The sequence below is a fragment of the Amazonocrinis nigriterrae CENA67 genome, from assembly GCF_016056305.1.
In the GTDB taxonomy this organism is placed as follows: Bacteria; Cyanobacteriota; Cyanobacteriia; order Cyanobacteriales; family Nostocaceae; genus Amazonocrinis; species Amazonocrinis nigriterrae.
The window spans coordinates 1-57,671 of the sequence record NZ_JAECZC010000062.1 but is presented as its reverse complement, the minus strand read 5'-3'; the positions used below and the strand labels follow the sequence as shown (position 1 = coordinate 57,671).

The 57,671-nt window shown below is 41.4% G+C and carries 47 protein-coding genes and 1 pseudogene (1 of these 48 running past the window's edge); 17 read left to right on the top strand and 31 right to left on the bottom strand.

From position 1 onward, the window contains the following. Positions 1 to 817, top strand: partial view of an SDR family NAD(P)-dependent oxidoreductase gene (locus tag I8748_RS25195; RefSeq protein WP_198127263.1) — the 3' portion only. Its footprint begins 164 nt before the window's first position; only the last 817 of its 981 coding nucleotides appear in the window; its start codon lies off the left edge, out of view; its stop codon occupies positions 815 to 817. A gap of 91 nt (positions 818 to 908) precedes the next feature. Beyond that, positions 909 to 1,454 (top strand): hypothetical protein, encoded by a 546-nt coding sequence (locus I8748_RS25190; protein ID WP_198127262.1) that lies wholly within the window; start codon positions 909 to 911, stop codon positions 1,452 to 1,454. A 114-nt stretch (positions 1,455 to 1,568) separates the two neighbouring features. Here I8748_RS25190 and I8748_RS25185 read toward each other — a convergent pair whose 3' ends face one another. The 10 genes and pseudogenes from I8748_RS25185 to I8748_RS25140 all read right to left on the bottom strand — a co-directional run bounded on the left by I8748_RS25185 (position 1,569) and on the right by I8748_RS25140 (position 13,532). Beyond that, positions 1,569 to 1,850, bottom strand: coding sequence for a DUF5132 domain-containing protein (locus I8748_RS25185; protein ID WP_198127261.1), 282 nt, complete (start codon positions 1,848 to 1,850; stop codon positions 1,569 to 1,571). Positions 1,851 to 2,060: 210 nt separating this feature from the next. Beyond that, on the bottom strand, positions 2,061 to 2,684 hold the full coding sequence (locus tag I8748_RS25180; protein WP_225896544.1) for a D-glycero-alpha-D-manno-heptose-1,7-bisphosphate 7-phosphatase: 624 nt from the start codon (positions 2,682 to 2,684) through the stop codon (positions 2,061 to 2,063). Between the two features lie 382 nt (positions 2,685 to 3,066). Continuing rightward, on the bottom strand, positions 3,067 to 8,652 hold the full coding sequence (locus I8748_RS25175; RefSeq protein ID WP_198127260.1) for a translocation/assembly module TamB domain-containing protein: 5,586 nt from the start codon (positions 8,650 to 8,652) through the stop codon (positions 3,067 to 3,069). Positions 8,653 to 9,143: 491 nt separating this feature from the next. Further along, the gene (locus I8748_RS25170; protein ID WP_198127259.1) at positions 9,144 to 9,854 is read right to left on the bottom strand and encodes a Uma2 family endonuclease; all 711 of its coding nucleotides are present in this window, start codon (positions 9,852 to 9,854) and stop codon (positions 9,144 to 9,146) included. Positions 9,855 to 10,162: 308 nt separating this feature from the next. Further along, positions 10,163 to 10,534: a hypothetical protein gene (locus I8748_RS25165; protein WP_198127258.1), complete on the bottom strand. Its 372-nt coding sequence runs from the start codon at positions 10,532 to 10,534 to the stop codon at positions 10,163 to 10,165. Beyond that, the gene (locus I8748_RS25160; RefSeq protein WP_198127257.1) at positions 10,503 to 11,528 is read right to left on the bottom strand and encodes an LLM class flavin-dependent oxidoreductase; all 1,026 of its coding nucleotides are present in this window, start codon (positions 11,526 to 11,528) and stop codon (positions 10,503 to 10,505) included. The genes I8748_RS25165 and I8748_RS25160 overlap by 32 nt, the downstream gene beginning before the upstream one ends. 120 nt (positions 11,529 to 11,648) lie before the next feature. Beyond that, positions 11,649 to 12,012: pseudogene (locus tag I8748_RS25155) on the bottom strand (hypothetical protein). Between the two features lie 437 nt (positions 12,013 to 12,449). Beyond that, positions 12,450 to 12,761 (bottom strand): hypothetical protein, encoded by a 312-nt coding sequence (locus I8748_RS25150; protein WP_198127255.1) that lies wholly within the window; start codon positions 12,759 to 12,761, stop codon positions 12,450 to 12,452. A gap of 2 nt (positions 12,762 to 12,763) precedes the next feature. Beyond that, positions 12,764 to 13,060 carry a hypothetical protein gene (locus tag I8748_RS25145; protein ID WP_198127254.1) on the bottom strand — a complete coding sequence of 99 codons (297 nt, stop codon included), beginning with the start codon at positions 13,058 to 13,060 and terminating at the stop codon, positions 12,764 to 12,766. A 40-nt stretch (positions 13,061 to 13,100) separates the two neighbouring features. Next, a complete protein-coding gene (locus I8748_RS25140) occupies positions 13,101 to 13,532 on the bottom strand; it encodes a hypothetical protein (protein WP_198127253.1) in 432 nt (143 codons plus the stop codon). A gap of 1,020 nt (positions 13,533 to 14,552) precedes the next feature. Here I8748_RS25140 and cysK point away from each other — a divergent pair. Further along, on the top strand, positions 14,553 to 15,512 hold the full coding sequence (gene cysK / locus I8748_RS25135; protein ID WP_198127252.1) for a cysteine synthase A: 960 nt from the start codon (positions 14,553 to 14,555) through the stop codon (positions 15,510 to 15,512). 138 nt (positions 15,513 to 15,650) lie between these two features. Here cysK and I8748_RS25130 read toward each other — a convergent pair whose 3' ends face one another. The 8 genes from I8748_RS25130 to fdxB all read right to left on the bottom strand — a co-directional run bounded on the left by I8748_RS25130 (position 15,651) and on the right by fdxB (position 22,258). Next, positions 15,651 to 16,124, bottom strand: a complete 474-nt coding sequence (locus I8748_RS25130) for an ArsC/Spx/MgsR family protein (RefSeq protein WP_096553594.1) — start codon at positions 16,122 to 16,124, stop codon at positions 15,651 to 15,653. A 191-nt stretch (positions 16,125 to 16,315) separates the two neighbouring features. Beyond that, positions 16,316 to 16,927 (bottom strand): cysteine dioxygenase family protein, encoded by a 612-nt coding sequence (locus I8748_RS25125; protein WP_198127251.1) that lies wholly within the window; start codon positions 16,925 to 16,927, stop codon positions 16,316 to 16,318. Between the two features lie 5 nt (positions 16,928 to 16,932). Continuing rightward, positions 16,933 to 17,097, bottom strand: a complete 165-nt coding sequence (locus I8748_RS25120) for a hypothetical protein (protein WP_198127250.1) — start codon at positions 17,095 to 17,097, stop codon at positions 16,933 to 16,935. A gap of 62 nt (positions 17,098 to 17,159) precedes the next feature. Further along, the gene (locus I8748_RS25115; RefSeq protein ID WP_198127249.1) at positions 17,160 to 17,645 is read right to left on the bottom strand and encodes a hypothetical protein; all 486 of its coding nucleotides are present in this window, start codon (positions 17,643 to 17,645) and stop codon (positions 17,160 to 17,162) included. A gap of 123 nt (positions 17,646 to 17,768) precedes the next feature. Next, positions 17,769 to 18,356: a cytochrome c oxidase subunit 3 gene (locus I8748_RS25110; RefSeq protein WP_198127248.1), complete on the bottom strand. Its 588-nt coding sequence runs from the start codon at positions 18,354 to 18,356 to the stop codon at positions 17,769 to 17,771. Between the two features lie 238 nt (positions 18,357 to 18,594). Next, positions 18,595 to 20,280, bottom strand: a complete 1,686-nt coding sequence (ctaD, locus tag I8748_RS25105; protein ID WP_198127247.1) for a cytochrome c oxidase subunit I — start codon at positions 20,278 to 20,280, stop codon at positions 18,595 to 18,597. Positions 20,281 to 20,342: 62 nt separating this feature from the next. Then, complete coding sequence (locus tag I8748_RS25100) at positions 20,343 to 21,377, bottom strand: cytochrome c oxidase subunit II (protein WP_198127246.1); 1,035 nt, start codon at positions 21,375 to 21,377, stop codon at positions 20,343 to 20,345. A gap of 587 nt (positions 21,378 to 21,964) precedes the next feature. Beyond that, positions 21,965 to 22,258, bottom strand: coding sequence for a ferredoxin III, nif-specific (gene fdxB, locus I8748_RS25095; protein ID WP_198127245.1), 294 nt, complete (start codon positions 22,256 to 22,258; stop codon positions 21,965 to 21,967). A gap of 1,206 nt (positions 22,259 to 23,464) precedes the next feature. On the opposite strand from fdxB, the gene I8748_RS25090 reads away from it, so the two are divergent. Then, on the top strand, positions 23,465 to 25,054 hold the full coding sequence (locus I8748_RS25090) for a helix-turn-helix domain-containing protein (RefSeq protein WP_198127244.1): 1,590 nt from the start codon (positions 23,465 to 23,467) through the stop codon (positions 25,052 to 25,054). Between the two features lie 437 nt (positions 25,055 to 25,491). On the opposite strand, the gene I8748_RS25085 is transcribed toward I8748_RS25090, so the two are convergent. Then, the gene (locus tag I8748_RS25085) at positions 25,492 to 26,142 is read right to left on the bottom strand and encodes an acetoacetate decarboxylase family protein (protein ID WP_198127243.1); all 651 of its coding nucleotides are present in this window, start codon (positions 26,140 to 26,142) and stop codon (positions 25,492 to 25,494) included. 277 nt (positions 26,143 to 26,419) lie between these two features. Here I8748_RS25085 and I8748_RS25080 point away from each other — a divergent pair, with 277 nt between their 5' ends. The 4 genes from I8748_RS25080 (at position 26,420) to I8748_RS25065 (ending at position 34,470) form a co-directional block, all read left to right on the top strand. Further along, on the top strand, positions 26,420 to 26,788 hold the full coding sequence (locus I8748_RS25080) for a hypothetical protein (RefSeq protein ID WP_225896543.1): 369 nt from the start codon (positions 26,420 to 26,422) through the stop codon (positions 26,786 to 26,788). A gap of 901 nt (positions 26,789 to 27,689) precedes the next feature. Beyond that, positions 27,690 to 29,279, top strand: coding sequence for an AAA-like domain-containing protein (locus I8748_RS25075; RefSeq protein WP_318781262.1), 1,590 nt, complete (start codon positions 27,690 to 27,692; stop codon positions 29,277 to 29,279). 886 nt (positions 29,280 to 30,165) lie between these two features. Further along, entirely contained in the window at positions 30,166 to 33,888 is a 3,723-nt protein-coding gene (locus I8748_RS25070; RefSeq protein WP_198127241.1) for a WD40 domain-containing protein, read from the top strand. A gap of 204 nt (positions 33,889 to 34,092) precedes the next feature. Next, positions 34,093 to 34,470, top strand: a complete 378-nt coding sequence (locus tag I8748_RS25065) for a hypothetical protein (protein ID WP_198127240.1) — start codon at positions 34,093 to 34,095, stop codon at positions 34,468 to 34,470. Between the two features lie 461 nt (positions 34,471 to 34,931). On the opposite strand, the gene I8748_RS25060 is transcribed toward I8748_RS25065, so the two are convergent. From I8748_RS25060 to I8748_RS25045, 4 genes are read right to left on the bottom strand one after another with little or no spacing between them, the layout of a single operon-like run. Then, positions 34,932 to 35,288, bottom strand: coding sequence for a colicin V family bacteriocin (locus I8748_RS25060; protein WP_198127239.1), 357 nt, complete (start codon positions 35,286 to 35,288; stop codon positions 34,932 to 34,934). A gap of 51 nt (positions 35,289 to 35,339) precedes the next feature. Further along, positions 35,340 to 35,858: an HPP family protein gene (locus tag I8748_RS25055; protein ID WP_198127238.1), complete on the bottom strand. Its 519-nt coding sequence runs from the start codon at positions 35,856 to 35,858 to the stop codon at positions 35,340 to 35,342. Then, positions 35,855 to 36,355, bottom strand: a complete 501-nt coding sequence (locus tag I8748_RS25050; protein WP_198127237.1) for a DUF1622 domain-containing protein — start codon at positions 36,353 to 36,355, stop codon at positions 35,855 to 35,857. The genes I8748_RS25055 and I8748_RS25050 overlap by 4 nt, the downstream gene beginning before the upstream one ends. Positions 36,356 to 36,385: 30 nt before the next feature. Beyond that, the gene (locus tag I8748_RS25045) at positions 36,386 to 37,960 is read right to left on the bottom strand and encodes a GMC oxidoreductase (protein ID WP_198127236.1); all 1,575 of its coding nucleotides are present in this window, start codon (positions 37,958 to 37,960) and stop codon (positions 36,386 to 36,388) included. 510 nt (positions 37,961 to 38,470) lie between these two features. Between I8748_RS25045 and I8748_RS25040 the strand changes: the two genes are divergently transcribed. Next, entirely contained in the window at positions 38,471 to 39,376 is a 906-nt protein-coding gene (locus tag I8748_RS25040; protein WP_198127235.1) for an SMP-30/gluconolactonase/LRE family protein, read from the top strand. Beyond that, complete coding sequence (locus I8748_RS25035; protein WP_198127234.1) at positions 39,373 to 39,942, top strand: DoxX family protein; 570 nt, start codon at positions 39,373 to 39,375, stop codon at positions 39,940 to 39,942. Before I8748_RS25040 ends, I8748_RS25035 begins: the two co-directional genes overlap by 4 nt. A gap of 335 nt (positions 39,943 to 40,277) precedes the next feature. Here I8748_RS25035 and I8748_RS25030 read toward each other — a convergent pair whose 3' ends face one another. After that, complete coding sequence (locus tag I8748_RS25030) at positions 40,278 to 41,237, bottom strand: VOC family protein (protein WP_198127233.1); 960 nt, start codon at positions 41,235 to 41,237, stop codon at positions 40,278 to 40,280. A 282-nt stretch (positions 41,238 to 41,519) separates the two neighbouring features. On the opposite strand from I8748_RS25030, the gene I8748_RS25025 reads away from it, so the two are divergent. From I8748_RS25025 to I8748_RS25005, 5 genes are all read left to right on the top strand, one after another. After that, positions 41,520 to 42,332: an SDR family oxidoreductase gene (locus I8748_RS25025; protein ID WP_198127232.1), complete on the top strand. Its 813-nt coding sequence runs from the start codon at positions 41,520 to 41,522 to the stop codon at positions 42,330 to 42,332. 26 nt (positions 42,333 to 42,358) lie between these two features. Next, the gene (locus tag I8748_RS25020) at positions 42,359 to 43,297 is read left to right on the top strand and encodes a cation diffusion facilitator family transporter (RefSeq protein ID WP_198127231.1); all 939 of its coding nucleotides are present in this window, start codon (positions 42,359 to 42,361) and stop codon (positions 43,295 to 43,297) included. Between the two features lie 152 nt (positions 43,298 to 43,449). After that, positions 43,450 to 45,843 carry a glycoside hydrolase family 15 protein gene (locus I8748_RS25015; RefSeq protein ID WP_198127230.1) on the top strand — a complete coding sequence of 798 codons (2,394 nt, stop codon included), beginning with the start codon at positions 43,450 to 43,452 and terminating at the stop codon, positions 45,841 to 45,843. A 223-nt stretch (positions 45,844 to 46,066) separates the two neighbouring features. Continuing rightward, positions 46,067 to 46,525, top strand: a complete 459-nt coding sequence (locus tag I8748_RS25010; protein WP_198127229.1) for a cupin domain-containing protein — start codon at positions 46,067 to 46,069, stop codon at positions 46,523 to 46,525. A 230-nt stretch (positions 46,526 to 46,755) separates the two neighbouring features. Further along, positions 46,756 to 47,880 (top strand): FUSC family protein, encoded by a 1,125-nt coding sequence (locus tag I8748_RS25005; protein WP_198127228.1) that lies wholly within the window; start codon positions 46,756 to 46,758, stop codon positions 47,878 to 47,880. Between the two features lie 4 nt (positions 47,881 to 47,884). On the opposite strand, the gene I8748_RS35335 is transcribed toward I8748_RS25005, so the two are convergent. After that, positions 47,885 to 48,043: an FAD-dependent oxidoreductase gene (locus I8748_RS35335; RefSeq protein WP_225896542.1), complete on the bottom strand. Its 159-nt coding sequence runs from the start codon at positions 48,041 to 48,043 to the stop codon at positions 47,885 to 47,887. Positions 48,044 to 48,414: 371 nt separating this feature from the next. On the opposite strand from I8748_RS35335, the gene I8748_RS24995 reads away from it, so the two are divergent. Then, positions 48,415 to 48,999: an endonuclease dU gene (locus I8748_RS24995; RefSeq protein ID WP_198127227.1), complete on the top strand. Its 585-nt coding sequence runs from the start codon at positions 48,415 to 48,417 to the stop codon at positions 48,997 to 48,999. Here I8748_RS24995 and I8748_RS24990 read toward each other — a convergent pair. The 6 genes from I8748_RS24990 to I8748_RS24965 all read right to left on the bottom strand — a co-directional run bounded on the left by I8748_RS24990 (position 48,996) and on the right by I8748_RS24965 (position 56,102). Further along, entirely contained in the window at positions 48,996 to 49,139 is a 144-nt protein-coding gene (locus I8748_RS24990; protein WP_198127226.1) for a hypothetical protein, read from the bottom strand. The two genes, I8748_RS24995 and I8748_RS24990, sit on opposite strands and share 4 nt — an antisense overlap. A 193-nt stretch (positions 49,140 to 49,332) precedes the next feature. Continuing rightward, on the bottom strand, positions 49,333 to 51,237 hold the full coding sequence (locus I8748_RS24985; protein WP_198127225.1) for an ABC transporter ATP-binding protein: 1,905 nt from the start codon (positions 51,235 to 51,237) through the stop codon (positions 49,333 to 49,335). A 25-nt stretch (positions 51,238 to 51,262) separates the two neighbouring features. Further along, a complete protein-coding gene (locus tag I8748_RS24980; protein ID WP_198127224.1) occupies positions 51,263 to 52,333 on the bottom strand; it encodes a glycosyltransferase family 2 protein in 1,071 nt (356 codons plus the stop codon). 83 nt (positions 52,334 to 52,416) lie between these two features. After that, positions 52,417 to 53,628, bottom strand: a complete 1,212-nt coding sequence (locus tag I8748_RS24975) for a glycosyltransferase (protein ID WP_198127223.1) — start codon at positions 53,626 to 53,628, stop codon at positions 52,417 to 52,419. A 30-nt stretch (positions 53,629 to 53,658) separates the two neighbouring features. Beyond that, the gene (locus I8748_RS24970) at positions 53,659 to 54,816 is read right to left on the bottom strand and encodes a glycosyltransferase family protein (RefSeq protein ID WP_198127222.1); all 1,158 of its coding nucleotides are present in this window, start codon (positions 54,814 to 54,816) and stop codon (positions 53,659 to 53,661) included. Between the two features lie 29 nt (positions 54,817 to 54,845). Continuing rightward, complete coding sequence (locus tag I8748_RS24965; protein WP_198127221.1) at positions 54,846 to 56,102, bottom strand: glycosyltransferase family protein; 1,257 nt, start codon at positions 56,100 to 56,102, stop codon at positions 54,846 to 54,848. Positions 56,103 to 57,218: 1,116 nt separating this feature from the next. On the opposite strand from I8748_RS24965, the gene I8748_RS24960 reads away from it, so the two are divergent. Continuing rightward, a partial coding sequence (locus I8748_RS24960) for a helix-turn-helix domain-containing protein (protein WP_198127220.1) occupies positions 57,219 to 57,671 on the top strand: 453 nt, incomplete at its 3' end.

Below are 57,671 nucleotides of genomic sequence, written 5' to 3'. Positions count from 1 at the left end.
AACACAATTAGCTGTTGAAGAAGCTGGTGGTGTATGCATTCCCGTACAGGTAGACCACAGTGACGATGAACAAGTGCGGTTGCTGTTTGAACGTATCCAAGATGAACAACAAGGACAACTTGATTTACTAGTGAATAATGCTTACGCAGGTGTGCAGGCTTTAGCAAATGCTAATGGACAACCTTTTTGGGATTGTAACCCCAGTCTTTGGGATGCTTGTAACAATGTTGGTTTGCGTAGCCATTATGTTGCGAGTGTTTTTGCTGCGAGGATGATGACCAAGCGTAAATCTGGACTGATTTGCACTATTTCCTCCTGGGGTGGGTTGTTTTATATCTTTGGTACTGCCTATGGTGCTGGGAAAGCAGGATGCGATCGCTTGGCTAGTGATATGGCTGTTGAACTCAAGCCGCATAATGTCGCTTCTGTTTCCCTTTGGCCGGGTATTGTGGGGACTGAACTGTTTTCTCAGTTTGCGTCTGAAATGCAACAACAAAATCAGACTGACCCAAAAAGCTTATTGATTAGCGATCGCTATAATTGGGAAACTCCTTTATTAACAGGACGAGTGATTGCTGCACTTGCTAATGAACCAAATGTAATCAGTCGTACAGGACGTGTGCATATTGTTGCGGAATTGGCTAAACAATATAATCTTGTAGATCAAGACGGTTCTCGCCCAGCATCGTTACGTTCTCTTCGTTTTGTGCTACCCGCAGCCTTACCCATACTCAGAAATTACTCTTGGCTTGTACCTGATATTAAAGTACCGTGGTCACTGCTACTACTAAGTGCCCTCGCTTCGCCTAAAGTTTGATAAAAAGGCTGGCAGTTGGAGTTGATGATCAGCCTAGATTGTATGCGATAGCATCAGTGTAGAAGCTTATCACTAATTGGATTAATTTACCATGAGTAATAAACGTATAGTTTTTAGCAACATAAAACCCATGAGTCACTACCAAAAAGTATTACTCACAGGGGTATTGTCTATTGCTATGACAGGTTGTGAAATATCTATTGCTCGACAAAACATACAACAACCTTCTTTAGAAGTTAAGACTGTTGCCGATGCGAGTACCGAAGACCAGCAAAAACAGGCGGTGCAAGTTATTCGCCATTATTATAATGCCATTAACCGTCGAGACTACAAAAGTGCTTATGAAGATTGGTCTGGTGATGGTGCTGCTAGCCAAGCTACTTTTGAGCAATTCAAGCAAGGCTTTAGAAATACACTTTCTTCTCAAGTTAAGATTGGAAAACCTGGAAGGCTTGATGGTGCAGCAGGCTCATTGTATATAGAAATTCCTGTTAGTATCACTGCCAAAAGTGTTAATGGAACCATCAAGCACTTTAAAGGTAGTTATGTCTTACGACGTGTGAATGATGTTCCTGGTTCAACCCCCAAGCAAAGGATGTGGCATATCTACTCGGCAAAGATTGTTAGGGTGAATTAATCTTTGATCCCAGGAATTTTAGTATAATACATCACATGCTTTTACCAAGCATCGTTTGGAAATATGCGATCGCTGTTGCATGTCAACAATAGGATGACAAAATTTGTTTTGCAATCAGTTGGAAATTTTTGTTGGTTGGGCCGATTTCATTGGTGGTTCAGCAACTTCTGCTTTGGCTTCGGCGATGATGTCTTGCCAAGTTTCACCTAATTCTGTCAAAGCTGCTTTATTTTTTTGATAAAAAAGGATTCCTCTTTTGACAGCGGCTTTAGCTATGGGTCTGCCAACACTACCGATAACTGGCAGGAACACAGGTATAAGAATTATTCCTAGAATCCCTGTAAATCCTAGTCCTTCAGCTAATTCTTCAAGGTCGGGTAACAGTTTAACTGACATGATATTTTCACCTTCCTTGTTTGACTTAATTACATTTTAATTTTCTCACTCTTTATACAGAAAAGCTTGATTTGCAAGCATTCAGCAATCTAATGTAATCTTTTGTGAGGTGGTATCTCAATAAGGTTCAAATAAGCAGGGGAGGCTGGGCTTTTTGCAGAGTAGAGCCGCCAGTGGGTTGCTGTTAGCGTTAGCGCAAGCCCTGAGTTTTTACCCTAAATTAGCTAGTGAATGCTTACATATTGCCTGTGCCGCTATTGAAAGGTTACTCACAATATAATCAGCAATTTCTAAACAAGATATTTGGGACTCAGACTGATTACCCTTATCTATCAAGATCGTTTTACAGCCTGCACTATGGCCAGCTTCCACGTCACAGAGACTATCACCAATAAACCAAGAATTTGATAAATCTATATTTTGCTGGGCAGCTGCACGTAAAATTAAGCCTGGTTTAGGTTTGCGGCACTCGCAAGCAATTGCATATTCAGACACTACACCATTTGGATGGTGGGGACAGTAGTAGAAACCATCTAGCAATATACCAGCTTCAGCTAATATTTCACGCGATCGCGCTTCCACCGCCACCAAGGCAGATTCTGGAAAATAACCTCGTGCTACTCCCGACTGGTTGGTAATTACAATTAATTTATATCCAGCTTTGCTAAGTAGCTGTAATCCCTCAATGGCACCCGTTGTTAACTGCATTAATTGCGGGTCAACATTGTTTGGTACATCCTCAATCAAAGTGCCATCTTTATCTATAAATACCGCTGGGATTTTAGATTGCGAATTGAAATTGTTAGTTGGATGCAAAATTTTTTGGTTTTCCAAAGGATATATCTCCTCATCTAAAATCTAATTCATGATTGTTGCTATTAGATTTTTGTATTCTTCGGTATTATCCCCTACTTTTTTTCAAAAATCAAATCTAATTTATCTGAAGATATGATAAGGGAGTAGAAACCAGTAAAATAGTCCATTGTGACCATTTTGATATAAAAAAATAAAGCTCAGGTCTTGTTAACAAGACCTATCAAATGATATTTTTAGCTAAACTCTATCAAAGTGAGTAAAAAATACACTGGCATCAGTGCAGTATCACTCTTTCAGCAATTATTTATCAAACCACAGGGGCACAAAGAGTTTTAAAGAGTTTTTATAATGATTGTTTATACAAACTTGATATCACAATCCAAAACTTAAAACCTAAAATTTAAAATCGTGTCTCATAGTTAAGTATCAATTGACTGTCATCACTTAAATTAGTTGAGCCTCGCACCAGAATTTCATCATTGAGGCGATAGAGGAGATTGTAATTGAAAGGCTCATTGTTAGAAAAAGCCCGCGATAATGAGACAGATAAATTGTTATTGATGTTAAATACACCTTCTGCTGATAAATTGAGAACTGAAGCTCTCGATGCTCGATTGGTATTAGGGGTAGGATATATGCGAAATTCGCTAAAACCTATTGCTTGTCCGATCGCTGTGATAGTACCTTGTAAACTACCTAAAACGGTGGTACTAGCAAAATTAGTCAAGCCTTGGGTTGCATCTCCTGTTTGAGCAAAATTATTGATAATGGAACCACCCAATAAAGCTACAATTTCTCCTCGACTACGGCGTGGTTCACTTGTCAATTCTAAGTTGTTGCTGAGTTCACTGGCTGGGCCTGTGGCCGTTGCATGGACGCGAACGGTACGCAATGTACCAAAGGTGTTTGCGGAAACATCGCTGATTTCCGCAGATAATGGTGATTCTAAAATGCGATCGCTTGTTCCTGATGTTTCAGGTACAATTGCCAAAAGTCTCACATCTAAGGTGGGGTCGAGTCCTTGGCTGGGGGTAAAGGTTGCTGTTTGTTCGTAGCCGCGCTCTAAGGTAAACTCTGTTGAGAATAAGCTAATTCTTCCTCCTGTCAAACTAATGACTCCTTCGGGGAGGGGGTCGGCTAAGGTACCGTTAATGGTTAAGTCGCCTTTGGCGTTAAAGCTGAGTATGGGTTGACTCAGTGCGGCTCCTCCTGGTATGAAGTCAAATAGCGGCTGACTGGTGACACGAACGTCATTGCCCAAAACTAACCGTAAATCTGTAAACTCTACTGGTAAGTTGGGTCTAGTTGTGGGGTTGGTGTTAGTCTGTGTTGTAGTTGTGGCGTTAATGCTATTCTCGGCTGTAGTTAAGTTGTTAATAGTGTTAGTTTGTGTTGTAGTTGCAGCGTTAATGCTATTCTCGGCTGTAGTTAAATTGTTATTGTTATCGTTTGGTGTAGTTGTTGTGTTTGAGGTAGAAGTGGCGGTTTTGCCAATAATTACTTGACCATTACTCAGTTCAATTTCTCCACCAATTTGAGGTCTGAGTGCTGTACCACGAATGACAGCATCGCCGCTGACACCACCTTCATACAACCCAGGAACTTGAAAATCTAATTGTTTTTCTATTGTTACTGTCAAGGGGTTGGATATAGTTTGCTCAGCAGTAAATATCGGCAAAATTCCGGAAGCTGCGACTAATCCTTGATTATAATTGCCTTGAATACCTTGTACATTTACCGTATTACCATTGAATAGCACTGTCCCTGTAACATTTGTTAAGGGTTCTGATAAAGCTTGAGCGCGGAGGGTAGCATTGTTAACGGTGGCATTGCCGTTGATAAAAGGCTTGTTTAATGTACCTTGGACGTTAACATTGACTTGTCCTTGACCATCTATCCAACTAACTTGATTGTTGGTAAATAAGTTTAACAGTGCCAAACCTTCATTTTTCACATTGGCGTTGACGTTAATTTGATTGCTTGGTTGTACCGCGACGAAAGGCAAGGGAACGGGTACGCTACCTGTAGCTGTGACTGGTTGTGTTCCTTGCAGAAGTAAGGTACTATCAAAATTTAAGCGGGCATCGTTATAGTTAAAGTTGACTTGCCCTGTTTGTACAGGTTGCTGGTTTAAAGTCGCATTGAAGAGTGAAAGTTGCCCACCTACTGTAGGATCTTGTAGGGTGCCTTGCAAATTAGCAACAGCATTGACTTCACCTGTGACATCTATAGGATATCTTTCTATAAAAGGCTGAAAAAGTGATAGCGGCAGACTTGCTACACGCAACTGTCCTGAAAGTTCGCTTCCTAATTGTCCTGAAAAGGCGACTTGTCCTTGGTTTATCCCGATACTCAAAGGCGAAAGTGTGACAACTCCATCTGCAAAATTGCCTTTAGCAATGACTTCATCAATGGAATAGTCACCCCATTTCCAGTTAGCACCTTGAACATTAAAGCCGACATTTAACCCAGTTCTCAAGGAACCATTGGCGGTAATTCCACCACTGATAGCACCGCTTAGTTCTGCAAGGGTAGGTAAAGGTGGTGCATTTCGCCTTTCTTGCTGCTGTTGTTTTGCGACTGATGTTTGTATTTTGGAGAAATATTCTAACTGTGTTTGTAAATCTGCGTTTGGTAAACTCACAGGTGTAGTGTTGAGTGCTTCTGCACCTGCTAAGGTGGGAGACTCGAAGCCACCAAGGTCTTTAAAGTCAAAGATTTTAAAAGCTTGTAAAACTCTTTCGATTCTAGTTTGGTCAAAATTCGCTTGTACTTGAAATTGCGGGTTGTTTCCTGCTTGCAAACTCCCACTAAGGGCAATGTTGCTGTCTCCTAACCGCAATAGACCATTATTTAAGCTAGCGACACCATTGGCATAATTGATGTTAGCTTGAAATGCATCGGCTGAGACTCTGCCAACACGAGGCGCTGCGATCGCTACGTCCCCAGCAATGGCATAATTATTCAAGTTGACAACTAAGTTACCAGATAATTGTCCTCCCAAAGGTTTCAATCTACTATCAGGTAGGAAACCGCCAATTAAAGCGATGGGAAACTGTTGGGCGTTGACAATTAAGTTATCTCCCTCGGTTCTACCTGTGGTAACTGCTTCACCGCGCTTGACTAAAAATGAGGTGGGGCGATAATTTGCACCAAGGTTAAGTGCTATCCTATCTTGCCTACCGGCAAGTTGGAGACTTCCCCCTTGTCCGCCTCGAAAATTCACGTTTCCAGTTAAAACAGGGTCAAAGGCTAAGTTACTAACATTGAAATTCCGCAGTTGGATATCACCTGAAGCTTGGGGAGTTTCTAAAGTACCTGTAACTCGCCCGTTAAAATCAAGAAACCCTGCTAGTGCTAAGTCACCAGGAACTTGCAAACCTGTATTATTCAGGTTGAAATTCTGGGCTACTATATTTAAGTTAAATCCGGCAATTCTAGGTGTACCATTGTCTGGTAGTTGAACTGCGATCGCGCCATTGGCACTTAATCCTGGTGTGGTTGCCCGTGGTATTATGATTTGGTTACCATTCCATTGAAATTGCGCTGTCAGTGGTTGTGCTAACGGCCCTAAACCTTGGGAAGCGCGAATTTGTCCAGCAGCGCGAATATCTGCAAGTTGAAAAGATGCTGTTGTGCCTGCCAATTCTACGTTACTATTTAGTCGTCCTCGTAGTTGTGGTGAAAAACGGTTGAGTTGAACTTGGGAAACATTGGCGACGGCTTGCCAGCGTCCAGCATTCAAGTTAGCATTGGTGACATTGACAGTACCTCCCGCCACACTCAAGTTGGCGCGTCCGCTAGCTTGAATATTTGCAGGTTGGAATGAAGCGGTAGTTCCCGACAAATTCAACGCCGCATTATTGACGACTCCCTGAAACTGCGGCGGAACTTGCTGAAAACGGCTTAATTGTAATTGTTGGGCGTTGACAGCAGCTTGCCAACGTCCATTATTCAAGTTAGCATTGGTGACATTGACAGTACCACCCGCCACAGTCAAGTTGGCGCGTCCGCTAGCTTGAATATTGTTAGGTTGGAATGAAGCGGTAGTTCCTGACAAATTCACCGCCGCATTACTTACCACTCCCTCAAACTGAGTTGGAATTTCTTTAAAACGGTTTAATTGTACTTGTTGAGCGTTGACAGCAGCTTGCCAGCGTTGGTCTACAATTCGACCAGTAGCCCTGATTGTACTGCCTGCCACATTGAAAACAGCATTTGGGAAAAGTATATTATTGCCTTGTTGAGTAATTGCAACTTGTCCGCTGGTGGGATAGGTGGCAGCAGGTGCTTGGATTTGTGCTACTGTTTGTATGTTGCCTAAAGTGCCAAAAATCCTGGCATTTGCTGAGACAGTGCCAAGTTTAATAGAGGATGAAGCGTTTGTTTTAGCGATCGCATCCCCTGGTAAATTTTCTGCTTTAACATTAAATAATACCTTACCTTGGGATGCTAGTTGAAGTTGACCGTTCCCGGTAATTTGTCCTCCTGCTGGCGGTTTCACCTGCACACTAGAAATGTTCAAAGCCAAAGGCTGTTTCCCAAGTGAACCAGAAATTAACGCCCTTGCAGAGACATTACCAACGTTGATAGGAGGAGTAACGCCGTAGCTACGTGCTAGTATATCTCCTGACACTCCATCAGCTGCAACGTTGAATTTTACCTGTCCGCCCAGTGTAGCTTGACCACTGCCTCTAATTTCACCACCCGCCGCTGGGACTAATTCAAGATTATTAACAGCAATTTGAGATGCAGTTTGAGATACACTCAAACGAAAGTCGGTATTAACAGCTTTAAATAAAACGCGGTCAACTTGAATAGGTTTTGTATTACTAGCGGTACCGCTGAGAATTGGCTGTTGCAGAGAACCTTGGACTTTAATATTTGCTTGCATTTCTCCAGCAGCTAAAACTGGCGATGTCACCTTGAAGGTGTCTAAAAGATTTTTCGCAGTAACTGATTTGATTTGCGCTGAAAGATTAAAACCTTTTTTAGTATCAACTGTTCCATTTGCCAACAATGGAACCTTGCCAAAGCTAGTACTTAAATTATCTAGAGTAATTGTCTGTCCCTGAAATACCAATCTGCCAGTAGAGTTAGCAAATTGTTGGGGAATATTTTGAATTTGGGCAGTTACTTTATTTGCTATAGCTGTCCCATTCAGAGCTATTTCTGTAGATTTATTAGATAGAATTTGAGCTTCTAAATCAGCATCAACTTGTCCAGATTGTAAGGCTATAGGTAACTGAATTAAACGGGTTATATCAGATGCTTTTAACTTGTCTGCTAAAACTTTAATATTAGTGTTTTGTGTTTTAAATTGTGTGTTTCCAGAGATTTTTACAGCACCGCCTCTAGTCAGTTGAGCATTGATTTGATAATCAGCCCCTTGATTATCAGGTAAAAAATGAGCAACACCACCAACTTGATCTAATACTACTGAACCTTTGGGTTTAGTTGGTGCTGGTGCAGGTAATAACTCTATATCTCCATCTTGAATTTCAAGGCTTTGTAACTCAGTTTGAATAGTACCTTTGCCTTCCCCAGACTTCACTTCGGCCCTAACCCAGCTACCATCTTTATCTTGTTGGATAAAGACATTAGGCTGAACTAAAGTTACATTTAATCCTAGTTTTCGAGTTAAAATAACTTGCAACAGCGAGAACTGCACATCCACAGCTTTTGCTGATACTTGGTCAGGATCTGTAGAAGTTGCTGGTATCGATAAAGAACTAAATCTTAAACTTGAAAGCGAAAAACGTTCAACTTTCCCAACTTTTATCGGACGACCAAGCAATTGTTCTAAATTTTGTTCAACTAACGGTGCTAATTCTGTATATATATAATTTCTAGCCCACAAAGCACCAACTGCAATTCCAGCGAGCAAAATGACAAATAGAACCAAGCTGGTACGTCCTAAAAGCACAAGCCAAAGACGACGGTTAGATGGTTCAATATCATTTCCTGAATTGGGAGAGCGCGTCATTATTTTTACCAGTACTGTGATTCAGAATCAGCTGAAGACAAGCTAGTTGTATCAGCAAACAAAAATCTATGGCTGCACAATATTTTTTAAAATTGAGAGATTATTGTTCACCTAATATTAGTTTTTGTCGTTTTTCAAAATTTAGTCTGGAATTTAGTAATTAATTTAAACCTGATGTTTAATTTATGTCTAATGCGAAGCTGTGAGGCTCGCATCCTTTGTAACAGGTAAATTACTGAGTTGAATATTTTTTCTCACAATAGATGTATTTCTAACAACTACCTTTTGTCAAAAAAAATTATATCTTGAGATAGATATACGTTCTATTGAAGCATAATATGGCATACAAAATGCAAGAGCCAGCTTTTGTGGTTGGCATTTTACATTTCATCATGTCCACCTGAGTTAAAAATTCTTTGTGTCTTCGTGTCTTTGTGGTAAAAATTGAACCACAAAGGCACGAAGATGCGATCGCTATACACCCAAATGTCTTAACCTTGATCACTGGGTAGATTATCAGGATCTATACCCAAGGAACGTAAATACTGTGCTAACTGTTCAGCGCGTGTTCGTTCTTGCTGTGCCTGTTCTTCTGGCATCAAATAGCGATCGCCTTGCTGATTATACCAAGCTAATAACTCTTGTTGAATGCCTGCAACTATACCCTGATATCGCCCAATGCCTAAACCCACTTCGCTCATCCAATAGGGTTCACCAATTTGTAATTGATAGCTACCATTTACCAACTTATACACTTCAAAAGGTTGATGTTGGTCGCGTCGCCAATATTCAGGATTATAAATCACATAGTACAATACTCCGAGCTTGGCGTATATTGCCATTTTCTCGTCGTATTCGCCCCCTGGTGTGTGGGATACCATTTCTAATGTGAGTATGGGAACTACATCATTTTCTTCCCAAACTGCATAACTTTTGCGAGACTTGCCACCTTTTTTGCGTTCTACTCCCACACTCAAAAATGCATCTGGTACTACAGGTACTCTGGGATTGACCCCTGTAGTATGATAGACTGCCATGTCTACGGCGAAAAACCAATCTATGCGATTTGCCCAAATGGAGTTGAGTAAAAATAGTAAAACATTGGGCAATAAATTTTGGTCTTCGTTATCCACTGGTGTATCGTCTGAACAAGGAAGTTCATCAGTGCTAGGTAACGCATTTTTGAGATCGGGTGATAGCATGACCTTTATCTCGGTGGCGTTGGAGTTCTTAAATTATATATTGGCAAATGATAAATGACAGATGACAAATAACTCTGTCTTCTCTGTGCTTCAGTGGTTTTTACTTCAATAGGCCTCTTGCAAAAGTCCTTCTTTGCGATCTTTTCTTTGCGCCTTTGCGACTTTGCGTGAGACAAAAAAAGATTTATACAAGAGGTCTAATTTAATACATAAAAACCCAGCTTTTTCTAAAAAAACTGGGTTTTTAACTGACGCACAGTCTGCTAGTTTTGCGTTAGCCCTAATGAAATCTGAATTGTCTCAACACTCTACAGCCAGTCTTTATAAGCTGAGATTTCATTCACAGCGATTTCAAACGGCCCACCTTTGCCAAATGGAGGATAAACTCTAATTTTGGCATTACTAGTAAACCGCTCTAATCGATTTCCTAATTGAGGAATATTGCTGACTATATGCCAGTAAGATACTATGTCAGGACAGTCAATTACTAGCATGAGAATATTACCATCACTGGTGAGATACCATTGACAATTAGACAATAGTACTTGTGTGATGCGATCGCAAGCCTGATAAAAGCATCTGCCAATAGACTGTTCTAGTTCCAGATGCAGCATTCCATCCTGTTTTGTCACCTCAACTGGTGGCAAATCATCGGGAGGAAGCAACGGTAGTTTGGACATAATTTCGTACCTCTTGGTTATAGCGCTGCAAACTTTCTAGGTTTTTTTGCAGAGTCAAAGCTGAGGGTTTGAGCGCTAGTGTCCCTAAATTTAATTCATCTTGGAATCTTTTGATTTTGTCTCGACAAGTGACTACATCACCAATGATTGAATTTTCAATCAAATAGTCTTCGTCGAAACAAATATTTGTACGGTCAAATGGCTTATGACCATTGGAACTTTTCTGCATAACTTCAGCGGAGTTAGCTTTCATTTTTTGGCTAAATTTACGAATGAAAGGTAACGCTTCGTTCACAGCCTCATCGTATGTTTTACCTACATAAAAAAAGCGTGCTAACACCAACTTTTCTGAACCACTAGAATTTAAGGCTCGATACTTCGCTAGAGTATTCTTTAACCTTTCTAAAGAAAACGGTGGCCCCCCCATCAAAGCAAAGGAATGTTTAGCAGCAAATTCGATGCCATCATCCCCACCAGTAGCTACATATACTGGAATCTGTCGCTGTAACGGTTTTGGGTAAATTGTCAGGCGATCGCATTGATAAAACTGCCCATTAAATGATACATCAGTTTCATATAAAAGCTTCTGAATCAATGCCATAGCCTCTAGCATCCTGGCACGAGATTCACCCATTGCTGTGGCAAAATGCTTATTCTGTTGGGGAAATGGCCCCCCTTTGGCAACCCCAAATAACAATCGTCCATTGCACAAATGATCCAAGGTGGCAATATCCTCCGCTACCCGAATTGGGTTATGGAAAGGTAATAACACCGCAGCTGTGCCTAATTGGATATCTGTAGTCAATCCTGCCAAGTGTGCCATCAACAATAACATGGATGGACTCAAATTGGATTCACTAAAATGATGCTCACTTACCCAAGCTTCCTCAAAGCCTAAGCTTTCCGCCTCTTTTACCAGTGCAACTTGCTCAAAAATGGCGCGGTGGTAATCTTGGTGATGATTGTCGTAATTGCAGAAAAGTCCGGTTTTCATGGTTAAGGAGTTAGAAGTTAGGAGTTAGGAGTTAAGAGTTAAGAGTTAGGAGTTAAGAATTCTCCCTCATCTTCCTCATCTCCCCCGCTCCGAAAGCTCCCCTGCTCCCCCGCTCCCCTGCTAAGTAACTACCCATTGCAACTCTAACCATAAGCGTGGATCGTTGTGCTTGAGCTTTGACATCGGATCGCGTAGCAAGCGTTTTGCGTTTATACAAACTACTTGAACTAGCCCCATATTATCTGCTAATTCTCTGAGTATTTCTTTTTGAGCTTGCACGTAGGGAAGCATTTCTTCAGAACAATAAATGCCTATATATTGCAAGCGTCTGGCAGGCCGTCCCCAAAAACAGGTGATGACTTTCACATAACACCCGTCTAACAATTCCCCAACTTGTGGGTAATAGTGACTGACGACTCTAGTGAATTCTTTAGCTAGGATATCTTCAGCAATCATTATCAACTGATATTTCTGTAGCGTTCATCACTATGTTAAATATAGCATATATTTGTCATTTAAACATGACATAACGCCAGAATTTTTATTAATTAAATATTAAGCATCAAAAAAATGAGGTATGCTTTGATTTAGCAGTACCTCATATAAATGATTTTTCTTTTAATTTATCATCATGATTATCAACTCTTGATGATAATCATGATGATAATTGCTATCCATACTGATTATTTTCAACAATACCAATAAAAAAGATTTGAATCCATGAATCATCTGTAGGGGCGCACAGCTGTGCGCCCCGACACAATTTGTTGTATTGTTTTTTTACTCGTATAACGAATCCTATAGAGACTTTTCAAAAGCAAGTCTCTAAATTTGATGAAATTCAAAATTTGAATTTTAATTAACATGCATTTAAATTGCACGTTTTAATCTGGTATTTTCAATTTTGAATTTGAATTGTTATTATCGAGACTTCCGCTCGGCAACCAAGACTTCAGCTATCATTTCTGGCACGTCTTGGAAGTCTACATACCCTTGTGAACCACTGATGGGTGAAAAAAATGTATAGTTGGGGTCACACATTGCTGTGTCGTAGACTTGAATAAACCAGCGATCGGGAAAACCTTCTACGCCGAGTTCTACAATGTACCAACTTTCACCAATCAGACGAGAGTTAAAGATTGTGAACCACTCTCTTTTATCGTCTGAAATGTTCCAGTCTGCCATAAGAAATTCTAACGCTATTTGTCCAGCGTCGGTTGCAGTCAGCAGCATTTTTACTCCTTATTTGCAACTTCAGGATTTGAAACTTCAGGGTTTACATCTTCAGAATTTGGAACTTCAGGATACAATCCCAATTGCTTAGCTAATTCACGAGCCACAAAGAATAAAAACTGGGCACCATCTTGATTGCCTTGATGTGCAAATGCAGTTGCTACTTGCAGCATGGTCTCTACAAAACCAGCATCAATCAATTCTGGTTGAGCTTCTAAAACTTCTGGTTCTTGACCATTAGGACATTTGAGTAACTGGTCAATTAGCTCGAAATACAGGAGGTGGCGTTCTTCTGTCATGGTTAATTTGTTGTTTTTGAATTAGCGAAGTTTTAGTTGCCTATTGCTCGATACTTTGCTGCCACAATCTTTCTAACATTTCAATTTGTTCTTTTAAAACAGCAGCACGATAAACAAGATACCTATCGTAAACAATGATTCCTAAACCAATAAAAATTGGGGTTAGTAAGATAAACCATTGAAGGATAGCAGCAAGTTTATATTGTTCGGTAGCAGTCAGCACTTGGTTCACGGCATTGCAGTCAGAAAATTGTCTACTACCCCGATATTGAGCCAAAAAATTTGTATTAGTTGTCTGGGTAGATAAAGCAGTTTTGTCTGAATTATTATTATTCAATTCACAGGCTAAATTCTGTGTCTTAACTAACTCTATGTGTCGTCCCCAAACCACACTAAATACTACTAGCCCTGGAGAAAGCACCACTAATGTAACTAGGCAAACTGTGAGAACATGTAGAAGTTTAGCTTTCATCTTTGCTCTCCCTTGCTAGGTAGTATTCACCCAGAAAAGAGTTTTAGGTGTTAGTTGTTAGTTGTTAGTTGTCAGTTGTCAGTTGTTAGTTGTCTTTCTAATTGTCACTGTTCACTGACTAATGACCACTGACCACTGACCAAATTTTCCACAAATGCTATAATTATCAATTCAGAATTAACGCACTCAAACCCTGAAAACTTTTTCACCCTGTTAGCAACACAAAAAAGGAGGGTTAAGAAGTCCCCCCTTGTTCACCTGGCAAAAACCAAGGAATTTCGGGGGGTAGAGGGGAATCTCTGCGTAAATCCTATATGTTTTATATCAGCTGCCCTTCTTCATCTGAGTTTAGCTTAGCTGGATCAAAATTATTAAAATTATTAAAGTTGTACTCAAAGCCTAGAACTCTTAGCTGACAATGCTCTCAAAAATCATTTAGGGTATGGGTGCTAGTATTTTTCAGCCAAGGTACTAGTATTTATGGAGAGGGGTTCTAGTATTTCTGCACTCAACATCAAAGCCATACAGACTGGTAGTTAAGGACTGTTTTAGCTTGAGATTATTGACTATTCAACCTTGTACTCAAGCAAACATATGATTACATGGCGATGAGTATACACTAACAATATAGAAAAAACCATTAAGAGTTTTTCTAAAAGTAAATTTTTCTATAATAAATAGAAGAAACGTAAAAACAAGGTTAAAAATTTTGCACACTAATAATGTTGATTTCTAAGATCCTTAGTGAGTAACTAGTAGCTTCAAAAACCGAGTTTTACCAAAACAGGCGAAATTCAGCGATTGAAAATTATCAAATGCCATTATGGTAAATAAAAGACATTCTAGGACAAGAATTAATGGGAAAATTTGACTAAATTGCCTCCTAAAGTTAGCAAATTCATGCTTTAGTGAGAAGATATAGTTTAGGTATTCACTCACACTCAACTGCAAGTTAAATACATACAAGTTGATTGTTATAGGTAAATAATCTGGCTGAAATCTAGATCCTAGGAGTTAATAATGCGGATTGCTCAAGATGTAACAGAACTTATTGGAAAAACTCCTTTAGTTCAGCTGAATAAGATTCCCAAAGCTGAGGGAGTAGGAGCGAGAATAGTTGTCAAGTTAGAAGGGATGAACCCAGCGGCTTCAGTCAAAGACCGTATTGGCTTAAGTATGGTACTTTCGGCAGAAGCAGAAGGTTTGATAGAACCAGGAAAAACAACTTTAGTCGAGCCAACTTCAGGAAATACTGGTATTGCTCTAGCGATGGTAGCAGCTGCGCGTGGCTATAAGTTGATTTTGACAATGCCGGAGACAATGAGCCAAGAAAGACGAGCTATGCTCAAAGCATATGGTGCAACGCTACAATTGACACCTGGTACTGAAGGAATGCGGGGGGCAATTCGCAAAGCTGAAGAAATTGTGGCTAGTACCCCCAATGCTTTGATGTTGCAACAGTTCCGTAACCCAGCCAATCCTAAAATTCACCGCGAAACCACCGCCGAGGAAATTTGGGCAGATACGGATGGACAAGTAGATATTGTGATTGCTGGTGTAGGTACTGGTGGTACAATTACGGGTGTTGCCGAAGTCCTGAAAAGTCGTAAACAAAGTATTCAGGCGATCGCAGTGGAACCCAGCAACAGTCCAGTACTCTCTGGCGGTGAAGCTGGGCCCCATAAAATTCAAGGTATTGGCGCGGGATTTGTCCCTGATGTTTTGCGCCTAGAATTAGTTGACGAAGTAATTAGAGTCAGCGACGAACAGGCGATGATATATGGGCGACGCTTAGCAAAAGAAGAAGGCTTATTATCTGGGATATCCTCCGGTGCTGCTTTGTGTGCTGCACTTCAAGTGGGTAAACGTCCAGAAAATGCCGGTAAGTTAATTGTGATGATTCAGCCTTCCTTCGGCGAACGTTATCTCAGCACACCCATGTTCCAGGATTTGACGCTAGAAACTGCTGGTGCGCGGTGATCTTGGAAGATGGGGGGAAGGCTTCGCCTGGGAAAAGGGGGAAAGGGTAAAGGGAAAAGGAAAAATCCAAACCTTTCCCCTTTACCCTTTAACCTTTTCCCAAGCGAGGCGTTTCACTTTGCGCCTCAGCACTTTGATCTAATGATGGTTACAGCCACCTTGCTTTTGGTGGTGTTCATGATTATGATGACCGTGAGCGCATCCTTGTAAATCTTGACTCATGAGGTTTTCGCTCATTTGTTGGAAGGATTCATCTACAGGTTTTAAGCCAATCCAAGCATCGAGCTTTTCTACATCAAAGCCGACTTCGCGCCGATCGCCTACTTCTATTAATGGACGACGAATTAATAAAGGCTCTTTCAACATTAACAATAAAGCGGTTTCTGCATCGATATTTTCTGGCACTATCTCACCAGATTTTACCTTTGGAGCAGAACGATTAAACCATTCGGCTACGGGGCGATCGCCAAAAAATGAGCGCAAACGTTCCACTGTCCAAGGTTCTGTTAACAGGCTGTATGCTACCACTTCATGTCCCGCAGCTGTTAATAATACTTTTTGTCTAGTACCATTTTTACAGCCTGGTTTTTCATAGAAAATGACTCTTGCCATTCAACTGTCTCCTAATAAAATAATTACTAATTCGTAATTCGTAATTCGTAATTAAAGAGGTGGACAGCAAATTGATTTATCTATATAAAGATAAACTTTCTTTGCAATCATTATTTGAGAGCAAGCACCTGAAGTCGTGGGTTAATAATTACGAATTACGAGTTATCAATTACGAATTATTTGGACTGTTGCTAAAACTTTTTAGCACTCTGTTTAATTGGGTCAAACTCGAATCTTTCTTTGGGATCAGTTTCCCCATAAACGTTAAAAGTTACAGTTGGTTCGTCACCTACTGCTTCTACACTATGAATTGCCCCAGGAGTGAAACTAATAATATCTCCAGGAGAGAGAATTATTTCACCCGTGGGTTCAATTTTGTCTTCAGATTTGGGGCTGCGATCGCGTCGCCAAAAAGTGTTTTTTTCCTGACCTTTTAACACCGCTACTACTCCCCAAGTCCCATGATTATGAATTGTAGATAGGGTTCCTGGTACAAAGGTAACTGTTTGCACCGTCAGCGGAAAACCCAATTCATCGTATAGGAGTAAAACAGAGGTTCCCGTTTTGGCAGAAGGTTCTAAATATTGACTTCTTACCCAGTAGGAATTCACAATCAAGCGTCTTACTAGCATTCGGATTTCTGGGAGTCGAGTAGATTCATCATCTACATCATTGAGAACATCTTCCACTTCAGTGAGAAACCGATAAAGACGATAATTCTCTCTTAATAAATCCCATGCTCTGACAGATTTACAAGCTTGATACTGACCGTCTTCAGTTACTAGCCAATCCCTACCTTTCATAGATTTTAAATTGTCAGTTGTGAAGATTGCGGCAAGAGAAATACTGGTGCAGGATAAAGAATGCCAGGATTTTCTTTGGGAATGCTTATAGGAGATAGGGGAATAGTAGCAGGAAGAGGGTTACTAGGAAGAGTAGATGATGCGGATAGGGGATGGTAGAAATTATTCATGATTGATGATTGATGACTGATGACTGATGTACGGGCGCACAGCTGTGTGCCCCTACGTTGACTTATTCGTCTTCTTCTGCTGGACGTGTCAAAATATCCAGGAGAATACCTGAACCAAAATCATTCTTGTTGTCAATATTTTTGACTCTAGTACTTATTTCCTTTGCTTGCTCTAGTTTTCCTAACTTTGCTAAGACCAATCCAGAAGCAGCATAAGCATTTAAGTACAATCTGATTTTGGGTTCTTCTCGGCGATTAACTAATATTGGCTCAAGTTGCAGCCAATTATCTGGAAATTGCTCTTCTTCTTTAATTTTATCTAAAACTTTGCCTGCTGTTTGTAGCGCAAGTAAATAATTATTTTTATAGTAGAAAAATCTATATGCTGCTACCAAAACCTCAGTATTTCCTTCAGCTTGTTCTAAAGCTTGTTGAATATACTTTTCTGATTCTGAAGTGTTTTCCCAAGTTTGTGCTGCTAATATCAATAATTTTTTGATATCTTCTGGCACATCAAACCATGAAAATCGATTGGTATCAACTTGCATAAAGTTTTGGGGGAGTAGGGAATGGGGGAGCGGAGAGTAGGGAGTAGGGAGTAGGGAGTAGGAAAGAATTTTTATAGTACCCAATTCCCAATTCCCAATCCCCAATTCCCAATCCCTAATTCCCTAAAACAAAGTGAGAATGTACACTAAGGTGAACAGAACAATCCAAATGATGTCTACGAAGTGCCAGTAAATTTCTGCCATTTCGATGCCGGTGTGTTTGGTAGCAGAATAGTGACCGGGACGGCGCGATCGCTGCAATACTCCTAAAATCAATAACAGTCCCACAAAAACGTGCAAACCGTGGAACCCTGTCATGATATAAAAGCAGTTGGCGAAGACGTTGGTTGTTAAACCATATCCCAAGGTCATGTATTCATAAGCCTGACCAAGCAAGAAAATTGCACCCATAATGGCAGTGATAATATACCACCGTTGCATTCCCTTGACATCATTCTTCTTAATCGCCTTATCACCAAAGTGAATGACAAAACTGCTAGACACCAGAATGATGGTGTTAATTGTGGGTAATAATAGTTCTACTTCAGTTCCTTCCGGAGGCCAAACTTCGCTGCTACCTCTAAAGAACAAATAAGTAGCAAAAAATCCTCCAAACATTAACGATTCAGAGACGAGGAATGTCAACAGACCCCAGACTCGCAAATCTTGATGGTGTTCTTCGTGATGTTCGCTTGTAGTCGCTATGGTCATATTGTTGACGTTCTGAGTAAATATCCAACAAGGGTGAAGCGTTCGATAAGGGCGGGCAACATGCCCACCCCACAAGACTTATCTTTTGCGTCTTTGCGCCTTTGCGCCTTTGCGTGAGCTTTTCACCCCACAAATCAGCAATGCCAATTTACTTCTAAAACTAACGAACCACAAAGTACACAAAGTACACAAAGGAATAAGAGTTAAGAGAGTTTTTACGTAAGTCCTGATTTCCTAACTAAGCACTAACTTCTGGTGTCGCTGTTGGCTGTACTTCAGTACTGTGACCGTAGTCGTAAGGGCCATGAGTCACAACAGGTAACACTTCCCAGTTCTCAATGATTGGTGGTGAACTGGTTGTCCATTCTAATGTCAAAGCTTGCCAAGGATTATCACCCGCTAAGGTTCCTTTGCTCCAACTGTAGATGATGTTGATGGTGAAAGGAATTACCGATAGCCCCAAGATCATCGCACCAACGGTACAAATTTGATTGAGGTCGATAAATTGGGGGTCATACATGGCAACGCGTCGGGGCATTCCTTGCAAACCCAACTCGTGCATGGGTAGGAAGGTGAGGTTGGTGCCGATGAAGGTAAGGGCAAAGTGAATCTGACCCCAAGTTTCATTCAGCTTGCGTCCGGTCATTTTGGGGAACCAGTGATAGATACCGGCGTAGATACCAAACACGGAACCGCCAAATAAGACGTAGTGGAAGTGTGCCACTACATAATAGGTGTCGTGGACATGCACATCAAAGGGGGCTGTTCCCATGGTGACACCGCTTAAGCCGCCCATGACAAACATAGACAACAAGCCAATGGCAAACAGCATGGCGGTTGTGAACCGAATTTTACCACCCCACAAAGTCGCAACCCAACCGAAAATCTTTACACCAGTGGGAACGGCAACAATGAGGGTAGAGATAGTGAAGAACATCCGCATCCAGCCAGGGGTGCCGCTGGTAAACATGTGGTGTACCCAGACGAACAAACCCACAACACAGATGGCTAAACTCGAATAAGCGATCGCTTTATAACCGAAAATCGGTTTGCGTGCATGAACTGGAATCACCTCCGACATGATGCCGAAGATGGGTAGAATCATCAAATATACTGCTGGGTGAGAATAGAACCAGAACAAGTGTTGGTAGATAACGACGTTACCACCTGCATCTGGTTTAAAGAAGGAAGTGCCAAAGTTGAGGTCAAACAATAGCAGGATTAAACCTGCTGCTAACACAGGTGTGGATAGCAGCGCCAAAACTGAAGTTGCGAGGATTGCCCAACAAAATAAAGGCAACTGATCCCATTTCATGCTAGGAACTTTCATCATCAAAATGGTGATCACAAAGTTGAGTGAACCCAAAATTGATGAAGTTCCCACCAAAACGATCGCTAATATCCACATAGTTTGAGCAATTGGCGCTGTCACCAAACTCAAAGGTGGGTAAGCTGTCCAACCTGATTGCGAACCGCCGAAGATGAAACTAGCTAATAGCAAAGCACCAGCTGGCGGGTTTAACCAAAAAGCGATCGCGTTCAGTTTCGGGAAAGCCATATCCCTAGCACCGACCATTAACGGTACTAGAAAATTGCCAAATCCCCCGATGGCACTGGGAACGATCCATAAGAAAATCATGATCGTTCCGTGATTAGTCATGAAAGCGTTGTACAGATTGGGGTCTAGCAAATCTGCCTCTGGCGTTGCTAGTTCGGCACGGATAGCGATCGCCATCAGTCCACCAATCAGATAAAATACAAACGCTGTCACTAGGTATTGAATACCAATTACCTTGTGGTCAATATTAAACGTGAAGTAGTCGTACCATTTCCACGCTTGCGGATGGGAACTATGGGCAACCACCTGAATTTCGGGTTTCTTTTTTTCTGGTGGTGTATTTGGTGGAAATTCTACCTGTGTCATATTTTTGTCGGTTGTTGGTTGTCAGTTGTCAGTTGTCAGTTGCATTAACTATTGACCATTGACTATTGACTCTTGACTAATGACTTGAGAGTTGCTGCATCAATTCCCATGTTGTGGGTGTGGGGTGCAAGAAACTCTGATGGTGATAAGTCGGCTGGATTTGCCCTTCGGGTTCGCGAGTTCTCCATCGCCGGAAACCGCCAAGACGGAGACTCGCTCACTGCAACAGCTTGATGTAAATCTTGCTTTTGGGCAATTTGGTTTTCTGTCAACCAGCTATCAAACTCTTCTGGTGTGTGGACTACTACTTGTGTCCGCATTGAACCGTGATAACCACCGCACAATTCTGCACAAACTACGGGATATGTACCTGGTCTAGTGGCGACAAATCGTAGCTGGGTGGGGATACCGGGAAGCGCATCTTGTTTGAGCCGGAAATTTGGCACCCAAAATGAGTGAATTACATCTTGTGCTGAAAGATTCAGTTGCACGTCAGCACCCACGGGGATGTGCAATTCACCAGAACTAATGCCAGTTTCAGGATAGTTAAATAGCCAAGCGTACTGTATCCCTTGGACATTGACAACTAAATCGGCTGGTTTATCTAGGGTTTTGGGAGACGCACCAATACCAATTTCAGGGGCTGCTGTCGGTTCTGAGGTATTATTCAAAGTAGCTGCGATCGCTGTTCCTGGCATTTGGGCAACATGAGCCACAGAATGAGGATGACTTCCTGGCTCAAACCCTCCCATGCGATTAAAAACATCTACGCTGTAAATGCCCAAACCGAGGACAATTAGTGATGGAATTGCCGTCCAAAAAATCTCTAAAGGCACATTTCCTTCTACTCGCACACCATCGGTATCATCTCCCCGACGACGACGATACTTAATCAAAAAAATCAGAATGGTGCCTTCTACAACCAGAAACAGAGCAATGGCAATGGTAAACATGATATTAAAAAATCCGTCTACCAAAGGCGCTTGTTGCGATGCTTGTATCGGCAGTAGACTGTGGTTATGACCAATCCAAATACTGATAGCTGTAACTACTATTCCAGCTACCAGAGTCCATAGTGAAACAGGAATTTGTTCCATAAATCCTACCTGCTCAGTAAGCCATCGTTAAAGGTATTAGGTATTGGGTACTAGGTACTGGGTATTGGGTATTAGGAATAAAAATGCTCTTTAGTTAACTAAATACTTTCCTAGTCCCCAGTTCCCAGTCACCAGTCCCCAGTCCCCATTTCCCATTCCCTTTATTTCACTTATTATTTTTCTATCTCACACCTATAAAAAATGGGGGATTTTTCCAGATTTTTTTCACATCCTTCCCCCAAAAATTAATATTATCTTTTAACTTCTTCCCTATTTCCTACTTACCACTCCCCACTTCCTATTTTCAAGAGGACACCGTTAGTCCTAATATTTTTCAGTCCAGATTAGTAGCAAGTATAAATTTGTTAATAACTAACAATTTGCGATTTACGCTTTTGTTTACTGTGAACTTTGTGTAGCGTTCCGAAAACTATCTTTTATACCAATTCTCCAAAATTCGGTAACAGATTCAATCTGAATTGCGAATTGGTATTATTCCCCTCTAATTACCTTGCTTGACGTATTCACGCTTTTTTCTAACAGTGCCCCCTTGTAACAACAACAACTTTGAGAAATTGCCAAAAGACTTAATTGTTCAATGCAGCATGGGTGTAGCAGTTTTTCGGACAAATCCGCGCACAGGCTTCACAACCAATACAATTTTCTGGAGTCGCCACTGTCATGACTTTCCGTTCAATTTCTTCGTCGTCTTCATCCTCTACAAATTCGCCTTCTTCATTGAGTGCTTTCAAATTCAGCACATTATAACCACATACTTTAATACATCTGCCACAACCGATACATTTGTCTTTGTCAATTTCTTGGGCAAATTTAGGTGTCCAAGTCTTACCACCATATGTCAATCCTGTTAGTGTTGCCATGAATAGCTCCTCGGCGATTTTGCCTAATTATTGTTGGTGCTTTAATCATCATCCTAGCCTAATCTGATTGTCTTGTTTTGTTGTTAAATAACTAATTTATCACTCATCAAAATTTGATGACTTTTTCAAAAAAAGTGTTATTTTTAATATTAAATCTGTTAAATGCAAGTTTTTCCCAATAATTGTTTAGCAATCTTTATGAGTTAAATGCTTATTTAACAGGCGTGAGATTTTGCACAGTTTAATAACCTTATATAAATAAACGTGAGTTCGACAAGCACTATTTTGACCTCTCCCCCGGCCCCTCTCCTACGAGGATAGGGGAGTAAAACCGTGATTTTTTCGTTTCTCCTCCCTCTCCTTACGGAGACGCTTCGCGTAGCTTGCTTCTCCGAAGGAGTACGCCTTTTAGGAGAAGGAGGCCGGGAGGGAGAGGTTCATCGAACTCACGTTAATTAACCATATTATACTGAATAACTCGTCAATCTAAGTGTCGGATAATACAAATTATTTGTTTTTACCACTAGCAATAGCATTTATATAAATAATGAAATTAATTTTCATGTTTTAAGTGCATAAAAAATGCCATTAAAACAGTATTTAGATATACAAGTCATGGGTTTATCTATTAAATTGCCAAATTTTTAGCATAATTATATGAGGCAATAATACTCAATTTATCTATAATTATTTTGTTTTTGTAATTTCCAATAATGTATGAGTAATGTTTTGACGTTGCTACGAATCATCAACCTGAGTTAACTTATCAAATAAATGTAACGTTTATAGCAGAATATTCATTTATACTAAATATTAAAATTATTAATAAATCAGCTAAATGTCACGTTACATAGACACAAACATACGCCAAAAAGCTTTAGGGTAATATTTTTAAGTCAAATAAAAAAAGTTCGTAAGCTAAGTATTTATTGAAATCTTAAGAAAGAATCCTAAGCTCATTGTGAACAAACTTATCTAAATCTTTATGAAATGTATAGTTAATAAAGAAGTAATTAGGCTCGGTTTAAAAGCCTGAAATAGCTTCCAATTGGATGCGAAGTCTGAATACGGATGTGAGTAATTATTACAGCTAGAAAAAATTATTCTCGCTGTAATAATTTGGTAGCGAGTGATGAATTAAAGAGGACACATCCAGGGGAAACCTGAGCCAGACATCTCAACGATTAAATTGGGAAAAGAGCCATTATGCCTTATACAATTCCTAACAACAGTTGCGTTGGATGTGACAACTGCCGTCCCCAATGTCCTACGGGTGCAATCCAACTAGAGAATGATGAATACTGGATCGATCCTTGTCTTTGTAATAACTGCGAGGGCTATTATTCTGAACCGCAATGTGTAATTGCTTGTCCTACTAATTCTCCCATGCCGTGGCAGGCGAAAAAGGGGAGATGTAAAGTTGAACCGAGAGACGCTACCAGCCCGGATTTATTTTCTAATGGGAAGAATAACCCATTTGCAAGTGCAATAGTGATTTGGGAAGCTTGCAACGTATTAGCACAGCGCACATCTTTAAATTGGGAAATCGATGAACAAGGTTATTTATGTTACAGCCGACAAGTCAAGCAAGGTAGGGGTGCGATCGCTTTTCACATCCAAGATCCATTGAAAGTGAGCGATCGCGTCAGTGATTTAGCAGCAATTGAGCAACTTGACATTAGAGCCGCTTGTATGCATTTGATATTTGCCGCCCATGCGACAGCTTCAGATCAACCTTGGGAACAAGAGTTTTCCATTGATGAACGGCAAATTGAAAAATATTTAGGCTTGGAGAAACGCAAAGACCTGAGCAAAAATGCCAAACTAGCTCTAATGAAAAACATTGTACAGCAAGTTTGCTCACTCATTGTTTCCATTGAATGGCCGCAACAAGGACGAGTCAACGGCTTCTCAGTAAAAAATAGCCGCCTGTGGCACTTGGTAGATATTCAGCACCACTTTCAAGAAGATGATTTGGGGTGTAAATATTTAGTTGGGCTAACTTTTAAAGTCAAAGCAGGCATGTGGGCCCAGTATTTCCTCAATAAACAAGCATGTAAAGAGCGAACAGCATTTTATCAATATGGTAATCTACCTAAGACACTGTTAACTACAGTGATGAGTATTTGGCAGCAACATGAAGGAGCAGTTAGACTCATGCTGTGGTTGCTGTTTAAAACCAAAATGGGTAAAGAACAACGCATCACTGTTCCTACCTTACTACGCATCGCTTACGGAGAAGAAAAAGTCAACGTTGCTTGTAGACAACGGGAAGAACGTAAACGTTTACTGCGAACATTTGAAAACGACTTAGAAGTTCTCAATCATCATGGCATCAAACCAATTTTTGACCCAGTAACTTACCCAATAGAAATACAACCTTTGTGGGCAAAGTTAATGGGAATTCCTGAAGATCCCGATGAAGCATTGGAATTTTGGATTAATGACGGTGGTGGCGAAATTCGTTTGACAGATACAGGCCCTCGTGGTAAGTGGAATCTACTGATGAATGCGCGGATTTTATCCTTTGAACTCCCGCCAGAATGGGAACAACAAAACTCTGACTCACCCAAAAAGCAGCGACGGACTGTTAAAACCAGAAGAAAGATTAAAACTACAGGTGATTTGCTTGGCGAACAGATTTTGCAAGCGCGAAAAAGTTTAAAACTTTCGCAGCGGGAATTGGCAAAGTTAACAGGTAAAAGCCAAAGCTGGATTCGAGATGTAGAAAACGGCCGCTTAAAAGCTAAGTCAGAAGACCAAGTACTGTTACGCAAAGTGTTAAATATTGCGTAAAAGGGACTGGGGACGGTAGGGTGTTGGGGGTAGGGTGTGGGGTGTAGGGAAAAATCAAGAAAAGTGAATATGAGTGCGGACACAAATAAATTTCTTTGTCACTACACCCAATCAGCCACCCCTACCCCCAGTCTTGATGAGGGTTTCAGTACTTCCCGTAAAAAGTCAGCTAAATGTAGATCGAGCCATTGTAATTTTTAATCCTAAATCTGAGCCAAAGCGATCGCTCAATTAAAGTTAAGCTAATAGAGAAAAGAAGCTGCATAAATACGGTCTTAACTACAGCTTCAATGTTGGTAACGAAAACCGTAACAGAAATAAAGACAAGCGCGACGTAAATAACTACAGCTTCAACTTTCTTTACAAAACCGCAACGTTAATAAGATGAAATGGTGGGCGATAACAAGTAAACAAGTGCGATCGCTATTCCATCAATTTTACCGATAACTAACTACACTTGCTCTGTGTCCTACCACTTTTGGCGCATCAACCCATAACTTCATCTGTTCATAACGTATAGTGAAAATTGGCTGACCTAAACCTAGACCAGAGAAGGGACTTTCAGCAGGTATTTCTAACTGAGAACCAATCAAACCCAACATAGATTCACATGCAGAAGGAAATATCACCAAATCAGAATTCTTTGCACTAAAACTAGATACACTTAACCTTTGTCGCCACGCCAAGCTTTGCTCATTGTAATTAAGGCTACACAACTTTTGATTTCCCTGACGGACAGTAATACGCTTTCCTTCTTCCCAACTAAATTGCGCTAGTTCCTTGGGTAATCCCCAAATTTCTCGACCACCAGCCACAGAATCAGGATGATCCACATATATGTGGGAAACCCAAGTGCCTATCTTACCTCGATAACTAACCACAGCAGGAGCAACAATTAACTCACTGTACTCCAGCACGGAACCTGACCCGTAATAGGATAAATAAACACTAGCAAGAGTTTTACCTGGCCATACCGGAAAAATTTTTAACTCAGCAGGGATCAGAGGGCGCGATCGCTCTATATTTACCAAATGCAGAGTTTGAATACCGTATCCTTGAAGCGTCCAAGGTGCTGATGGGTAAGGCATAACAAAAATTGAACTGGGCCCTAGGGACTGGGGACTGGGGATTCAAACCGCGCCCAAACCTTTGGTGAACATCGCGCATCATACCCAATACCTAGTCTTCATCATTTCAAATTATAAGTTTTTCACCCCAATTGCACCTGTCGTTGGGGATAACCAAGGGTGATTTATGCGCGATCGCACATCGAATTTAAAAAATCCGAAAAACGTCAACTGCAATTTGTAGCCCAGTGTATTCAGACATCCGACTACAATCATGAAAAGCTTAAATCAAAGACAAATGAAGTCCTGTTGGGCAATCTTAGCCACAGCAACAGCTTCTATATTAACTGCAACAGTGGGGATACCTTCATCTGCTCTCGCTTCTGGACTAGTTTTTGCCTGTAGTGCTAAAGACGTAATTGTTGAAGTTTCCCGTCTAGATAATAAGAAGCTTCGTTATGAAGCCTACAACATTCCTACTAATCATCAACGTCCCGATCTTGCAATCAATGGGGGTACAGTAGAACGTAAGCCCAATGGCGATACATTGTACAGGTTTAGAAACAAAAATTACCTTTATGTTGCTATTAAGGATAACGCTTATGGCAGAGTCCTAGTATACAAAAACAATAAACTGATTGCTACAAAGTATTGTGGAGATGTTTAAGCAGGAGGTAGGAGGGAAAAGCCTTGTGATGAGTGGGTTTTTCTGATTGATATTTTATTGAAAGTGGCGGGAAACTCCAGGAGCGCAAGTGGCGTGGGGAGGGATAGTTAGTTGCCCCGTCGCTTGTGGCAAGTGGGCATAAAACATTGGTAGCTTCTTCCCCATGCCCAATTCCTAATGCCCAAAACATCCCTTTGTGGGTGGAGTTTTTCATATTTAATTATGTCCAGCGACTTAATAGTAATTTGTAATTCGTGAGGAGTTACCGACAAAAGCGCCACTTCTTCCACTTGGGGAAACTCCAAGTAGAGGAAGTGGCTTTGCTTTGGGTTGTTATACCAATTCGTAATTCGTAATTCGTAATTCGTAATTGTACAGACGATTCGCCGAATCGTCTGTACTCAAATATGGTCTGGGTTTTGGGGTTTGGATGTGTTGCTGGATTTTAGAGAATTGGTATTAGTGCAGCTTTAACGTGAGTTCGACAAGTACTGTTTTAACCTCTCCCCCGGCCCCTCTCCTACAAGGAGAGGGGAGTAAAACCGTGATTTTTTCGTTTCTCCTCCCTCTCCTAAAAGGCGAGGGAGGTCGGGAGGGATAGGTCATCGAACTCACGTCAGCTTTAGGAGTGAAATGACAGATGAGGGAACCACTGCAAACATAGAGCTTTGCTCGACTTGAGCAAGTGGCGTCTTGGAAAAGAATACTAATGCCCAATACCCCATACCCAATGCTATGTTCCTCTGACCACCAAAGTAAGAAAAGTAAGAAAAGTAGGAAAAGTTATCTAAATTATAAAAAAAACCGTAATCTTACTGAAGAAAGCTTGCTTGATCAAGTCAGGGAATGTATTTTAAGATGTATCGTTAACAAAAGCGCTAACAAAAAAAATACCAGCATAATGGAAAAGCGTTGCTCTAGTGAATTGTTACCAGATAACAAGGGTACTCCCATATTTGGCGTCGTTGACGGTAGGGATAGCTCCAGAGACAAAAAGTCAAAGGTTTCCTCAGTGAAATTAGGTAGCGAGATGAAACAAGCAAAAACCACGCGTAAACGGGGCGTTTTGTTGACTTCTGTGGGACTGAAGCGCTTACAGAGGGCAATTCGGGCGGTGGAGATTAAGCAGAACAACGGCGCTCGCTTCAGCTTAGATGAGTTAAGCGATCGCATCAAAGTATCCACAAAAACTTTGAATCGGTTATGGTATTCGAGTACAACCGTGGATCGGCGAACACTCACACTGTGCTTTAAGGCTTTTGGTCTGGAATTATGTGAGCAAGACTATAGCATGGAGCCTGAACTAGAAGAGAATGAAACCACTGAAGCATTCTATTCAAGTTTGGACTTGGACGATAAACCAATATATCCTTTGACATCAATAGTTAAAGGCTCTTTTATTAAGTTACAGCCTCAGAACTTGGAATTTTCTTGCTCATACCCAGATGGCCCTGTTCCCCTCAATTCTTGCCTTTATATCAAACGCTCACCCATTGAAGAACTTGTCTATCAAGAAATAACTCAACCCGGTTCTGTAGTTCGCATTCATGCTCCCAGAGAAATGGGTAAAAGTTCTCTGGTGCTGCGGGTGTTAGCTTTTGCTCACCGACAGGAATATTACACGATCAAATTAGATTGCCACCAAATCGATGCTTTCTGTCTGAGTAATTTAGACCAATTTTTCCGTAGTTTTTGCTGGCGACTAGCCACAGAATTAGGCATTGATCCTCAACTAGATACCCACTGGGATGAAGAAATTGGTAGCAAGTTAAGCTGTAGTTTCTACTTGAAAAACTACTTGCTCAAACAAATCCAACGTCCAATAGTGCTTGTGTTGGAGCGAATTGACCGCCTTTTTGAATATCCCAAAATTGCTCAAGAGTTTTTTCCTTTGTTGCGATCCTGGCACGAGGAAGCACATCAGGATAGTAATTGGCAGAAACTCAGACTAGTGATTGTTTATTCCACAGAAGTCCATGTTTCTTTAGACATCAACCGCTCTCCGTTCAACATTGGATTACCATTGCGCCTGAGCGAGTTCAGTTACGAACAGGTAGAAGAATTAGCTCGTCGGCATGGACTAGAATGGAACTCTCGTAAAGAGGCTAGTCAATTGATGTCTCTTGTGGGTGGACATCCAGCGCTGATTCGGATTGCTCTGTATTATCTAGCCTGTCAAGGGATGACCCTAGAACAACTCTTACAGGAAGCGATCGCTAACGGTGGAATCTATAGACAGCATCTATGGCGATACTGGACACAACTCCAAGAAAACCTCAGTTTGTTGGAGGCATATACTCAGGTTGTCACAGCAAACCAGAGTATTTATCTTGATCCCATTGAAGTCTATAAGCTCGACAGCCTGGGATTGATAGCCTATGAAGGCGATCGCATCAAACCACGGTGCGAACTCTACCGCGTTTATTTTGCAAAACAATTAAGTAGGAGGCAGGATGCAAAACGCAGAAGAAAGGAGGAAAAAGCCTTCTGATGAGCAGGTTTTTCTAGTCTTCATCTGACATTTAACTATGTCCACCTACTTATCAATTAAATAGCCATTAATCAATAGAAGTTTGAAACCTCTCTCATCTGCTTTTTTACTCCCCTATAGTCTGTTTCTTTACTGAGCGCTATATTAGCTATGCTCAAATATGCTGGAAATTAATTCCTCTGTTTTTTCTCTCATAGAAATTAATTTCCTTAATTTGTCATTCAAACTAGCCTCTATCCAGAGTTTTTTTGAAGCTCTATTTTCAGAACGCTACTTCTGAAAATTACAATCTTCATTTCTGGATATTGGTTATTTTTTATTGATTTTCACAGATGCATATACTCTATCAAAAGATATATATAAAAAGCAATACCTAATCAGATATCTAATCAGAAAAAATTCTAAAAAAATCAGACAGTTAAGACAGTTAAGACAGTTAAGCTCATCAGCTTGGTTGATCTGATATCTTGCACTTTGCCTAAACGACTGCAAGTCACAGACCATTTGTCCTCAATCAAGGAAACCCTGACGGGAGCAACTGTTGAAAGCAACGGACTATCCCCTAAACAAACTCTTTACGCCCAGGGGCACTAATATAAAATTAAGGATTTTGCAGCCTGATTCGGCAGACTTTTTTCTTGTGCAAGATGAACCGCAAGTTTAATCGCCAACTGCAATCTAGAGACATTATATTTAAAAAATATGGTTAAACTCAACCGCAAAAAATTAAAATTTGTATGATTTTTCTTAAATTTACAATTGTTTATATAATCTATTTTTTAATTTTTTTTTAAAGGAAAAATAATTAAATATTACCGAAAAATAATATTTATATGCCAAAATATAACTTGGAAAAATTCCGCCATTTTTAATCAGACATTTTCATATGAGATATCAAGTTGGCGGCAGCCTTGGAGGTGATGATCCTAACTACGTCGTCCGTCAAGCAGACGAACAACTTTATGCTGGACTAAAAGCTGGGAATTTTTGTTACGTATTAAACAGCCGCCAAATGGGCAAGTCATCCCTACTACAGCGAACAAGGCATCGCCTAGAAAAAGAAGGTTACGCCTGTGTTTACTTAGATATGACGCGATTGGGCAGTGAGTCAACTACACCTGTGCAATGGTACAAGGGTATCATTGTGAGTTTGTTTTACGAGTTCAATTTAGAAGAGCGAGTCAACTTTAAACAATGGTGGGAGCAACAAGCAGAACTCGCTCCTGTACAACGACTGCATCAATTCGTGGAACAGGTATTGCTCAAAGAAGTAGAGAGCGATCGCATATTTATCTTTATTGATGAGATAGATAGCTTACTGAGTTTAAACTTTCCCGTCAACGACTTTTTTGCCTGGATTCGTCATTGCTATAACCAGCAAGCATACAACCCAGATTTCAACCGTCTGGGTTTTGCACTATTTGGCGTAGTCAGTCCATCTGATTTAATCGCAGATAAACGTCGCACACCTTTTAATATAGGGCAAGCCATTGAATTATATGGCTTTCAACTCCATGAAGCCACACCCTTGCTCAAAGGCATAAAGCAAATAATCAGCCAACCAACAGTAGTCTTGCAAGAAATTATTCGCTGGACAGGAGGACAACCGTTTCTCACACAGAAACTCTGCCAGTTAGTTGTGCGGGTTGCGCTAGAAAGTTCTACGGAAATGATTACCATACCCCCTGGTGCTGAGGGGTTTTGGGTAGAGCAATTAATCAAGTCCCGCATTATCCAACATTGGGAATCTCAAGATGAACCCGAACACCTCCGCACCATCAGAGATCGCCTACTTTTCCACGAACACCGAGCCGGACGCTTGCTAGGACTTTATCAACAAATACTGCAAGCACAGTCAAATCAAACATCTGGTGTACCTACTGATGATAGTCGAGAACAGACAGAACTATTGTTATCTGGTTTAGTCGAGAAACATAACGGCTATCTCAAAATTAAAAATCCCATCTATGAGAGTGTTTTCAATGCTGAATGGGTAATCAGGCAGTTAGATAATCTCCGCCCTTACTCGCAAACATTCAATGCATGGGTAGCATCAGGCTATCAAGACGAATCGCGTCTATTGCGGGGAAAGGCTCTTAAAGATACTCAAAACTGGGCACAGGGCAAAAGTCTCAGCAATTTGGATTATCAATTTTTAGCCGCTTGTCAAGAATGCGAACAGCGCCAAGTACAAACGGCATTAGAGGCAGCACGGGCACTAGAAATAGAAGCACGACTAGCACAAGAAAAACAAACTGCTAAATTCCAAAGATTTCTCTTAATTGCAGTATGTATCGGATTGCTCGTTTCTACAACGTTGGGCATAGGGGCTTTCATTCTCTACCGCCAAGCCAACAAAAGCGAAAGTCAAGCCAAAAGCAGCGAAATAAAAGCGCTGGTATCTTCATCAGAGGGATTGTTGACCTCAAATCGCAGATTAGATGCCCTCATTGAAGCAATTAAAGCCAAACATAAACTGCAAAAACTACGTAAACCAGACACCAATATTCAGCATCAGGTGGAGAATGTCCTACAGCAAGCAGTTTATGGAGCAGATGAGTACAATCGTTTTTCTGGTCATACAGCAGCCGTTTTGGCAGTAGATGTCAGTCCTGACAGTTCTTTAATTGCCTCAGCAAGTATGGATCAAACAATCAAGCTGTGGCGGGGTGATGGTACAGAGGTTGCAACTCTCAAAGGTCATCAAGGAGCAGTCAGGGCAGTCCATTTTAGCCCTGACGGTCAAATACTCGCCTCAGCAAGTGAAGATGGCACAATTAAACTCTGGAGGCGAGATGGCACTCTGCTCAATACCTTTAAAGGTCACACTGCTTCGGTGTGGGGAGTCGCCTTTAGTCCCGATGGTCAATTCCTTGCCTCTGCCAGTGGGGATGAAACGGTGAAAATCTGGAAGCGAGACGGTACTTTACTCAACACGTTTCCAAGTTATAGCAAGGGATTTTGGGGAGTAGCCTTTAGTCCTGATGGTCAAATCGTTGCTGCTACAAATTTAGACAAAACAGTAAAACTCTGGAAACGAGACACTTCAGGCTGGCAAAACGCCAAGTTACTACAAACTCTCAAAGGTCACAGCGCTTGGGTTATGGGAGTAGCTTTCAGTCCTGACGGTCAGATGATTGCTTCATCGAGTGAAGACACAACCGTCAAACTTTGGCAGCGAGACAGCACAGGTAAATACAGCCAGTATAAAACTCTTAAAGGTCACAGCGCCGGGATTCAAGGAGTCACCTTTAGTCCCGATGGTCAAACTATTGCCTCGGCGAGTCAGGACAAAACGATAAAAATTTGGCACATTGATGGTACAGAACAGAGGACGCTTAAAGGACATACTGCATCTGTTTGGGGAGTGAGTTGGAGCAAAGACAGCAGTTTTATTGCTTCGGCAGGTGCAGAAAACGTTGTCAGACTCTGGCAAAGTCAAAACCCATTTCAAAAGTCAATCGTTGCCCATAAAGCGGGGATTTGGTCAATCGCTATCACCGACCAAAGTTCCACCATCGCCACAGCCAGCCACGAAAACACCGCTAAACTTTGGAATCGCCAAGGCAAATTGCTCAAAACTTTGACTGGTGGGGGCACAGTCTTCGAGGTTTCATTCAGTAAAGATGGCAAGTTAATTGCTCTTGCCAGCTACGATGATACGGTAAAAATTAGGCGACGAGACGGCACCAATGTTGCCAGTTACAAAGATGCTTACGGCAAAATCACAGCAGCTGCATTGAGTCCAGACGGTCAAACGATCGCGATCGCCAATGTTGACAAAATCGTTCAGATATGGAAGCGTAGCCAACCTGCACCCCAGATTCTCAAAGGACATACAGCCCAAGTCTGGCAAGTGGCATTTAGTCCAGATGGTCGGCTCGTTGCCTCAGCCAGTGGTGATGGTACCGTTAAGCTGTGGACGCTTGAAGGAAAATTGTTGAGAACTCTTGTAGGACACTCGGCGACAGTGTGGAGAGTTGCCTTTAGCCAAGACAGTAAAATGGTGGCTTCTGGAAGTGCCGACAACACCGTTAAGCTGTGGACAGTTGAAGGGAAGTTGCTGAAAACACTCACTGGTCATACAGCTGGCATTTGGGGAGTGGCATTTAGTCCCGATGGCAAAATAGTTGCTTCTGGCAGCATGGATACTACTATCAAACTTTGGAAACTGGATGGTACAGAACTAACCACCCTTAGAGGACATACCGCAGCCATCAGGAAAATTGCCATTAGCCGCGACGGCACTTTACTAGTTTCAGGAGGTGATGACAACACATTGATTATATGGAATTTGCAGCGAATTCTTCACCTAGATGCACTCACTTATGGTTGCACTCTTGTCCAAGATTATTTGAAAACCAATGCAGCATTAGAAAAAAGCGATCGCTCAATTTGTAAGGAAAAGGGAATGGGGAGCGCATGGGGAATCGGGAATGGTGCATGGGGCATGGGGGAGCCACTGCGGTCTTGGGCTTTGCCCCTTCGGGTGACGCTCGTTCCTCGCTACCGCTGCGCTAACGCTACCGCTTCGCTAACGGGAGTTTGCCAGACGCTCGTTCGCCTTTGGCGTCTCCCCTTGGGAGAAGACTCGCTACCGCTGCGCTAACGACGCAAGGCGGAGCCACTGCGGTCTTGGGATCTCCCCAAGTGGAGCATGTGGCGTCCAAGACGGCAACTCCCTCACCAAGTGGAGCATGTGGCGTCATGGGGCATAGGGAGAAGAATTTCTCCTTCATCTCCCTCATCCCCCGCCTAGTCCCACAATCCGCAGATAAGCGCTACACTGAAGAAAATTTTTGAGGAAGCGTTGATGGCACGGTCAAACGGGGTGAAAACTGAAACTTCTGCACAAGAATTGCCTACGGCTTCAGATATTGAAGAAACAGCAACAATCAAAGATGGATCTGAACCCGTGGAAGATGCCCAGGATATTGACGACATCTTGAACTCACTTAAAACTTTACTGAGTTCTGTAGAAAAACTCCAAAAAGTCCGGCAAGAAGTCGGCGACATCAAACCTTTAATCGGGCGGATGCTTGATGGGGAACTGGCTAGTGGTGAAGACCTTGAGCAACTCAAGTCAGGCGTGAGTGGTCTTTCTCGTCTTGTTCGTGCTTATAGTGACCATCAAGCAGCCTTGACTAAAGCACAACCTGCTAGAAAGCTGCTAGATCAAATGCTCAAATAAGGTAAAACTAATTGAAACTTTCTGCGAAATTCTTGAAAAAGGTATCATCATACTACCAATTTTCTAAAACAGTAGGGGCGGGTTAAGAGACTATTTATAAAGTAAATCTTAAGTAGGGTGTGTTATGGCGGAACGCCTAACGCACCGTATTGGCGTGGTGGTGCGTTAGGCGCTTTGATAATTTTTCCTCGCAATCATATTGAAAATATGCGCCTAACACACCCTACAGGAATTTTATTTGTACTTTACAAATAACCTCTAATGAACATTATCACTTGATTAGTGTGATATATTTGTGAACCCGCCCCCAATACGGTTCGGTTAAAGGGGAAAGGGGAAAGGGAAAAGGGGAAGAAAAATTTTTAACCCAAGCCCAGTAACCTTTTCCCCAAACCCTATTATGAGTTTAAAATGCTTATCCGAACCGTATTGAACCCGCCCCTACTAAATTTATTGTGGCCTCATGTTTCAAAGTTGCCACCTTGAGGTTTTGATAGTGCCTTTAGTTCTTCCCAACTGTAATGAGGGGGTAGTTCAATTGGTTTGTGATCGGCTCCTAATCCCAATCCAACTGTCGGCTGGAGTTCTTCAACGAACTCTTCAGTGTAAACAGCCAGTTCATTGGCTGCAACTCCACCAGCAATAGCTCCTGCAACTCCACCAATTACACCACCAACTTTACCACCAATCGAGCGACCTAGTGCGGCTCCAGCAATTCCACCTCCGGCTACTCCCAATCCTGTCACTATAGGATGAGCATTTGGGGTGGTTTGATTTTCATTTTCTAAGTTAGAAGTAGAGTGTTCTTCGTTGTTCATTTGTCTCTCCTTGAATTAGATTCTTAAGTATTTGCATAGATCAACATAAAACTACTTCTGGCTCAGGTATACCAGAAGCCACAGAGCAAACCGTTCTAGTCCAACCAACAGGGCAGTGATGCCTACAGCCAGACCAAACATAACTAAGTTGTTTTCATTGCCAGCTTTTAAGGCAAAGCTTAAGGATGTGGCAACGGCTGGAGGATGCATTACATCTAACAGGATCATCAGCACGATTGTGATGATCATTGCAGTTGCTCCAGATAGATAACCCGAACCTAACAGCATGTATGTTACAAAACCGATACCAGCTGCCATCATTTGGGAAATAACTAGAGTTCGCACCGTATTTGTACCGTGCTGGGGATCGAGATAAATTAGAAAGGCACTAGAAGCCAGGGACGCAAACAACAAACGCTGACGGGTTAATACCTCCACTAGGGCAAACACGGACAATATGACTAATGTCGGAGCAGTAGCTAATGCCAACTCACCTTTCCAATTGAGGCGGTTGCGGAGCGATCGCTCTACACCTTTCAAAGGCTTTAAGCTGGAACGATGGCCTTTCATCGTATACTCCTATCAAGTTCCGGCTCTGGCAAACGGCGTTGTTCTCCCTGCTGAATCTCGCGCTCTAAGAAATAATTCAGCAAGGTTCGCAGCAGCACGATCGCTCCTAAATTTAAAATATCCTGGCGAGTTGGTGCTACTGCTGTCCGTAAAATATCACTGGCGACAGTAAATTCCAACCCCAATGCTAGAACTCGCCCTAATTGCAGACGAACTCCTTCTGTAGCATCAAAATGTTGTTTAGAGCGAGAGAACAACAACCGCAAATAGGCTGCAATACCTCGGATCACTGCTCCGCCAATTACAACTGCTGCGGCAATTTCTGTCCCTGCTGCTAAATAACCAACAATCACTTTCAGCCATGTCTCTAAAGGAGTAGTTTCTTTAGCCTCCCCTGTGCCTTCTATATTCAAACTCAACAGCAGAACTAACCCTAAAATCAGTGCAAGGGGCAATAGCAAATTAATCAATGAATCCCGTGATGCCTGTGGTTTCATAGCTTTTTACTTTAATCGTTCAGCTATGCGTTAGCGAAGCTCTGCTGCAAGCAGCTCGCCTACACGCAAGGCATTGGCCATAATCGTTAACGTGGGATTAACGCCAGAGTTTGATGGAAAGAAACTACTATCTACCACGTAAAGATTATCGACATCATGGGTACGACAATTGAGGTCAAGGACTGAGGTTTTGGGGTCTGTGCCAAATCGACAACTACCGCATTGATGGGCTACTGCTTGTTCTGGTATGTGAGTGCGGGGATAAATGCTAAATGGCAAGACGTGTTGAGCAGAATGCGGGATTGACTTGAGTACAGATGTCCAACGATGGATTAAGCGATCGCTTGCTTCAATATTATTAGATGTATAGTCAACATGAATCTTTTCACCTACTACACGAATCCGATTATTTGGGTCTGGTAAATCTTCTGTCTGCAACCACCAACCAACTGAACGTTCAGCAAGCAAATGGCGCTCATAATGAGGAATTAGCTTAATTAACGGAGCCATCAGTGGCGGCGCTTCGGCGGGAATCATATCAGCTAGGACATTACCTGTATTCTGCACCATACCCATCGGATAAGGAAAATCCGGCTCTCCCCAGTAAAAATCGTTAAGGGCGATGGTTTTTTGAAAGTTAGCTTGATTCACCTCTAAATGTATGGAAACTATAGCCGTTTCCAACTGTCTCATAAAATTCCGTCCCACTTGATCGGAACTGTTTGCCAATCCATTGGGATGTTTATCGTTAGCAGAACGTAACAACAAAGCAGCCGAGTTAACAGAACCACAAGCAACCACCACAATATTGCCTGTAAACCAATGCTTCTTTTCAGCGATTTCAGTTTCTACCTTCGTTACCTCTCGTCCTGACTCACTGGTATGCAACCGCAAGACTTTGGCATTAGTCAGGAGAGTGAAATTGCTATACTTTTCACGAGTAGGACGAATGGCATTCACATCAGCATCAGCTTTGGCGTGTACCAGACATGGGTATCCGTCAAAGGTATCGCAGCGAATGCAGGGACTATTTGTGCGATCGCTTTCATTGAGTTTTAATGCTAGCGGTAGATGAAATGGGTAATAACCCAGTTCGCGGATACCATCAACAACAGACTGCATATCCGGCTCATGGCTGACTGGCGGATATGGATATGGCTCGCTGCGAGGTGGTTCGGTTGGGTCTTCTCCTTCTTTACCATGCACATCATACAGCTTTTCTGCTTGGGTGTAGTACGGCTCAAAGTCTGGATATTTCAAAGGCCATTCTGGAGAAATCCCGTCTTTATGAATTACCTTTTCAAAATCTCGCTCTCGTAATCTAACCAAGGCTGCACCATAAAGTTTAGTATTGCCACCAACCCAGTAACCTGTTTGAGGTTTAAAGGCTTTGCCTTCTTTGTCATACCATTCTTCATCAGTATGATAACGATGTTTTTGATAGACTTCCTGTGGACTCCAATTAGCTTTTTCTCTCGGCAAAAAGTCGCCTCTTTCTAATACCAAAATTCTCTTACCTGTGGGTGCAAGACGGTGAGCTAGTGTACCTCCACCTGCTCCCGTACCGATAATGATGATGTCGTAATGTTCCGTGATGCTCGTCATAATTTCATACTTATTACGAGTGATTAAGTCTCACTCTGACGTTTTTCTGCAAAGTAATTTGGCAATAGTTGGAGCCAGTTTTTAAGTTTTTGAAATGACTAAATAGCTCTCAAGATAGATTCCTCTACTTAGAGTAAAACTTTAATTACAATATTGCTTCCACCCAATGGATTAGTATTTAATATGCCATAAGAGAGGTAAAAATTTCATCTTAATTTCATTTTTGATAAATATAATTTTTAAGGGATATTTAAAATAGTTAAAAATGAAATTGATTTGATATTTATAAATTTATTAATGCCAACAAAATTGATCAAAGCTGAAAAGTTTAAACTATTAGTATAACCTATATCTAAGGTTTGATGTTAATAGAAATCAAGAAAATAACAATTAACTGTATAAGAGTTACAGGTTTTGATAAAAGAATTAGTATAGTATTCTAGCGATTTGGTATTAATTGAAACTTGCTATTTTTTTATCAACCACTAAGTTAAATAATAGGAGGTTCTGATGGCCTCAGCCATTGAGATTTATGACGATCGCATGTGTGTATTAGTACCTCTAGGGGCTTTAGTCCAAAAGCTTGCCAACGGCGCAGTTCATAGCGAAGGGCCTGTTTACATCCACGAAGACGACAGTGTTATCTGGAGTGATGCTCATGGCAACCGCCTGTTACGTTGGAATTTCACTGACAACGTGACCGTCCTACGTGACCCATCTGATTATCAAAATGGTAATTACCGAGACTTGGAGGGTCGTCTGGTTGCGTGTTCATCGGGTTTGCGTGCCATCATCCGCCGCGAACACAATGGTGAATGGCAGGTTTTAGTCGATCGCTACCAAGGCAAACGCCTTAACAGTCCCAACGATTTGGTAGTTAAAAGCGACGGTACGATTTGGTTTACTGATCCGCCCTATGGTATCACCGAGCCAAATCAAGGTTACGGTGGCGAACAAGAACAACCGGGAAGTTATGTGTATCGCTTTGACCCAGCAACAGATGAGATTTATCCTGTAGTAACGGACATGGTACGGCCTAACGGACTGGCTTTCAGTCCAGACGAAAGTCTGCTTTATGTTTCAGATACAGCTGCATTTAATATTCCAGGTGGGCCTCATCATATTCGCGTCTATGAGGTCGTAGATGGTCGATGGGCAAAAAATGGGCGTGTGTTTGCAGTCATCGAACCAGGACAACCAGACGGATTGCGGGTTGATGAACAGGGCAATATTTTTACTAGTTCTGAAGACAGCGTGCAGGTATACACCCCAGATGGGACTCGCTTAGGAAAAATTTTCGTACCGGAAACATGCGCCAATCTTACTTTCGGTGGGAAGGAACGCGATCGCCTGTTGATCACAGCAGGCAAATCCTTATATGGTATCGACCTTAATACTCGTGGTGTGCAGCTATGATTTATCAATTCGTGTTAGGTGTAGCGATCGCTATATGGGTACTACCGAAGGTAATTACTTTTGGATTAGCTTCAGTTCATGATCCATTCCTCGGCCCATATCTATTAAGTTCTCTTACTCATACATATCCTGACGGACTCACAGGATTAGCACTTTTACTGCTGAGAGTTAGCGTTGGCGGTTTGTTCATGATCCACGGCTATCCCAAAGTCATGCATCTACGCCGCTGGGCTGAGTCTGTCAAAGCACCAGTCTTTCTTTGTTTTATATCTGCATGGACAATGTTGGGTGGTGGATTTTTCCTGATCCTGGGATTTCTCACACTTTTGGCAACTTTACCAATTTTGGCTTCTATGTTGTTTGCAATATTGTTGCATTTGATTGAAGGTAAGCCTTTTGTGGCCACAGACCCTTACTTAATTCCCGAAGACCAGTACAAAGGCCCTTTAGGAAAAGGCGAACCGCCAAGTTGGGAAAAAGCTTTAATGTACTGCGTGATGCTGATTGCGATCGCTGTTTTTGGCCCTGGTGCTTATTCACTGGATGCCTTAATTTTTGGATGGTAAATTATTAATTATTGCTATCAAATATTGAGAGCCTATTTAGCACAACTGGACTAAATATAGTGCATTAATAAACCACAGAGGCACAAAGACACAAAGATATTAGTAGAAATTTATGCACAGAATTAATCCGGTTGCGCTACTACAATTTAAGGTTTACTGTACTGCACCAGACGGGCAATTGAGTTATATCAAGTCCGGTTAATTAGTTATGATTTCCACAGTCATTGTACCCCACCCCTAACCCCTCCCCGTTCACGGGGAGGGGAAACAAAGCGTAGCTTTGGTCGGGTTCTTACGGTTGAATAAGTAATCAAGCGGACATGATATTAGAGATATTATTCCATAATCAATAATATTGCGTGTCCGTCAGGGTCTTTAACCAGACAACCTTGCCTATAAGGAAATGAGCTATCAGTAAACTGCACAATCTGCGATGACACAAACTCAACACCGTTCTGTTGGAGTATTTCTACCACCTGCTGAATGTGATTAACAACAAGTTCAATTTGCATGTGTGCAATATCACAACTTTTCCAATCACTCGGTATTGGGCGACCTTTCCCAGGCAAAATATAATCTAGCAGTTCAATTCCTACACCATCTTGAACTGGTCGTAGTGCTGTAATATTAACTTTGGCACCTGGCAAATTATCCAAGCGAGTTTGGGTTGCACGCCAGTTGAGGCTACGGCTATGGACTTGCATTCCTAGAAGGTCGTGGTAAAAGTGTAAACTCTGCTCGGTGTTGGAAACTGCGATCGCACTATGATCAATTCCTAAGAATAAGCGATTTCTGTCCTGATGCCACTTATCTTGTCCTTTATCAGGCGGAAACCAAATTAACTCTAAATCATGACCGTCAGGGTCTTTAAACTTGAAGGCGCGGACACCAGCAGATGCTTCATTATCAGGTGGTATTGTCTGGGGAGTCTCAGAAATAAATTCAATAGGAAATGAACTCAGGTGAGCAAAAGCACGATCCATATCACTTACCACAATTACCAGATGTTGAAACCACAAATCATTACTTTGTGAATCACTGGGGATGGGTTGAGAGTGAATGTTGAGATATTCCATCAACTCGATGATTTCATCACCTAGCCGTAAAGTGACAATACGAATTTTTCCCTGAGTCACACCTTCTAGGTTGCTGTAATCTTCTCCTGCAAAAGTGATGTCAGAAACCAGTTCAAAATTCAGGGCTTGTGTATAGAAATCTGCCGAGCGATCGCAGTTTGTTACTGTTAAGCCAATAGTTCTAATTCTTTGTACCTGTACCTCGGTTTGACTAGACATATTTAACAGCCTCTGTAATTACAATTTCAGACTGCTATATTTTTTTATTAGCATCAATTAATAACAATTTATCCTTTTAGGATTTCATACAATCATGAAACTAGAATGAAATTTTTCTAACTCTTTAGTTAGATATCTGCATTCATCCGGCAGTTAGAAGCGATCGCTACTGCAAATGTCTAAAATGATGCCAGAATCAAAATAATTGTTTTCAAAAATTAAGTATATAAAGGTGATATTTAGCACAAATTAGTTATAAGTTTGTTTGGTTAAGGAAACACTATGAGCTATTCCCCTTATCTGCTCAAAGGTCAAAAAGCACTTGTAACGGGTGCTAGTTCTGGCATTGGTGAAGCTATAGCTCGTCAGTTAGCTTTATCAGGTGCAGCTGTAGCTATTAACTATCATTCCCAAGCCGAAGAAGCTCAAAAAATTGTTGATGATATTAAGGCTGCAAACGGTGAAGCTTTTTCAATACAAGCTGATGTCAGTGACGAAGACCAAGTAAAGGCGATGTTTAGCCAGATACTTAAACACTTCGGAACCATTGATATTTTAGTGAACAACGCAGGTCTACAAAAAGATGCACCTTTTGTAGACATGAGCCTCCATCAGTGGAATACAGTAATTGGAGTAAACTTGACAGGACAATTCTTATGTGCTAGAGAAGCTGCAAAGGAATTTTTACGTCGGGGTGTACAGCCACAAATTTCATCTGCCGCAGGTAAGATTATTTGCATTAGTTCAGTGCATGAAGTCATTCCTTGGGCGGGTCATGTTAATTATGCCGCTAGTAAAGGCGGTATTCATATGATGATGCAAAGTATTGCCCAAGAACTTGCTCCCCATAAAATTCGCGTTAATAGCATTGCTCCTGGTGCAATCAAAACACCAATTAATAAATCAGCTTGGGATACTCCACAAGCAGAGGCGAAATTACTGCAACTGATTCCAGCCAAACGAGTGGGTGATGTCGAAGATGTTGCCAAAGCAGCAGTTTGGTTGGCTTCTGATGACTCTGATTATGTTAACGGAACAACACTGTTTGTAGATGGTGGCATGACTTTGTATCCAGGGTTTACAGAGAATGGTTAAAAAAGGGATTAGGACAAATTACGAGCGTGGCAACTGATTCATCTAAAAAAACTATTTTCGCGGCGATGGGTGCTAACTTAGCGATCGCTATTACTAAATTTATCGCCGCCGCCATTACTGGCAGTTCTGCCATGATATCTGAAGGTATTCATTCGGTTGTAGATACTGGCGACCAATTATTACTTTTATTGGGAATTCGGATGAGCCAAAGGCCAGCGGATGATAGGCATCCCTTTGGCTATGGTCAAGAACTTTACTTTTGGACTTTAATCGTTGCTATCCTCATTTTTGCCATTGGTGGTGGCATGTCAATTTATGAAGGAATTATTCATTTAATTAACCCCAGCCCTTTAGAAGACCCGATGTGGAATTATATTGTATTGGCTACAGCAATAATATTTGAGGGTTTTTCTTGGACTGTAGCTTTAAAAGAATTTTTACCAACCAAGGGTAAACAAAGTTTCTGGCAAGCAATCAAAAATAGTAAAGATCCTACAGTATTTACAGTATTATTTGAAGATTCAGCTGCAATTTTAGGCTTATTCGTTGCTTTTATAGGAATTTTCTTAGGACATTTATTTAATAATGTTTATTTTGATGGTATCGCCTCGATTATTATTGGTGTTATCTTAGCTATAGTAGCTGTATTACTAGCAAGAGAAAGTAAAGGCTTATTAGTTGGTGAAAGTGCTAATCCTCAAACTATAGCCAATATCCGTTATTTATGTAAAACAGAGCCAAAGGTTCAAGAAGTCATACGTGTATTAACAATGCAGCTTGCTCCCCAAGAAGTATTACTTAATTTAGAAATTCAATTTGCTAAAAATCTCACAGGTGAAGAAATAGCAACAACTGTAGAGAATTTAGAAGCCAAAATTCGCCAAAAACATCCTGAAATTAAACTAATTTTTATTGAAGCTAAATCTTTAGCAGCCACACGCAAATCTTCTCCAGATTCTCAATAAAATTTGCTTGCAAACTACTCCTTTCCCGCTCAAAGAGTACCTAAATGTTTTTCACAAACCGCAAAGTAACCAAAGTACACAAAGGAAGAGATAGGTAATCTGATAGCGGGAAGGGAGTCAATAGAAAAAAGTTACTCAGAATTGGTCAGCGTATGAACTTTCTTAGTCAACGACAGGCTTTTGGCTCACCAGGCATTGCTCCTCGATGGACTCATGCCAATAAAGATGGAGTAGGAACAGCTTACTCTACCTCTAGTCGCGTTTGGTTTACTATCTGGAATGGTGTTGTCACTGAAATCTACCATCCCACAGTAGACAAACCCCAAATTCGGGATTTGCAATACTTAATTTCTGATGGCAAAAGTTTTTTTCACGAAGAGAAACGCCATCTGAGATCAAAAGTAGAACCGATGTGGACTCATGGTTTAGGATACCGCATCACTAATTTTGATCCACAAGGGCGTTATGCCGTGATTAAAGAAGTGATTGCTGACCCGCATTTATCCTGTATTTTACAGCGCACGAAATTAACAGGAGAACGCGAGTTTATCTCTCAACTCCAGTTATACGCTTTGTGTGCGCCGCATTTGGAAGTTGGAGGTAGAGGTAATAATGGTTACGCGGTAGAAGTTGCTGGGCATGATATTCTTGTGGCAGAAAAAGGAGGAACTTGGCTAGCACTAGGCGCAACAGTTCCGTTTGTCCGTCTTTCCTGTGGCTATGTTGGTCAAAGTGATGGCTGGACAGATTTAGCTGATAATTTTCAGATGGATTGGGAGTTTGGCCGTGCTTTGAATGGCAACCTGGCTTTGACTGGAAAACTAAATCTAGATGGTAGTGATGAATTGACATTGGGACTGGCATTTGGCACTAGCTTACACAATGCAATTTCTACATTGTTTCAATCACTGAATCTTCCTTTTGAACAGCAAAAGCAGCAATACAACGAACAGTGGAAGCGATCGCGCAATGGCATCCGCCCATTAGAAAATGTTTCTTATGATGATGGCAAGTTGTATCACAACAGCGTTAGTTTGTTGTTGGCACATGAAGATAAAACTTATCCCGGTGCTTTAATCGCATCTATGGCTATTCCTTGGGGTGAAGCCAAAGACGACCAAGACCAAGGAGGATATCACCTTGTATGGACAAGGGATTTGGTTAGTAGTGTAGCAGGTTTGGTGGCTGCTGGGGAAACTGATACAGCAGTGCGATCGCTAATTTATTTGGCAACCAGCCAGCAGAAAGACGGTGGTTTCGCCCAAAATTTTTGGGTTAATGGCAAACCCTATTGGAAAGGTATTCAACTGGATGAAGTGTCATTTCCTATTCTTTTAGCATGGCTTTTACACCAGGAAAATGCTTGCTTAAATTTCGATATCTATCCCATGATTCTCAACGCAGCGGGTTATTTAATTCGCCATGGCCCAGCTACCCAACAAGAACGTTGGGAAGAAAATAGCGGTTATTCACCATCAACACTAGCATCCAATATTGCCGCCTTAATCTGTGCTGCTCAATTTGTGCGTGAACGTGGGGATGAAGCAACAGCACAATTTATCGAAGAATACGCAGATTTTTTAGAATCTCACATTGAAGCTTGGACAGTTACTACTGAAGGAACTTTAGTTCCTGGCATCAAACGGCACTATATCCGAATTACTCCTTCAGATATTCATAATCCTCAACCCAACGAAAATCCCAACCAAGGAACTCTTTTGATCACCAGTCAGCCACCTGGTAAACGAGCAGAATTTCCAGCCAAAGAAATTGTCGATGGCGGATTTCTACAATTAGTACGCTATGGAATTCGCAAACCTGATGACCCAATTATTGTTGATTCTGTGAAAGTAATTGATGCAATCTTGAAAGTAGATACACCCGTTGGGCCTTGTTGGCATCGTTACAACCACGACGGCTACGGTCAGCGAGAAGACGGAAGTCCTTATATCGGTTGGGGTAAAGGACGTGCTTGGCCTCTTTTGACAGCAGAGAGAGGACATTATGAATTAGCTGCTGGCGGCGATGTCAAAACATATATCAAGGCCATGGAAGGATTTGCTTCAGACACTTGTTTACTACCAGAACAGGTTTGGGATGAAGCAGATAAACCTCATGTCCATATGTACTTAGGAAAAGCAACAGGTTCTGCCATGCCTTTAATGTGGGCGCACGCAGAATATATCAAGCTACTAAGGTCAAATCATGATGGAAAAGTGTTTGATTTTATTCCAGAGGTGGCAAATCGCTATCTAGGCGAAAGAAAGCAGTGTAAATCATTGGAAGTTTGGAAGTTTAACCGACAAATCAGCCAAGTTAAAAAAGGTCAAACATTACGAATTCACGCTTTAGCATCTTTTCGCTTGCACTGGTCAGATGATAATTGGCAAACTATACAAGATACACCTTCAACTTCTACAAAGGTAGGAATTTATTTTGTCGATATCTCTGTTGCTGATAGCCAACAGCAGCCCATAAACTTTACCTTTTTCTGGATTGAAAGCAGCAAATGGGAACAACGGAATTACACTGTTACAGTTTCATAATTTAACGTGAGTTCGACAAGCGCTGTTTTGACCTCTCCCCCCACCCCTCTCCTACGAGGAGAGGGGAGTAAAACCGTGATTTTTTCGTTTCTCCTCCCTCGCCTTTTAGGAGAGGGAGGTCGGGAGGGAGAGGTTCATCGAACTCACGTTAATTTGAAATTCAGAAATGCTGCTCGAAAATACATTAATTAAATCATTTCACCAATTCAAAAGAGGCATTTTTATGCAGAATAATTCCTCACATCAGCCAACAATTGACTATTGGCATGTCTGGACTGACCACAACGGTATAAGTCACCAGTCTCGTTGTCAAATTGAGGACTTTATCGAAAAAGGTATAGCCCCCGATACGTCGCCGCAGTGGCTTTCTAAATTGAAGCAGTCTGGTGCGACAATCACTTTCACTGTACTACCAGTGGGATGGGTTGGAAACTGGCATGAGAACCCGAAACCCCAGTGGATCATTCCTCTGTCTGGACGCTGGTTTGTGGAGACTATGGACGGACAGCGAGTAGAAATGGGCCCTGGCGAAATTTCATTTGGAGAAGACCAAGGTACGAAAGCCGACGCACAAGGGCATAAAGGCCACTTATCTGGAACAGTAGGCGATACCCCAGCTGTTCTCATAATGGTTCAACTCGAAGAGACTCCGACTATGGAACAATCTTGTCGATTTAGTTGACATCCTCCCCACACGTCGCTTCGCTGTGTGTGGGGATTCCGTACTTTTGTGTATTTGTTTAAATCGTAATCAGTCTGTAAATCAAGCTTTTTGGTAATTTTTGCGTAAGTCCTGACAAATTCAAACCTTGAAACCTAGATACAATCTGGATTTATTAATTACGAATTACGAATTACGAATTGGTATAAGCTAGACTTGATGACCAATCAGCTAGTTTAACCCCGATATTCATGGCAAAGTCCTCTAATAGGCTTGCGTCTGAAGCTAGCCCAGTCACAAATAGAATTATTTCAAAATTAATAACTTGGGCTGCTACACCCAAAGGAATGTCAACGATTCTGCTAGGCAAGATGGCATTGAAAATGGCGATCGCATCAGCCATTTCTCTGATTATTGCTCAGTGGTTGCAATGGGAATATCCATTTTATGCGGTTATAGCAGCAATCATTGTGATGTCATCTACCCACGGTAGTACACTCAAGCTAGGTATTCAGCGGTTAATTGGGACAGCTATTGGTGCTATGGGTGGAGCAATTTTTGCGATCGCATTAGGTAGCAATTCATGGTCACTGGCCTTGTGTGTTTTCCTGACCATATTTCTTGCTTCCTACTGGAAATTCAATGAAGCGGCTAAGCTAGCAGGGTATGTTGCAGCGATCGTGATTTTAAGCCACAGCGAGTCACCCTGGCTTTATGCTTGGCATAGGTATTTAGAAACCTTTTTGGGTATTGGTGTAGCTTTGTTGGTGAACAACTTGATTTTTCCGGCTCGTGCTGGTACAGAATTGAGGCGTTACCTATCTCAAACGCTAGTTTATTTAGAGCAATTTTACAGGTTGGTTGTAGATTGTGCGTTGACAGGCAACTACGATCGCCCTAGCGTGGATGTATTGAAACTAAATATTATTAATTCACTATTGGCAGAACGAGAGTTATGGCAAGAAGTCAGACAAGGGCAAACAAACGAACCAATAGAAACGCGGGTGAATGAAGCTTGGGAGTTTCTGATTCGGAGAATTTGGGAACATATCCTGACTATGGAACATACCGTACTTGCTAGGCAGCAGGATACTTTCTGGCAGATTCTCTCACCTCAAATTACTCAACTAGCACAGGAGACTCAAAAGGCCATGCTGAGTTTGGCAACAGCGGTTAAGTCTCGCCAATCTCATTTATCTTTGCCAGAGATGGAAATTGCGATCGCAAATGCCACAGAACAATTGAATCAGCTGCAACAAATTCAGCAAGTAGATTATTCAATTGATGAATTACTGCGGTTTTTCACCTTCTTTTACACTATGGAAGAAGTAAGCAGAAAATTGCAAAGAATGGCAGCAATGTTAACTTATAAGTAGCCTCTCAAGAAACACTTTTTTCCCCTACTCCCCACTCCCTACTCCCTGTGTTTCTTGAGAGTATCTGTGTTTGCTCGTAGACACTGACTTGATGTCCATCCCGTTCAAGCGCCCAGGCTACTGACATACCCATGATACCAGCACCCACAACCGTAACCTTCATGAACACACCCTGAGAAACTTTTTACATTCTATTTTGCCAATGGTTTGGTGAGTCTGCCGTAACTTTGATGATGTTGGTTTTGGTAATCAATGGTTCCTCAACAATTGCTTTTTACGTGGAAGACAAGCAACCCAATGTTGGCAGCCACCGCAAAGTCTGATTCACTAGAAGAGGGGTTTTCTTCTAGTAGTTCACCACGCAAATTTTGACTCTTGGAGACCGGGGAAAGGGAAAAGGGGAAAGGGAAAGAAATTAAAAACATGCGCCCCTTTTCCCCTTACCCAATCCCTGTGCCTGTCAAAATCTTTTTGGCAGGCTTCTAGTGCGATCGCAATTACTTTGTGCTAATTTAGCCACCAAACAACAGCTTAATGAAACTTGAATCTCTTCTGAAACTCAATCGTACTATTCGCGTTATTGGCTTCGATGATGCCCCTTTTATTCGGGGTGCTGGTGGCAATGTATCTATAGCTGGGGTGGTGTGTGCAGGAACCAGATTTGAAGGTATGGTGTGGGGTCAAGTACAACAAGATGGTTTTGATGCGACAGAAGTCATCTGCAAGTTGTTGATTGGAAGGAAGTTTTTGCCACAACTACATATCTTACTATTAGATGGAATTGGATTTGGCGGATTTAACCTCGTAAATCTTCCACAATTAGCTGACCGCTTGCAATTACCCTGCGTTACCGTGATGCGCCGCCAACCTGATTTAGTTGCTGTTGAGGAAGCGATGAGTCGTCTGCCAAACTTCCAAAAGCGACAGCAACTTTTACACCAAGCTGGCCAGATTTATGATTATTCGCCCTTTTTCTTCCAAGTTAGTGGTTCTGAACCTGCTGTAGTAGCTAGAGTGCTTCAACGTTTAACTGACTGTGGCAAAGTGCCAGAAGCTTTACGTTTGGCACATTTAATTACATCTGCTGTTATGAGTGGAGAAAGCTCAAGCTCAGCTTAAGGCAAAAGATGCGCTTGAGGGCGATCGCGCACTATCATAGCAAAGTGCTGAGTGCTGAGGAGCCAGCCGCGTGGGCGGGTTTCCCGACTTGAGCGGACTGGCGTTGCTGAGGAGCCACTGCGGCAATCATTAGGGTTCATTTACCCAAAAGGTGATGCTGCCTCATTAATATTCCGTACGAGTCTAAAGCCTCAATCTTGGAAGATAGCGAGGTGAGTTGAAGAAGGCAGCTATGCTGAGGGCAGAGGGCTTTTATGTTTTGTTCAGAAGGGGATTGCGACCCCTCCTGAACAAGAGCCACCTTTGTTGAAATTTGGTGGGGGTCTTAAACCCTTACTCACAATGAGAGTGCAGAGGCTCCGAATCAGATCCCTTCTGCCAACTGAGCCTCCTGCCCTCTGCCTTTCCCGATAAATCACTTTTATCCTGAATTGCATACATGGCAGCATATCTACCATTGAGTCGCATAAGTTCTGTATGAGTACCCTGTTCAATAATTTGACCATTTTCTATGTAGAGAATCAGGTCTGCTGATTGGGTTGTTTTCAAATTGTGTGAGATCAAAAAAGTCGTGCGTTTGTAGGTAAGCCTTTGTAATGCTTCGCTGACAGCGCGTTCATTTTCGTTGTCCAAACCTGTAGTCGGCTCATCGAGAATGACAATAGGAGCGTGACGGATAGCAGCACGAGCGATCGCAATTCTTTGGCGTTGTCCTCCAGAAAGATTAGCGCCGCGTTCGCCTAAAATCGTTGCATAGCCTTGGGGCAGTGCCATAATAAAATCGTGAGCGTTTGCCAGTCGGGCAGCCCATTCGATTTCTTTAAATCTGGCACCTAGACGACCATAGCTGATGTTATCTTGAACAGTACCACTAAATAAAATACTGTCTTGTAAAACTATACTAATTTGCCGACGCAGAGATTGTAATTTGTATTCCCGTAAATCGTGACCATCAATTAAAATCCTTCCGGTAATTGGATCGTACAATCTTAGTAACAAACTAACTAATGTAGATTTACCACCACCAGATGGGCCGACTAAAGCCACTTGCTGGCCTGGTTGGACTTCAAAGCTAATATTTTTTAAGATAAGTTGTTCTGGATTGTAAGCAAAGCTAACATTCTCAAAGCGAATAGCTCCCAAAAAGGGAGGTGCTTCTAATGCTCCCTTGGAATCTTGAATGTCTGGCACTGTATTCAAGATATCTAAGACACGCTCACCAGATGCGGTGGCTTTCGCAATTTGACCAGTGTATTTGGCAAGCTGACGCATTGGTTTAAAGGCAATTCGTAGATAGTTGACAAATACTAATAAATCTCCTGGTGTAACGATTTTAGCCAGTACCAGATATACGCCCCTCCATAACACCAAAGCAGTTGCGACTCCTACTAGCAATTCCACCATTCGTTCCAAAGCCGCAGAGAGTTGTTGTGCTTTGTTACTAGCTCGTAGGCTTTTGCGATTGTAGTGAAAAAATACGCGCTCCAACATTTCATGCAGAGAAAGAGCTTTAACCACCTTAATTGCACTGATAGATTCGGCGGCGGTGGCTGCCATTGCTCCCTCGCCTTGACGTTGCATTTTAACAACGCGACGAATTTTATGTGTCAGCCGCACTGTTGAAAATAGGAACCAGGGAAAGATAGCGATCGCAATCAACGCTAGTTCCCAATTCATCCAAAACATCACCAAAATCATGCCTACCAAAGTTAGAGAATTTGCCAGTAAGGGCAACACAGCCATTACCGACACTTCTCGCAGGCGTTCAATATCAGAGGTGACACGGGTAATTAGATCGCCCGTCTTGGCTTGGTTGTGGAAGGCTAATGATAAACGTTGGAGATGGCTGTATAAATCAGTACGAATCTCTGTGAGCATATTAGTAGCTGCTAATGCCATGCCAACAATACTAAAGTAGGCAGCCGCAGCCCCTAACAGGGCGATCGCAACAATACTAGCAACTAAACTGGTCAACAACACAGATGGACTCAGTTGTGAAAGTGCCGCCGCAATAGGTAGATGATGTGATTTATGGCTGGCATTGGGCAGTAAGATGTAATCGAAAATGAATTTGAGAGGCCAAGGTTCTAGTAGATGCAGAACAATTTCTGCGAGCAAAGACCCAAAGGATAAAATTAACAGCCATTTTTGCTTGCGAAGTTGAGGAGCAAAATGTTTCAAGATGCGCCCCAGCCCTGGTAAGGCTGCTCGAATACTTTTGGAATCTGAACGTCTCATGGACTTTGCTCTAGGTTGATTCTGGTTACTTTTTGCTTTGTTGCGCTAATTCCCGTTCAGAGACGAGTGGCAATCTCGTAAAATCTTTGATTTGCGGTGATATTTTACCTTGAGCATGAGCTTTTGCATAACGACTTGTCAACAGACGATTGAAACGGCGTTCCATAGCGATCGCTTGTTGTTCCAACCAAGGCGAATCTCCAAAGGGAAGACGACGCAATAGAGGTTTAAGAAAGGCATGATGTCTGCGATGACCAAGACGTTTATACCGCTTCTTAAAATACTTATCTTGTTTTGTCAGATTCCACTTTTGCGAAAAGTGTTCTAGACTTGCCAATTCCCACTCATCACTCCAACGTAATAAGAAAAAGGAAATATCTGCCCAATTGAAGGGCAATTCTGGCACATAAGTAACAACAGATTTAGGTTCGCAATAAACTGTCCCACCTGCATTAGTTACGCTCATGCAAAAGTCAATGTGTTCGCGGGTATTAAGCAAACCTTCATCTAATAAACCAATTTGGTCAAAGATGCTAGTGCGAACTAACATACAATGAAACTCAGCAAATTCACACTGCTGGCGATGTAACTGTTCGTGTACATCTGCAACGGGACGATTAACAAAATAATGTTTTTCGTGAACTTTGCGCTTGATGCCTGTCTTGGTTTCTTCTGACAAAATCCTAGCTTCTCCGCCTGCTAGGTGAATTATTTCATGAATTGGTTTACCAATACAAGTTAAAGGACAAACAATGGTTGCTCTTGTTTGTTGGGCGCATTCTAGTAAATGATCCAACCAGTTGGGGCTGACAATCACATCGTTATCAATAAATACTAGATACTCTGTTTGTACATGAGGAATAGCTAAATTTCTAGCTTGATTGGGAGATAAATATTGCTCCGTGCGAATTATTTTAAATCCTTTTTCCTGTGCTTTAGTTTCTAAATACTTTTGCACTTGAGGGGGAGAAGCACCATCAACGTAAATTAATGAAAATGGCAAATCTGTGTATTGATAAATGCTTTCTAGACTTTGGCTACTCAAGCTAAACTGTTCACGAGGTGATACAACAATAGTAATTTTTGGTTGCTTCATAATCTAAAGCCTTTTAATGAATTTCAGACAGGTTTCAAGTTAAAGTTTTAAATTTAAGTAGTAATCAATTGAAAAAGTTTAGCTTAAACAAAGCTTATGCCTGTTAGGTGTGATAAGGAAGTTACAGGTAAAACTTGCTGATAAACATTGCGCCAGTTTTCGCTTTCAATTACAGGTGTTAATTCTTGTAATACTTTCTGTTTTGCACCTTTACCTAACTGTTGCCTTAGTTGTGGGTTGGTTGCTAGTTTTCTGAGGGCATCTGCCAAATCCTCACTATTGCCTGGTTCCACTAATAAACCTGCTGTACCGTCTGCGAGAATTTCAGCGATCGCATCTACTTTTGTACCGACAATAGCACAACCTGCTAACATAGCTTCGAGTAGGGCATTAGGACAACCATCATGTAGTGAAGGAATGGCAAAAATATCTAGGTGCGGTAGATATGCTAAGACTTCTTCTCGGCTGAGAATCCCCGTAATATGTAAGCGATCGCCCAATCCACAATTGCTAATTTCTTGTTCCCAATATGTTCGTTCCCGTTCAATAAAATCACCGATTAGTAATAGCGTTAGGTTGATTTCTTGACTGATTTCTGCACAAGCATCTAAGAGATATTCAATTCCTTTCTTATCTCGAAATCTACTTGTAGAGCCAATAACAATTCCTGATAATTCTTGAATTTTTGGTGGGGTTGTAAATTTTGCAAAATCAATGGGATTGATAGAGTTCCAAAAAGCCGATGATTTGAGTTGAATACTAGGAGCGATCGCGATCGCTCTTTGTTGTAAATCTTGGCTAACAAATGTTACCCATGTTGAGTTCTCTAAAATCCAAACTGCTTGTCCGTGAGTTTTAGGATTGAAAATATGTTTATGTAAATCGCTACCGCGAATGCTGTTAATTACACGAAGATTATTTTCTTTAGCTAATAAAGTTGTGACATACCCTGTTTCATTCATAAAGAAGGCATGAAACAAGCTAAATTTATGCTCCTGATGTAACTTTTTCAAATAAAAATACACATCAGTGAAAAAGTCTTGAATTTCTGGTACAGCCTCTCTTACTGCTGATTTAATTCGATGAACAAAAACGCCATCTTGGTAAGTTGTTTTACAACTAGCTCGTCTGCGACTGCCATCTGATACGAGCCGTTGCTTTGAGCGAAAAACAACTACATGAACTTCATAACCACTTTCAAGTAATATCTGAGCAATACGATACACAGATTCTCCCACGCCACCGATATCTGGGGGATATTCTAACGTTGTCATGCAAATTTTTGGTTTAGTCATAGTCTTTTTGCTAATTATTTATCGTTTTGCTTAAGCTACTTTTTGCTGCATAACTAACTTATTCAGTAATACAGCCGTTTTTTCAACACCGTTAAAGTCAAACTTTATAGTATTTGGTTGTTTTTGAAGACAACGCTTGAGCTTTTCTAAAAAAGTATCTGGTTCTAACTCTTTCGGACGAATCATATCAACAACACCAAGTTTTTCTAACTTTGTAGCTCTTAGTTTCTGCTCTCGATCGTCATTCCCTGTGAAGGGCAGAATCATAGCTCTTACCCCACTGGTAAGTATATTCATTGTTGTGTTATAGCCTGACATACTAATAGAAATGTCTGCCTGACACATATATTGCAGTAAGTTAGGGGTGTAACGTTTGATATTGAGATTGCAAATATCTTTTGCCATTGTCTGAAGTTGGTTAAACTTGGAATCTGGCATGAAGGGGCCAGTAAACATCTGGATGGTATGAGGCAATGTTTTCTCGATACTGGGAGCCGCTTTAATGACACATTCCAGTAGTTCATGCCCAAATCTGCCGCCACCAATGCTGACAAGAATTAATGGCTGATGGGCAATTACAATTTCTTTTGGTTGTGGCTGTACTACATAGCCTGTGTAGTGTATTTCACACTCAATATCTGCAACTCTAGAGAACGTTTCTTCTAAAGATATAAATTTAGGGTCGCCATGAATTAATAACAGGTCAAAATATTGATTAATTAAGTTACAAACTTTTTCTTCATGCCGTGCTTGATTTTTGCTGTTAACAATGATGTCTCGCAGGCTACAGACAATTTTAGTTGTCGGGTATTGGTGGCGAACTCGTTCTAAAAGAGGTATTAATTCAAAAGAAAATCTCCGTCTACCAAAGGGAAATAGTTCAATCATTAACACATCTGGCTGAAATTCATCTAAAATTTGTAGCAATTTTCGTTGACGAATTTCTTTCACTTCTTCAAGACTATAGGAATTATCTACCACCTGGAGGTTTTTAAATTCACTATCAGTTTTAATCGCAGGTAAATTAACTACATCCACACTCGATGGAATGTTAAAACCTTGTACTACTTCTCCACCATTGATAAAACAAACGTGGAAATCTTTCACTAGTCCCCGCACAATTTCCATGCTGCGAACTAGATGCCCCATGCCGAGAATATGCTGGCAGTAGAACATAAGACGTTTCATGATTGGTGTGCCTCTGTAAATTGCATTGACTAAACTTGTTTAAGAATAGCTAAATCCCGTAATTTGTTTGATGATTGATGGCTTTGGCGAGATGGAACTACGCCCTTTTTGTTTGTTATTAGGGTCTTGATATATTGGCTAATATTGGGCAAGCCATTGAGATCGATTGCTGGATGAGAAATCTGACTTTGTGGAGTATCGAGTTGTTCTAGAAGCGATCGCAACAAGCTTTCTGGAGTTAAATTGTCGGGATGAATAGCTTTCAAGACTCCTCTTTTGGCCAGTTGTTCGGCTCGAATCCATTGTTCTTGAGATGGTTTATGTCTAGGTACTACGACTGCTGGTTTCCCGACTGATAGAATTTCACAGGTTGTATTGTAGCCACCCATTGTCACTAGAGCATCTGCGGCGGCTATGTAGCTCATCAGATCGTCTGTAAACTCTCCTATCTGTACGCTTGGATATAAAGCTGCCTTATGTTGCAGTGCAGCTTGCTCTATTAAAGGCATTTCGGGGCCGCAAATAATCAAAGAGCGTAGTTGATAAGTAGCTGGTAACAATGCCAAACTTGACAGATAAGTGTCGATTAATCTGTAGCCGTCTTCACCACCTCCTGGTGACACTAAAATTAGTTTTTCTTCTGGACTCAGTTGCAACTCATTCAGAACCAGGTTAGGCTTTTTACGCCCTAGTTCTTTACGGATATAGCCGCAAAATTGCACTTTATTAGCAACCTTTGGGGGCATTTGATATTCGTGGCAAATATTAAATATTTCTGGAGTACCCAGGACAAGCACACGCTCATAAAATTTATCAATCGCTTCGTAATAACCGTGCTTCCTCCATTCTTTTACCGTTATATCTGGATGATCTAGAATATCCCGTAGCAGCAAAATTATGGGAGTTTCTGGTAATTTAGCTTTGAGATATTCAATAGTTGCTTTTAATTCATCACGAATGCCGTAGGGTTTTTTATCTACTAAAAATATATCTGGTTTAAAATTAGCGATCGCAGATAGAATTAGTTCGGAACGCAGTTTCACTGTCTCATCAACTGCGATGCCAAGATATTTAGCTGAAAACTTCCCAGAAATTCCTCGATTCAAGCAAGGTAACTTAATATAATCAAGTCTTTTTGGTAGACGAAAGCTGTGCAACATCGGAGAACCGGAAACGACTAAAATAGACAGTTCTCCAATTGAATCTAATAAATGAGTGCAGATTGCCAACATCCTTAAAATGTTACCAAGACCGAACCCATCATGAGAATATATCATTAATCTCATGGCTCAATATTCCTAGGAAATAATTTATCTTACTCTCTAGAGGTAAGTTTTTCTACATGGTTGTAATTAAGATAGATAATATAATTAAAAGCGTGTCTCGCTAAGTTTATATATTTACTGTTTATCATAAAAATACGCATGTAAAATTAATTTTTTGAAAATACTTGATTAAATAATCTAGTTTGCTCTTTAATAGTTAATTTTATTTTTTAATGAAAATACGCAAAAATTTTTAACTAAAAAATTAAGATTTATATATATTAGCTGAAAACTCTTTCTACCTCTCTGAAATATTAATTCAACAGCAACTAAACCCCTAGCATGAAGTCTAAACTTGCATATTACTACTAGTAATTTACGTGGAGACTATGAGCTTGGACGTGGTTCTTAAGGCATTAAAGTATGTAAACTTTATCACCACAGGACAGAATATATCAAAAAAAATTGTCAGATAAACTTACCTATTGGCTGATTTTTTTTTAATAAAAATAACCTTGTAGAAGGAAGATAACTATACATTTTTAATACTACGTAAGTAGACTGCTTTCCGTACTAAAAGTGACGTGAGTTCGATGAACCTCTCCCCAACCCCTCTTTACGTCCAAGAGGGGCTTTAGCAAGTATGCTAAAGAACGAAAAATCAAGCTTTTAAAGCCTCTGACGCCACTTGCTACAACAGGGAGGCAGCTGTGTGGTGATACCATTTCACGAAAAATCTGATACAAATTTTTTCACCCCTGTGCCCCTAATCCCCAACGCCACTTGCGCGGCTGCCGGGGAACCCGTCCAACGCAGTGGCTCCTCCCTTTCGGTCGTGGGGGCCCCGAGTTCCCCTGCTCCCTTGCTCCCTATTTGTATCAAAATTAAAGTGAAACGGTATGAGGCAGTGGCTCCTCCTTTCAGAGGCTACCGTGTACACACAAATGATCTAATCACCCCAAATCTCGTTTTGTAGTGGCGTGGCAAGGCTAAAATGATGCAATAGATTTTTAAGAAAAGTGATAAAAATCAATGTTTTTCAGTTTTTCCTAATGCACTATTTTAAGCTTGCCACGCCAGTAGTAGCGCGACCGGGCTAAAATAGTGCATTAGATGTAGCAGAAACAGACAAAGAAAATGGGACGTGGACGAACAAACAAGATTCGCTTAAGTGCAGAACAAAGACAACACTTGGAAGCGCTCAGCCGTAATGGTCATGCACCAGTGAAAAAAATTCTGCACGCACGTGTACTGATCATGTCGGATGAGGGTGAATATGGGCAGCAACGCTGGAATGACCAGCAGATAGGGGCAGCACTAGGATTACATCGTAATAGCGTTGCCCGCATCCGCTCATCATTTTTAGAGCAAGGAGAACAAGCAGCCCTCAACCGCAAGCCGCGTCAGACACCACCCGTGCCACAGAAATTAGATGGAGAAAAACAGGCGCATCTGATAGCTATATGCTGTTCACCACCGCCGGATGGTAGGACTCGTTGGACGATGAAGTTATTAGTAGACGAACTCAAAGCGCGAAGTATCGTCACGCAAATAGGTCGTGAGACTGTGCGATGTACACTCAAAAAAACG

Excerpts from the sequence above, each read along its gene's own strand:
- I8748_RS25190 (WP_198127262.1), top strand. The coding sequence starts at position 909 with ATGAGTAATAAACGTATAGTTTTTAGCAACATAAAACCCATGAGTCAC.
- I8748_RS25185 (WP_198127261.1), bottom strand. The coding sequence starts at position 1,850 with ATGTCAGTTAAACTGTTACCCGACCTTGAAGAATTAGCTGAAGGACTA.
- I8748_RS25175 (WP_198127260.1), bottom strand. The coding sequence starts at position 8,652 with ATGACGCGCTCTCCCAATTCAGGAAATGATATTGAACCATCTAACCGT.
- I8748_RS25170 (WP_198127259.1), bottom strand. The coding sequence starts at position 9,854 with ATGCTATCACCCGATCTCAAAAATGCGTTACCTAGCACTGATGAACTT.
- I8748_RS25165 (WP_198127258.1), bottom strand. The coding sequence starts at position 10,534 with ATGTCCAAACTACCGTTGCTTCCTCCCGATGATTTGCCACCAGTTGAG.
- I8748_RS25160 (WP_198127257.1), bottom strand. The coding sequence starts at position 11,528 with ATGAAAACCGGACTTTTCTGCAATTACGACAATCATCACCAAGATTAC.
- I8748_RS25150 (WP_198127255.1), bottom strand. The coding sequence starts at position 12,761 with ATGCTGCTGACTGCAACCGACGCTGGACAAATAGCGTTAGAATTTCTT.
- I8748_RS25145 (WP_198127254.1), bottom strand. The coding sequence starts at position 13,060 with ATGACAGAAGAACGCCACCTCCTGTATTTCGAGCTAATTGACCAGTTA.
- I8748_RS25140 (WP_198127253.1), bottom strand. The coding sequence starts at position 13,532 with ATGAAAGCTAAACTTCTACATGTTCTCACAGTTTGCCTAGTTACATTA.
- cysK (WP_198127252.1), top strand. The coding sequence starts at position 14,553 with ATGCGGATTGCTCAAGATGTAACAGAACTTATTGGAAAAACTCCTTTA.
- I8748_RS25130 (WP_096553594.1), bottom strand. The coding sequence starts at position 16,124 with ATGGCAAGAGTCATTTTCTATGAAAAACCAGGCTGTAAAAATGGTACT.
- I8748_RS25125 (WP_198127251.1), bottom strand. The coding sequence starts at position 16,927 with ATGAAAGGTAGGGATTGGCTAGTAACTGAAGACGGTCAGTATCAAGCT.
- I8748_RS25120 (WP_198127250.1), bottom strand. The coding sequence starts at position 17,097 with ATGAATAATTTCTACCATCCCCTATCCGCATCATCTACTCTTCCTAGT.
- I8748_RS25115 (WP_198127249.1), bottom strand. The coding sequence starts at position 17,645 with ATGCAAGTTGATACCAATCGATTTTCATGGTTTGATGTGCCAGAAGAT.
- I8748_RS25110 (WP_198127248.1), bottom strand. The coding sequence starts at position 18,356 with ATGACCATAGCGACTACAAGCGAACATCACGAAGAACACCATCAAGAT.
- ctaD (WP_198127247.1), bottom strand. The coding sequence starts at position 20,280 with ATGACACAGGTAGAATTTCCACCAAATACACCACCAGAAAAAAAGAAA.
- I8748_RS25100 (WP_198127246.1), bottom strand. The coding sequence starts at position 21,377 with ATGGAACAAATTCCTGTTTCACTATGGACTCTGGTAGCTGGAATAGTA.
- fdxB (WP_198127245.1), bottom strand. The coding sequence starts at position 22,258 with ATGGCAACACTAACAGGATTGACATATGGTGGTAAGACTTGGACACCT.
- I8748_RS25090 (WP_198127244.1), top strand. The coding sequence starts at position 23,465 with ATGCCTTATACAATTCCTAACAACAGTTGCGTTGGATGTGACAACTGC.
- I8748_RS25085 (WP_198127243.1), bottom strand. The coding sequence starts at position 26,142 with ATGCCTTACCCATCAGCACCTTGGACGCTTCAAGGATACGGTATTCAA.
- I8748_RS25080 (WP_225896543.1), top strand. The coding sequence starts at position 26,420 with ATGAAGTCCTGTTGGGCAATCTTAGCCACAGCAACAGCTTCTATATTA.
- I8748_RS25075 (WP_318781262.1), top strand. The coding sequence starts at position 27,690 with ATGGAAAAGCGTTGCTCTAGTGAATTGTTACCAGATAACAAGGGTACT.
- I8748_RS25070 (WP_198127241.1), top strand. The coding sequence starts at position 30,166 with ATGAGATATCAAGTTGGCGGCAGCCTTGGAGGTGATGATCCTAACTAC.
- I8748_RS25065 (WP_198127240.1), top strand. The coding sequence starts at position 34,093 with ATGGCACGGTCAAACGGGGTGAAAACTGAAACTTCTGCACAAGAATTG.
- I8748_RS25060 (WP_198127239.1), bottom strand. The coding sequence starts at position 35,288 with ATGAACAACGAAGAACACTCTACTTCTAACTTAGAAAATGAAAATCAA.
- I8748_RS25055 (WP_198127238.1), bottom strand. The coding sequence starts at position 35,858 with ATGAAAGGCCATCGTTCCAGCTTAAAGCCTTTGAAAGGTGTAGAGCGA.
- I8748_RS25050 (WP_198127237.1), bottom strand. The coding sequence starts at position 36,355 with ATGAAACCACAGGCATCACGGGATTCATTGATTAATTTGCTATTGCCC.
- I8748_RS25045 (WP_198127236.1), bottom strand. The coding sequence starts at position 37,960 with ATGACGAGCATCACGGAACATTACGACATCATCATTATCGGTACGGGA.
- I8748_RS25040 (WP_198127235.1), top strand. The coding sequence starts at position 38,471 with ATGGCCTCAGCCATTGAGATTTATGACGATCGCATGTGTGTATTAGTA.
- I8748_RS25035 (WP_198127234.1), top strand. The coding sequence starts at position 39,373 with ATGATTTATCAATTCGTGTTAGGTGTAGCGATCGCTATATGGGTACTA.
- I8748_RS25030 (WP_198127233.1), bottom strand. The coding sequence starts at position 41,237 with ATGTCTAGTCAAACCGAGGTACAGGTACAAAGAATTAGAACTATTGGC.
- I8748_RS25025 (WP_198127232.1), top strand. The coding sequence starts at position 41,520 with ATGAGCTATTCCCCTTATCTGCTCAAAGGTCAAAAAGCACTTGTAACG.
- I8748_RS25015 (WP_198127230.1), top strand. The coding sequence starts at position 43,450 with ATGAACTTTCTTAGTCAACGACAGGCTTTTGGCTCACCAGGCATTGCT.
- I8748_RS25010 (WP_198127229.1), top strand. The coding sequence starts at position 46,067 with ATGCAGAATAATTCCTCACATCAGCCAACAATTGACTATTGGCATGTC.
- I8748_RS25005 (WP_198127228.1), top strand. The coding sequence starts at position 46,756 with ATGGCAAAGTCCTCTAATAGGCTTGCGTCTGAAGCTAGCCCAGTCACA.
- I8748_RS35335 (WP_225896542.1), bottom strand. The coding sequence starts at position 48,043 with ATGAAGGTTACGGTTGTGGGTGCTGGTATCATGGGTATGTCAGTAGCC.
- I8748_RS24995 (WP_198127227.1), top strand. The coding sequence starts at position 48,415 with ATGAAACTTGAATCTCTTCTGAAACTCAATCGTACTATTCGCGTTATT.
- I8748_RS24990 (WP_198127226.1), bottom strand. The coding sequence starts at position 49,139 with ATGAACCCTAATGATTGCCGCAGTGGCTCCTCAGCAACGCCAGTCCGC.
- I8748_RS24985 (WP_198127225.1), bottom strand. The coding sequence starts at position 51,237 with ATGAGACGTTCAGATTCCAAAAGTATTCGAGCAGCCTTACCAGGGCTG.
- I8748_RS24980 (WP_198127224.1), bottom strand. The coding sequence starts at position 52,333 with ATGAAGCAACCAAAAATTACTATTGTTGTATCACCTCGTGAACAGTTT.
- I8748_RS24975 (WP_198127223.1), bottom strand. The coding sequence starts at position 53,628 with ATGACTAAACCAAAAATTTGCATGACAACGTTAGAATATCCCCCAGAT.
- I8748_RS24970 (WP_198127222.1), bottom strand. The coding sequence starts at position 54,816 with ATGAAACGTCTTATGTTCTACTGCCAGCATATTCTCGGCATGGGGCAT.
- I8748_RS24965 (WP_198127221.1), bottom strand. The coding sequence starts at position 56,102 with ATGAGATTAATGATATATTCTCATGATGGGTTCGGTCTTGGTAACATT.